The following is a 56,130-nucleotide window of genomic DNA, read 5'->3' as shown; positions in this document are numbered from 1 at the left end:
GATCAGGGTCTTGGTCTGGGCAAATGCGAAGGTCGGGCCGTTGGCCAAGCGTGCAGCCAGCTCAGTGACGTGAGTGTGCAATTGCTCATCGGCGCAGACTTCCCCCACCAATCCGGCAGCCAGCGCGCGGTCGGCACTCCACAGCTCGTCGAGGAACAACAGGCGCTTGGCCTGTTCGCTGCCGATCAGTCGTGGCAAGTGCCAGCTGGCGCCGGCGTCGGGGGAGTAAGCCATGCTGGTGTAGCCGGCCTTAAACCGTGCCGACTGCGCGGCGACCCGCAGGTCGCAACACAGGGCCAGGTCCATGCCGGCGCCGACGGCGGTGCCGTTGATGGCTGCGATGGTGGGTTTGTCGAGGGTGTGCAGACGGGTCATCAGGGCGTGGGCGGTTTCGGTCCAGCCGTAGCTTTCAAGGGCGCCACGGGCTTGGGCATCAGCCCATTCGGCTAGGTCGGCACCGGCGCAGAAGCTACGCCCGCTGCCGGTCAGCACTACTACGCGCACGGTAGGGTCGCTGTTGAAACCGTCGAGCAAAACATGCAGGTACTTGAGGGTCGGGATATCCAGGGCGTTGCGTTGGGCACCGCGATTGAGAGTGAGCCAGGCGACGCCTGCTTCGACCTGGATGAGCACTGACGAGTCGATAGTCATGGGTTCCTCGAATTATTTTAATTGGCTTGAGGGGTGCGACATGGGGCGATACTAAACGAGTGTTCAGCAAGGAGGCAATCGGCAAAATGCTCTGTTGTTGATTTTTTTTTGAGGAGGGTACCGGCCTGAACATTGCGTCCAGGCGGCGAAGAAGTTCTTAGGCTTTGAGTTGAAACCGCTGACGACCGCCAGCCTGCAGGCCGTCGACCCAGGCTTCGCAAATCTGGATGCCCTGCTCAGGGGTAAACGTGCCGGGATTGAGTCCCGACTCCAGCCACAATCCGTCGAGTAACGCGCTGAGGGCAATGGCTGCCAGGTCCGCATCGAAGCGCTCCCAGCCATGCTCTTGGGCCATGTCCGCCAAGGCCGAGCGCATGATGGTGCGGTACTCGCCGTAAGAATGTTCGTGGGCCAGATTGATGGCCGGTGCGGTCTTGACCGCCCCCCAGAACGCCAGCCAGGCATCCAGCAGTTGCGGGTCGAGCAATTGCGGGGAAAAGGAGCCGCGAAAAAACGCCGACAACCGTTCCCGCGGGCTGGGCGCTGCCTTGGCCATGGCATCGCGCAACAGGTTCATGACCTGGCCGGTGATGGAGCGATAGGCCTCGGCCACCAGTTCGTCCTTGCCAGAGTAGTGATGGCTGATCAGCCCTACCGATACCCCAGCCTCGGCGCTGATCTTGCGGATCGATGCGCCCTGGAAACCGTGGCGCTTGAGGCAGACCAGCGTCGCCTGGACCAGATTGGCCTTACGCAACTCCGGCTCCATACGAGAGAAACGGGATTCCTGGGTCATGTAGCGGTTCCCTTCGGTTAAATCAGTGGGTGGCACGTTCTGCGGCTGAACGACTGTACAGCAACCACCCACGGGGATTAAACCGCCTCAGGCACGCAAACCCGGCGATACCCGATCCAGCAGGCGCAATAACGCGGCCCAGGCCAATTGCATGGCATCCGGATCGCTCAGTTCACCCTCCTCCAACGGCCGACCTGGATCGTTAAACTGCCGTTCGGTGTACGCGCACACCTCGGCCGACGGCAACACCAGCTTGCCGCAGGCCTGGGCGGCGATTTGGATATCACAGGCCTTTTCCAGGTAATACATGCGCAGGAAGGCCTGGCTGACGGTTTCCCCCACCGTCAGCAAACCGTGGTTGCGCAGCATCAGCACCGGCTTGTCCCCCAGGTCGCGAACCAGCCGCTGCTGCTCATCGAGGTCCAGGGCCACGCCTTCGTAATCGTGGTAGGCGACCTTGCCGTAGAACTCCATGGAGATCTGGTTCACCGGCAGCAGTCCGCATTCCAGCGCTGCCACCGCACAACCGGCCCGCGTGTGGGTGTGTAACACGCATTGGGCGTCTTCGCGGGCGCCATGAATGGCGCTGTGGATCACGAAACCTGCCGGGTTGACGGCATACGGCGACGGCTCCACCGCCCGGCCATCCAGGTCGATTTTCACCAGACTAGACGCGGTGATCTCCTCGAACATCAGCCCGTAGGGATTGATCAGGAAGTGATGTTCGGGGCCGGGAATGCGCACTGAAATATGGGTAAAGATCAGGTCACTCATACGAAAATGGGCGATCAGCCGATAACAGGCGGCGAGTTCTTCGCGCAGGTGTTGTTCGGTCGGGTGGCAGGCACGGTTGGTCATTTTTGTTCTCCATGCGGGTGGGTAACGTGGCCGAAGCTAATCCAGCCACCAGTAAAAAAACAAGTTGATTTTTTACTGGCGCTCACCTCCTATAGAAAAATAACAATAACAGCGCCTGGAGTATCCGCACCATGTCGCCCCATGCTTTCCCCCTCCTGTTTGAACCCCTTGCACTTCGGGGTAGACGGCTTAAAAACCGCATCATGTCCAGCGGACATGACACCTCGATGCCCACCGATAATCGGGTTAACGAACAGTTGATCGCTTATCACCGGGCGCGGGCCGAGGGCGGTGTCGGGCTGATTGTGTTGCAGGTCGCAGGCGTGCATGACAGCGCCCGCTACACCGCTCATGTGCTGATGGCCACTGACGACAGCTGCATCGACGGTTACCGGCAATTGGCCGAGACCTGCCATGCCGAGGGTACTGTGGTGCTGTCGCAGATTTTCCATCCGGGTAGGGAAATCATGGAGTCGGCCGATGGGTTGCTGGCGGTGGCGTACTCGGCGTCAAGTGTGCCCAATGAACGCTTTCGAGTGATGCCCAGGGCCCTTGATCAACGGATGATTGACGACATTGTCGCCGGTTATGGCGCTGCGGCCAGACGCCTGCACCAGGCCGGAATCGACGGGGTCGAGGTGGTTGCCAGCCATGGTTATTTGCCGGCGCAATTTATCAACCCACGGGTCAACCGGCGCACCGATGACTACAATGGCGACCTCGACCAGCGCCTGCGTTTCTTGCGGGAAATCATCGCGGCTGTTCGCGCGGCGACTAACGAGCAGTTCATCATAGGCCTGCGTATTTCGGCCGACGAGCGTGACCCCGAAGGCCTGAGGGAAGACGAATCCCTGGCCGCCGTGCAGTTACTGCAATCACAGTTGGATTACGTACACATCGTCGCCGGCACCTCGGCCTCTCTCGGCGGTGCCATCCATATCGTACCGCCCATGGCGATTGCCGCGGCGTATCTGGCCAAGGAAGCGGCGACGTTCAAGGCCAGCCTGTCGATTCCGCTGTTTGTCACCGGGAGGATCAATCAGCCTCAGGAAGCCGAGCTGATATTGGCGCGGGGGCAAGCCGATGTGTGTGGCATGACTCGCGCATTGATCTGCGACCCGCAAATGCCCAACAAAACCGACGCGGGTCGTGTCGAGGATGTACGGGCCTGCATCGCCTGTAATCAGGCGTGTATCGGGCGTTTTCACAAGGGGTTGCCCATTTCCTGCATCCAGCATCCGGAGAGTGGGCGTGAATTGCAGTTTGGCCAGATTCGGGCGGCCACGGCGCGCAAGCGCATCCTCGTGGCCGGTGGCGGCCCGGCGGGGATGAAGGCGGCTGCGGTGGCGGCGCAGCGCGGTCATGAGGTCACGTTGTATGAAGCCAGTGGGCAACTGGGCGGGCAAGTACTGCTGGCGCAATTGCTGCCACGGCGCAGCGAGTTCGGCGGCGCCAGCACCAATCTTCAGCGGGAGATGGCATTGGCCGGGGTGCGCGTGGTGCGCAACACCCGGGTCGATCGGGCGTTGGTGGAGCGCGAGCAGCCAGACATGGTGATCATCGCCACCGGCGCCGAACCTTACTGGCCGGCCTTCGAACGCGGCGGTGAGTTGCAGGTGGTGGATGCCTGGCAAGTGTTGCGTGATGAAGTCCAGCTCGGTCGTTCGGTGGTGGTGGTCGACTGGCGTTGCGACTGGATCGGCCCTGGCATTGCCGAGCGCCTGGTGCGCGCCGGTCATCAGGTGCAACTGGCAGTCAACGGTACCCATTGCGGGGAAAACCTGCCGCTGTACGTGCGCGATCAGTTGGCCGGCGAGCTGCATCGGCTAGGCATCCCGATCATCCCCTACGCCCGTCTGTACGGCTGCGATGACACCACCGTGTACCTGCAACACACCGCCAGCGCCGAGCCGATGCTGCTGGAAAATATCGACTCGCTGGTGTTGTGCCAGGGGCATCAGCCAGTGGACACTCTTGGCGCACAATTGGAAGGCCTGGTGGACTTCAAGCGCATTGGCGACTGCCTGGCGCCGCGTACCGCCGAAGAGGCCATTTATGAAGGGTTGAAGGTGGCGTGGGAAATTTGAATGAGTAACGACGAACCTCAGCAACTGTTCCTGGGTACGCGTATCCGCGGACTGCGAAAGTCTCGCGGCCTGACCCTCACGGTATTGGCGCAGATGAGCAAACTGACCGCCGGCTACATCAGCCAACTGGAACGCAACCTCGCCTACCCCTCGATCCCGGCGCTGTTCAACATCGCCCGCAGCCTGGGGGTGACCATCCAGTGGTTCTTCGCCAGCGAAACCACCACAGCCCCGCAAGACCAGGGCTACGTGGTGCGTAAAGGCACGCGGCAGAGCATTTACTATGAAGACGGCATTGTTGACCAACTGCTGACGCCCCAGCCCAACCGCCAGTTGGAGATGCTGCACTCGCGCTTCCCGCCCGGTACCTACAGCCAGCAAAACTACAGCCATGAAGGTGAAGAGGCCGGTTACGTATTGAACGGGAGGTTTGAGTTGTGGATAGGCGAGCGCCATTTTCAGCTCGACGAGGGCGATAGTTTCAGCTTTCCAAGCAGCGAACCCCACCGCTACGGCAACCCTGGCAAGGTGGATGCGGTGGTGATCTGGGTGATCACACCACCGACGTTTTGAGCCGCATCTGCCTGGTACTGTCGTGCGTACTGACCACCTTTATCCTTTGCTTGCCCAAACAGGGCCGGCACTACGCCAACCCTCCTCCCTCACCCCGAAACGCGCTGGGACTCAGCCCCGTCCACCGTTTGAACGCTCGTCGAAAACTGCGTACGTCGCTGTAGCCCACCTCTTCGGTAATGCGCTCGATGGACAACCCCGGATTGCCCAGCAGGCCCATGGTGCGCGCGCGACGCACCTGCTCCAGCAACGTCTCAAAGGTCAGCCCGTGTTCGGTCAAGCGCCGACGCAGGGTACGGCCACTCATGTTCAAGTCACTGGCGACCTTTTCCAGCTGGCTGCCCTGCAGGTCACGAGAAATCGCCCGCTCCACCGCCTGGATCAAATCCATCTTTTGATGCAGCTGGGCGCTTTCCAACTCCAGCAACTCCAGGGCCTGACGTAACGCCAGGGCATGGTGATTGGGCAGGCGCACGTCCAGCCAATGGCTGGCCAGGACCATACGGTTGTGCAGACAACCAAAGCGTACATCCGCGCCAAACAGCCGCGGATACTCGGCGGCATACAGTGGCGCTGCGTGCATGAACTCCACCCGTAGTGGCATAAACTCAGCCCCCACCAGCGCCCTGCCATAGACCATGATGCTGGAGAAGAACTCTTCAGCGGCAAATACCTGTACCTCGGCGTAGGGCAACAGGCATTCAACGTCGACAAACACCTCATTCACTCCTTCATGGATGCGCGAGGTGGCGATGCCGCCGGAGGTGTGCTGGTGCCGCTCGCCGACGGCAAAGGCATCGCGCAGGGTCTTGCACAGGGAAATCACATGCCCCAGCAGGCCCAGGGTGCCCAACACATTCTGATTGCCGACACACAGCCCCAGGCCCTGATCCGGCAACACCTTCAACGCCCGCTGGATCATCGCCACCGCCTGGCGATAGGAAATGCGCTGGGCCGGGTCATCCAGGTCGCCCAGGGTAAAGCCCAGGCCACGGCACAGGTGCTCGGCACTGGCACCCTTTTGCGCGACGACTTGCCCCAGGGTTTGCAGGAGAAACGGCGAGACCAGGGCCAGTTCATAGTGCGGATCAACGGCTTTGCTTTGCATGAATCTTCGATTCCCGACTGAGTACTCGGTTCTTGTTTTAGAAACATCCTGACAATCATAGGCGCTTGCCAGGATCGCCGCACTCTGCATGAAAGCTGTCCGCCAAAGTCCCCCTATCTGGCCGCCAATACCCTGCCCCGCCGGGCGCCAAGGGCTTATTTCTATGGGCAAGGCCCATGAAGGTCTGCTCCCCCAACAATAATAACGAGCCCATACATGAACCCGACCTGTGCGCTTCACCCTCTGCACCTTGCCCTGATGGCACTTATCAGCCTGCCGGCCCTGGCCACGGAAGGCGGCGTGGACAACATCGGCACCGGCACCGATGGCTTTTACATCCTGCCGCTGGACGTCAACAACCTGCCAGACCACATGTTCGCCTTCAACCTCTACTACAACCACTACGAAGCCAAAAAACTCAATATCAGCTCCCTCGGCGGCAAGGTGCCTGACGTCAAGATCAAGTCCGACGCAATCATCCCGCGCCTGGACTACCTCAGCCCGCTGCGGGTATTCGGCGGCCGGCTCGGTGGCTACATCGCGCAGCCTTACCTAAAGCAACAAGTGGCGCTGTTCGGCATGTCCGACCAGCGCGAAAGCATGGGTGACACCACACTGGCGCCGATCATCCTGTGGGATATGGGCAAAAACCTGACCCTCGCCGCCGCTGTGGAGATCACCCTGCCCACTGGCGAATACGACGCCACGCGCCTGGCCAACACCAGCAACAACTTCTACACCTACAAACCGCTGTTTTCCGCGACCTGGCTGCCCAACGAGCGCACCGAACTGTCGATCAAGACCACCTATAGCTTCAACAAGGAAAACCACGACACCGATTACCGCTCGGGGCAGATTTTCCACTTTGATTATTCGGCCAGCTATAAAGTGACCGACAACCTGAGCCTGGGCATCAACGGCTACTACCTGAAGCAAACCACCGACGATAAGCAGTACGGGCGCACGGTGACCAATATCTTTGGCGAGGACGTCGATGACGGCGTGCGGGGCCAGGTGTTTGCCATTGGCCCGGCGGTGTATTTCACCTTTCTCAAGTACGCCAGTGCCGAGGTGCGCTGGGCCAAGGAGTTTGATGTGGAGAACCGGCCGGAAGGTGACATGTTGTGGGCCAAACTGACGATTCCATTTGCGCTTTGACTGGGTACGGTCAATGTGGGCTTGCCTGCAATGCAGGCAACTCGGTCTGTCAGTTACACCAAGGTGATGCCATCGCAGCAGTACGGTGATCCGATAAGCCAACCCCCGCCTTTGACCGAGTCGCTCAGGTGTAGACCGGCCAGCTTTCAACGATCTTCCCGCCCCTTACCGCCAGTAAATCGCCAAACTGCAGCAACACACACTCAGTCTGGGTCGGCCGCAGAAACACGTGGTCCTCCACCGCCAACCCCACCGCAGGCGAGCCGTTGACCATCTCCTGATTGGAGCTGCGGCCATACAGCTCGTTACTTTTCAGCCCCGAGGGAGACTCGAACTCGGCCATCCAGTTGCCGCCATAGATAAAGAACGTGCCGCGCTGGTTGCTGTCCCACCAGGAGAACAGCCTCGACTTGTCATCCAGCGCCGGGATGTTCACCGCACCGGTACTTTTCAGCACGGGCGTGGCGATGTAGGCCGCCGGGACGTGCTCGCTCAAGGACGGCAAGTCGTAATGAGTCGGCTTGAGCAACGCGGTGCCCACCGAGACTTCGCTGCTCAGGCGTTCCTGTTCGTGGATGCGATAACTCGGACTGCCGGCGGTATTGAGGGTCAGGCCGTCACGCCACAAGGGCGCAAAGTGCTGGCGGGTGTAGTCGACATAGCCGTTGTAACGCTGCATGACCTTGTCGAACAGCGCCTGGGGCGAGCCGAGAATCCCCGGCACGCCCATGCCGACAAACGGGTCGTAGCCCATGAAACCGGCAAACTCCAACTGCTGCGGATGGGCGCTGATCAGTCCCAACATCTGCCCCAGCACGGCATCATCACTGATCCCGCCACGATGCAGGCCAACATCCAGTTCGATATTGACCCGCAGCCTCGTACCCAATCCCTGGGCCAGCGCCAGGTATTGCTGCAACCGCTCAGGGGTGTCCAGCAACCACTGCAATTGCCGGGACGGCTCGAACGGGCCTTTGTGAGTTTGATAAAATAACTGCGCTGAGCGCACCGGCAACGGCTTGCCCATCAGGATATCGGCATCAGGAAATACCAGGGCATCGTGATTGAGAAACGGCTGATGAAACGACATCAACCGCTGGGTGCCGGCACGCTTGGCAATGTAGGCCAGCAAACCCGGCGACGGCAGAGATTTCTCCACCAGGCGCAAGTGTTTGCCACCCCGCTGAACCGACTGCATGACCACATCGATATTGTGATCCAGGCTGTCCAGGTCAATCAGCATCACCGGGCGCATCGGCCCATGGGCCTTGAGTTCCTGGTTCAGCGTGCGGAAATACTCGCTGTACGGGCCGCCGTGATCATTCGGGCGCAACAACGCTGCACCACCCACCAGCAAGGCGCCTGCGCCGACGCTACCGAGCATGAAGTTTCTACGGTTCATCAGGCCACTCCCAGAATAGATGACAGGTGCGCATTGAGGAATTTTCCGCCAGGGTCCAGTGCCTGTCGTACACGGGTGAACTCCTCCCAGCGTGGGTACAGCGCCTGCAGGTTGCGAGCGTTAAGGGTGTGCAACTTGCCCCAGTGAGGCCTGCCGGCGTACTTCCAGAAGATCGGCTCCACCGCCGCGAAAAAGTTGTGATGGTCCATGGTGTAGTGCTGGTGCACGGAGATCGAACAACTGTCGCGCCCTTCAAACATGCTCAAGGGAATATCGTCGGCCTTGACGTAGCGGTACTCGATGGGAAACCAGGTGCGCAGGTCCTTGTCGCTGATCAGTTTGAGGATTTCCCGCAGGCAGGCAGGGCCTTGCTCGGCGGGAACCGAATATTCCATCTCGTTGAAACGCACATTGCGCACGTTGGCATAGACCTCATACGACTCGGCCACCCGGTCCTGGAAACTGGCGAAATAGCGCAGGCTGTTGAGCAGGGTGCGCCGGGCGCCGGGGAAATCGCTGCCGTATTTGTCGAGCTTTTCGATGATTGACACAAACGCGTTGCCGCCCTCCTCGGCCGGATCGATCGGCGGGGTTTCGGGGTCGGTGGTTTCGTTGAGGGCGATGGATAAGGCGTAATCGGAGTGGGTCACCACCAGCATTTCCCAGTGCTGGTTTTCCCGGGTGTTTTTCTCCACATCCTCCAGCAGATCGCAGGTTTTGGCGATCCATTGCCGCTCTCGCAGACGATACGGTGCGCGGTTTTTCAGGCGCACTTTGGTTGCCACGCCGAGGGCGCCGAGGGACACCCTGGCGGCATTGAACACCTCGGTATGTCGATTGGCATCACAGTCCAGTACCTCGCCTTGGGCGGTCACCAGTTGCAGGCCGGTGATATGGCCGCTATAGGAGGTAAAACCGATGCCTGTGCCGTGGGTCGAGGTGGCGATGGCGCCAGCCAGCGTCTGGTAGTCGATATCCGCCATGTTCGGCAAGGCCTGGCCGATTTCTTTCAACGCCGGGCCCATGCGCGACATCGGCGTGCCGGCGCCGAAGATGGCTTGCAGGCTGCCGGCATCGTGATCAAGTAAACCGTTGAAAAAGCTCAGGGACAGCAGCGTGCCGTCGGTGGGCACCAGGGCGCTGAACGAGTGGCCCGAGCCCACTGGCCGCACCTTGCCCGGCGCCTGGCGAATCACCTGCACCAACTCGTCCAGGTCCTTGGGCGCCAGGCGCGCCAGCGGCAGGCAACTTTGCGCGCCAGACCAGTTACGCCAGGGAATCAGCCGCGGTGCACGGGCCAGTTGCGCGAGCGCCGGGTTGCTGCTCAACGCCATGAAAGCGCCCGTCAGGGCCGCGCGCTGCAACAATTGACGCCGTGATAGGTCCATCACCATGCCGCTTACCTCGTTGTTGTTATTGTTGTTGCCCGGACATGAAACTGATCAGCGCCAGGAACTGCCCCTCGGAACACTGCATGCACAGGCCCATGGGCGGCATACCGTTGTAGCCGTTGATCGTGTGGCCCAGCAGCGTGTCGGCCCCCTGGGCGATGCGCGGGCGCCAGGCAAGGTCGTCGCCGGTCAGCGGTGCGCCGGATGCCGGATTGGCGTGGCACAGCTTGCAACTGGTGTCGTAGACCTGGGCCAGGGCTGACTCGGTCGGCATGGCACTGGCTGCCGTGGCGCGTTCAGGAGGATGTTTCGATTCGTCGCCGCAGGCCGTCAGCAGGCCGATAAAGGCCAGCAGCAGACTGATACGACAGGGGTTTATTACCCGCATAACCGCCCTCTCTCTTATGGTGTGGAAAGTCAGATCCACACTAAGGCAGGGGCAGCACCGCGTTGAGGGTATTGGGGGACATAAAGGGGGACTTCAGCGGCCAGGCTTGAGCGGGTGACAAGCAGCTCAAGTTGCCGTCAGCAACCGCGTAAGGGCTGTGCGAAGTTGCGGGTGTTCGGGCAAGCGAATGCCGAAGCTGTCCTGCAGCAGCGCCAGCAGTTCGTCCGCGTCCTGGATCGAGCGTTTTTCGCTGTCGCGGTCCAGGTAATGAATCGCGTAGTTGCCATTGTTCAACGTACGGCGCAGACCCGGAGCGATCAGCGCCACTTTCAACTGGCCTATAAACGGTGAGTCGGGGTGGGTGCAGACGTACCAGTTGCCGACCTCATAGTCGATGTGCGACTGCTGCTGCAGGTCGAATACATAGAGCCCGCGCCACTCCCCGGCGACCTGGGCCCACAGGGTATAGCTGTCCTGTTCCAAGGTCAGGCGGTAGGGTTCATGTGCAGTGGCCTGGGGCGCTTCGCTGTCCAATTGCAACGGGCTGGTCGGCACCATGCCACCAAAACCGACATCACTGATATAACGCACACCGTCCACAGTAACCAGGCTCAGGCGGTGAGTCCGGGCGGTGAGCGCATCGGGTGGGCCACCTATCACCACCCTCCCGGTAATGCCACGGGCGTCAAACCCCAGCTCTTGCAACAACGCCAGAAACATTTGGTTCAGTTCGTAGCAATAGCCACCGCGCCCATCCAACAGGACTTTCTGCTCGACGCGGGCTAAATCAATGGGCACTGGCACACGCAACAGGGTCGACAGGGTTTCAAAGGCGAAGGTGCTGACATGGCGCAACTGCAACTGCGCCAGGGTTTGCAGGGTCGGTGCCGGCGGCGTGTCATAACCCAGGCGTTGCAGGTACAGACGACTGTGAGTCAGGCGAGGCGAATCCAGGGACATGGCGCAATCCTTGAGCGCGAGGCGAAGGCATCACTAATACCCTGAACCGGGTCGCTTGCCAATTGTGATCGGTATCAACACCCGCTAGGTAAAGCCCCGCTCTGTGGCGGGGCCGTGTTCAGGTTTTCAGATCGCCAAGAGGGTCGTAGCCCGGCGTCTTGGCGGGCTTTTCTTTTTCGTCCAACGGCGCAATCGCGGGGCCCACCGGGTCAACCTGAGGGTCGGCCAGATCCGGCGAGTCGGGGTCAAAACCCAACTCGTCAGCGCCGCTGGAATGTTCCGATGAGTGCGGGCCATCGGGGGTTTTCGAATTACTGGTCATAGTCACCTCCTCCACGCGCCGGGTTACAGCGGGCGCGCCTTGTCATGCAGATTATCCAGGTCCTCGTCGACCCGCTCCTCATCCTTCTCACGCCTGGCCGGGTCATTGGGCCGGTAGGCGTCGTTATCACGTTCCACTTCTCCAGGAAGAATCGGCTCGTCGGGATTTTGCGTACCGGGCTGCTGCTGATACCGGGTCATGGTCCACCTCGCTTGAAGTCCGTTGCACACAGACTTTAGAGAAACCGCTGCACGCCATCGTTCAACCTGATTTCCCTCCTGCCCGTTGAAGCGTGAGAAGATGCCGCGCTGTGGCATACCCCTACTTCCCTTATGGAGACTGCACCCCGGATGTTTGAGATCAAACCCTGCGTTCCACAAACCTATCGCCAGCAGACCCGCCGCAGCACGCTAATCGTCGCCGTGATATTCGTCTTCCTGGCGATGCTGCTGTCGACCCTGGCCGTGATGCTGTTTGGCGAACCCGGTGGCGACAACTTTCGCTTCAATGTCGGCGGGGTCGTGGCCGGGGTGTTGCTGACAGTGGCGCTGGTGCGCGGCCCGTTCTGGTCACACGCCTGGCTGGCACCGGCACTCTATGGCTGGCAGCTCAAGCGCAGCCTGATGCGCGTGACCAACGTCATGCACAAGGTCACCGAACAGGTGCAGGCCAATGATCCGGAGGCGATCAAGCTACTGCGCTTCTACCATTTGGGGCTGACGCAGATGCATGCACTGGACGCCAACTCCAGCGCCCAGGCGCAGTTGGTGGGGGAAATGGACGCGCACAAGGCGAAGATGCAGGCGCTGGGGATCGAGACTGAGCAAACACGCCTGGACCCGACGTGGCTGGCAGCGGTAAAAAACGCTTGAGGTTTGCATTCAGACCGTCAGATTTGAACCAGCCTGTGAGCGCCAGCAGAACACCGCACTGACGGCAATCGCAGCGCCCGCCACGCCAAACACCCAGGGCGCCGATGCCACCGGCAACAGAAAACCCGCCAGCAACGGCCCAAGGCCGGCACCGATGTCGCGCCACACCGCGTTGGACGCCAGGGCTGAAACCCGCAGGGCGCCGGGATTGCGTTCCGCCACCAGGGTCGTCACCAAAGGTAATTGCAGGGCCCGCAGCACCAGCACCGCAGCAGCGCCAACAATCACCCAATAGCTGCCAAAAGCCCACAGGGCCAGGGCACTGAGGAAGGAAAACAGCAGCAACATCGCCGTGGCACCAAAGCGCTGTCCCGCGCGACCGCCCAAGGGGCTCAGGAGCATTTCCGAAACATACCGCAGCGCCATCAACGCGCCGGCAATCAACACCGCATCACCGCCGAGGATTTTTTGCGCCTGCACCGATAGGCCGAAAATAAACAGCCCGTCCAGCGCCACGCCTTCGATAAACGACCACACCGCCACGCTGTCCGGCAACCGGAAACGGCGGCCTGGGGTACCGTGCAAATCATGGCCGGCAGTCGGTAGGCCACGAGCAAGCCACAAGCCAATCAAGCAACACACCGCCAGAATCAGAAAAATCGGACGTGGCCCCGCCCATAACGTCAGCAGGCCGCCAAGCGGCAAGGCCAGCATCGGGCCAAGAGCAATAAACGCTCGGGAACGCCCGGCGCGGCGCGATGCTCCAGAGGGCTCAGAAGTCGCCAGCACTTGGGTCGACAGGTTCAACGCGGCAAAACACAGGCCCCATATCAGCCGCAGCCCCAGCAACGCGGCAAAACCACTCAAGAATGAATTGCCCAGGGCGCAGACGGCGGCTGCGCCGGCAGCGAGCATGCAGGTCAGGCGATCGCCCCGCAGGGCATAGAAGTTGAGCACATACCGATAGCCGAAAATCCGCACCAGCCGGTTGGCCGCCAGCAGCACCCCGGCCTGGGCCAGGGTAATGCCGAACGCCTGGGACTCCATGGGCAGCAAGAGATAGAGCAATACGTCACTGGGCAGGCACAAACTCAAGGTCAGCGCGGCACGGCGGGAGGTGGAGTCAGCGTTACGTTGGGTCAGGCTGGGCATAAAGCTGAAACATTCAGAATTATTTAGATGGCCACGTTAGCGTTCTTCCACGGTGCCTTACAAGGGCCAATACCGGGTTAAGCGGGACCAAACTGCAACAGGCGCAAACCACTGGCGACTCAGCCCACCGAGGCCAAGGCGTCATCAAAAAGCCGGTAGCCACCTGCAACAAAAACGGCAAGGACACGAACGCCAGGCCTTGCCGTAGTTGTCGAGCCCCAGCGAGGCTACGTCAGCCACACCGCCGCCCTCGGATCAGCCCCCAGCACCCAGTCGCCCCCAACGCAGCCTCGCTAAAGCTTGACCGTGCACAGAGCCTCTACGGGAATACTGCGCGCAGGTCCAAATGCCCATCCTTGAGCGGCGGGCACCAGTAGTAACCGCCGGTCAACGGCTTGCTGATGCGGTACAAGCCATCGACGATGCCGTCTTCCAGGCCGCTCATGCGGCGTAACTGTGCTTCAAAGGCATCGAAGGAATGACCGAATGCCAAAAACATCAAGCCGGCCTGGCCGTTCTCTGCCCAAGGCATGGAGCGGCGCACCACAAAGGCTTCAGGGGTAAAGCTTTCCTGCGCGGTGCGTTTGACATGGGCAGTCTCGGGCGCGTCTTCCAACTCTTCGTTGTCGCCATGGCGCCGGCCGATGATGTGATCGCGCTCCTGGGCCGGCAACGCGGCGAAGCCATCCAGGTCGTGCTGCCATTGCTGAATCGCAGCAAAGCTACCGCCGCCATTGGCCACAGCCGCTTCGACGGCGGCGTCATCATGGGGGTTTTCGGTGCCGTCTTCGTAATCGGTCAGGTCAAAACCAGTCTTGTAGCGAAAGCCTTCAGTCATCTGCACCAGGCGAAACGCCGGCGCCAGGGCTTTTTCAAAGGCTCGGCTGCGCATCAGCAATTCGCCGCGATCAACGCCATGCAGCCAGCACCATAGGGCCTGTTGGGTCGACGGGTTTTCAGCGCCTGGGCCGCTGACATGAGGGAACGCTCGTAGCCCTTCAACCTGGGCACCGAGGGCTTTTACCAGCGGCTCACCGAAACCCATCACTACCGTCGCGTCAGCCAATTGCACCAGCGCATCGAGCGCAGCGGGCACGGCGTCAATGGACTCCACGGCAAAAAACAGATGGCGTGCCTGCAAAGGCACCGGTGCGGCAAGAATGCCCGGCTGGTAGTGACTCATGTGAACTCCTTCAAGAAAGCCGCGCAGTTTACCCCTCGCGGCGCAACTATGCGCAGGACAAAACCTCAAAACCTTGCAACTCGGCCCTTTGATGGGTGAATCTCTAACCACGCTGTGCAACCACTCCTGGGGTAGCGATATGTCCACCGATAACCTGCTCGCCAATCTGTTTCCCGCCGCCGCCGACATTCCCGAGCAATTCCGTCTCGCGGCACCCATTGAACAGCGTGATTATCTGGTGGACGGCCAGTTGCGGGTATGGGACGGCCCCCTGGCCCAGGTGCGCAGCCCGGTGCAGTTGCATGGACCCGATGGCGACACGCCGGTGATCATCGGCAGCACCCCGCTACTGGACGCCGAAACGGCGCTGACCGCACTCGACGCCGCCGTGCGCGCCTATGATCGCGGCCAGGGCAGTTGGCCGACCATGCGCGTGGTGGAACGCATCCAGCACGTCGAAGCCTTTTTACGCCGTATGCGTGAACAGCGCGATGCGGTGGTGAAATTACTGATGTGGGAAATCGGCAAAAACCTCAAGGACTCGCAGAAAGAGTTCGACCGCACCTGCGACTACATCACCGACACTATCAACGCCCTCAAGGAACTCGATCGCCGCTCCAGCCGCTTCGAGCTGGAGCAGGACACCCTAGGGCAGATTCGCCGGGTGCCTATGGGCGTGGCGCTGTGCATGGGGCCTTACAACTACCCGTTGAACGAAACATTCACCACGCTGATCCCGGCGCTGATCATGGGCAACACCGTGGTGTTCAAGCCGGCCAAGCTCGGCGTGCTACTGATCCGTCCGTTGCTGGAGGCGTTTCGCGACAGCTTCCCGGCCGGGGTGATCAACGTGATCTACGGCAGCGGCCGGGAAACCGTCAGCGCGTTGATGGCCAGCGGCAAGATCGACATCTTCGCCTTTATCGGCACCAACAAGGCCGCCAGCGACTTGAAGAAGCTGCACCCGCGCCCTCACCGCCTGCGCGCGGCGCTGGGCCTGGATGCGAAGAATCCCGGCATCGTCTTGCCCCAGGTCGACCTGGATAACGCCGTTAGCGAAGCGCTTACCGGCTCGCTGTCCTTCAACGGCCAGCGCTGCACGGCACTGAAAATCCTCTTTGTGCATGAGGACGTGGTTGAGAGTTTTATCGCGAAATTCAATCAGAAGCTACTGAGCCTCAAGCCCGGTATGCCCTGGGAAGACGGCGTGTCGCTGACCCCGTTGCCAGAGCCGGGCAAGGTCGACTACCTGCATGCGCTGGTAGCCGATGCCCAGGCCAAAGGCGCCCGTGTGGTCAATGCCAATGGTGGCGCCAGTCGCGGTTCATTTTTCTACCCGGCGGTGCTGTACCCGGTGAACACCGCGATGCGTATCTACCACGAAGAACAGTTCGGCCCGGTGGTGCCCATCGTGCCCTACCGTGATCTGGATACGGTGATCGACTACGTCCTGGAATCGGACTTCGGCCAGCAACTGAGTATCTTCGGCACCGACCCGACTGAGGTGGGCCGACTGGTGGACACCTTCGCCAACCAGGTGGGCCGGATCAATATCAACGCCCAGTGCCAACGCGGGCCGGACACCTTCCCGTTCAACGGCCGCAAGAACTCAGCCGAAGGCACGCTATCGGTGCATGATGCGTTGCGGGTGTTTTCGATCCGTACCTTGGTTGCGACCAAGTTCCAGGACAGCAACAAGGAATTGGTCAGCGACATCCTGCATAATCGCGCGTCGAGCTTTTTGACTACTGATTATATTTTCTGAAACCACACCACTATTGTAGGAGCGAGCTTGCTCGCGAAGGACTCAAGCACATCGCGCGTATCCAGACAACACGCGTTATCGTTGAAGATCCTCGCGAGCAAGCTTGCTCCTACAGTGATTTCGAGACGCCCACAAAACCGATGAAGCTCTTTTCCTCCGTCCGTCTACCCAACTTCGTCCGCCGCCTGCTGCGTCCCCTGCTGGACCCCTACCGCCGCTACCGCCACGCCAGGCTGATCCATTCGGTACGGGTGTCACTGGGGCTTTTGGCTTCGATCCTGTTAACCACCGGCCTCAACCTGCCCCATGGCGAATGGGCCTCGGTGACCATGCTGGTGGTAATCGGCGGCTTGCAGCACCACGGCAACATCGGCAAGAAAGCCGTCGAGCGAGCCTATGGCACGCTGATCGGCGCCACCGTCGGTTTGTTGCTGGTAGCGCAACAGGCGTATCTGGGCCAGCCGCTGCTGACCTATCTGCTGATGTCAGTGGTCTGCGGTTTCTTCTCTTATCACGCCATCGGCAAGGGCGGCTACACCGCTCTGCTGTCCGGGATCACCGTGTTCATCGTCGCCGGCCATGGTGATAATCCGCTGGCCGATGGACTGTGGCGCACGGTCGACATTCTGATCGGCATCTCCCTGGCCCTGGCGTTTTCCTTCGCCCTGCCGCTGTATGCCGTGTATTCGTGGCGCTATAACCTGGCCAGTGCCTTGCGCGATTGCGCAGCGATCTACAGCCGGATCATCAGCGGCCAGTCGGTTACTGACGATGATCATCTCAAGCTGCTTAACCGCTTGAATGCGGCGATGGTGAAACTGCGCTCGCTGATGCCGTCGGTGTCCAAGGAAGTGCGGATCTCCATGACGAAGCTGGATGCTATTCAACGCCATCTACGGATGTGCATCAGCACCCTGGAGATCCTCGGCAACACCCGGCCGGACCCTCGGGATGAGCAGGCCACGGCCCGGATGCAAATAGCCCTCAAGGCTGAGCATCGGCAGATTCGGGTGCAATTGATCGGCATGGCGCGGGCCTTGCAATCGGGGGCGACGGAGCGGTTGGAGCGGGCCAGTTCGGTTCCCGATCCCGACACAGCATTGGAGACACCCATCCACAGTGCGCTGGATGGGTATCGGCTATTGACGGTGCAGTTGGCGGCGAATGTGGATGGGATGCGGGGGCTATTGGTGAAGAGTTCGAGGCAGTGGAGGATTTGAGGGTATAGGCGCTGTAAAAAAACGGGACAGCCTACGATTAAATAGGGTGTCCCGTGAATGGCCTGCAAAGGCTGTTATCTGAGCCCTACCCCCAGGAGTCGGTTACCCACCCACTGTTTGAAGGTCCCTTCTGCCCCCGTATTGATGTTCCGCCCGTACCAGTAATCGAAAAACAGAAAATTATGGGACCACGTGCTGGACCAATAAAGCCCATTGCCCATTGGCCAACTATTGCCATAAGCGGCGCTTATCTCACGCAGTTCATTAAGAGAGGCCAGGCGCACGCCTTGACTTCTGGCCCTGTTGTCGATGTCGGTCTTGGTGCCCCCTCCCAAGCCATAACACAGCACGACGCCGCCGACATAAACGACATAGCTCCTCGTTTGCGCCGGCACAGAAGAGTCACGCACGGTAATCGTCGCCGATCCGTTGCCTCTTACAGTGACATACCCCGTGGAGTCCACGACTGCCACGCCGGTGTTGTTCGAGGAGTAGGTGTAACCCAGAGTGCCACCCGATGCTGTATGTCGAATCGAGTTGCCGGAGTTAAACGCCGGCAAGCTAGCCTGGTTTCCCGGTATCAGATAAGTACGCCCATTGAGGGACACCGCATTCGAGTTAAAGACCAAGGGGCTGGTGAGCCGCACGGTGTAGACCGTACTGGGGAAAATGATCGCACGGGACTCGTCCTCACTCCCGTCATATGTCACTTTCAGCGAGACGGTGACGCTACCATTGTTAGGCACACCCAATAACCAGGAGCGAAGCAAGGGGATGTTCGCCAAACCGTTGGCTTGCTGAATGGCAGTTATAGGGTGCCCTTCCAGCAAAACCTGGGTCACAAGACCTGGGCTGGTCACTCTGAGCCAAACACGTTGCCCTGTTACGCTCAAGCGCCACTTTTGCGCGGAAACAATGGCATCTGCGGTCAGGGCAGGCGGGTTGAGCGAACCACCATTAGGCGTGTTATTGATCAGCGCCATGGACAAGCTGCCTGACGCGATGGTACCCACGATGACCGTCTGCTCTTCGGAAAACGCAGTTCCGCCTCTGCCCAACTCCACCGTGTACTGCAGGCGGATAGTGCTATTTACGCTGGTGCCAAGAATGACATTACCGATATTAAAGGTCACCGTACCCCCATCAAGCCCGTCCTGGGTGCTGATGACAGGCATGGAGCCGTCGACATAGATCCAGTGCAAGGTTATTCTGTCGGTTCCTCCCGCGTTCATGTTCGGGTAACTCACCAGAACCTGGCATTTGTTCTCGACCACAAGCGGGTTAATCGACACCTGCGGCCCGGTGGCAGGCGTGGAGTCCTTGATTTGAGGATGCGGGTAGGTGTTTTTCTCCATTTGAATCATGTGATGCCGAACGTCAAACAACACCGCATTATTGAGGTCGCCGCTGTGGTCGAATGTGACCCAGAAACTGATGGTCAATTCAGACCACTCCTCCAGGTTGCGCAACGCCAGCACCGGAGTCTCGCTGGTGATACCGTTGCTCACCTCGCTATCGTCAACGTCGCGGCCCCGATACACGTAGTTGTCGTATGCAAGCCCGGTGTTGCGAGTACCTTGATAACGCAACCACATGCGCTGGCCCAGGTGCGCGTACATCCAGGCCGGCACGCGAGTTTCGTCGAAGTCTTCGAGCAATGGAATTTCCAGCACCGCGTTGTCGCCGATACTGTCGATCAATGGGCCAGGAAGGTTGTGCAATGTCAGCAAGCGTAGGGTCAGCACGGGCGACGGGGTCGGATAACCGTTGCGGATCACCTGAAAGGAAACATGGATATCACGGCCATCGGGGTGGATGTTAAAGCCAATTGCCTCGGTCGGGATCGTGAAGTCGATATGGCCGCCGACCTGGTTCTCCTTGACCTCATAATGGGTGCCTATACCAGGAAGTCCTTTCCAGCAAACCTGGACTTTATCGCCAGCCTTGATGTGTTCGTACTTGATCCGCACCGTCGCACCGCCCGGCCAAGTGAGCGCGGGGTCAAGCTCATCAGGTTCGGTGGTGGCTTGCAGTACCTCAGGCAAAAACAGCTCGCCCAATGCGGTCCCGACGGTCACACGCAGCTCATCGGAGTATTGAGTAACTCCGAAGCGATCAATCAGGTAACTGACCGTGAGCGTGCCGTCCAGGTTGTCAAGAAACAGTTGCCTCGGGATATCCAAAACCAGCGGATTGTGGTTCAGGTACAAGGTGTATTCAAACTGCTGCTCACCACTAAGCGAGCCTGTGTATTTGACGATGACCAGATCACCCATTTTGAAATCCGTACGCAACTCAAGGGTGCCCACACTGCCAATGGTAGCGGGATCAACATTGCCGTTAATCGCATCAAGGATAATCGGCGCCGGCAAGTCCCGAGGTGGACGGCCGATTTGCACCCACAATCGTTCTGACTCTCGTGCACCGATGGCACCCGTGACGACATAATGCACATTGGTGTCACGCAAGCCCTCGAAACGCATGTAATCGGCATTCGGAAAATCTCGGGTTCGTATATGTATCCCTGCGAGCCGCGAAGACGAAACCCGCTCTATGGAATTGTCCTGGCGATACCCCTGGATGGTGACCTCCAGGTTATCGCCAGGACTGCCTGGCGGCTGGTAATCAGGCATCTGCGCAGTAATGCGCACAAGGTCCGGCTCAATGAATGGACCATGGGCCTCTCTGACCGAGGGCCGAGGCAATGCATAACGAATACCGGCGATCGTAATCGTGGTATTCCTTGAGGGCAGGTCATCCTCGCCGACCCTTTGCCGAACATAAGAGACCGTCATGGTGCTCTGAATGAGGGACCTGACCAGCTCGTTCCTGATCGGGAATTCGTAATACTGAGGAATTCTATCGACCCGCTGCAACATGGATTCACTGACGAACGCTCCATCAACGGTCGTGCCGTGCACCGTGAGCAAAATGAAGTCCCCCACCCTGAAGTGAGGACTGTTGCGCGCAACATTCACCTCGGCATGCGCAGGCTCTCTGCCAAGTGCATCGGCGTCCAGTACCATTGTGTCCTCGTCAGCCTCGACGACATACGGCTCTTCAAGCAGCTCCAGATCCAGGTCCACTTCTACAGGTACTGGCTTGCACCAGGGCTGCAGTTCACCCGAGCGATTACGCACCTCGTCATACAGGTAGAACTGCACGACAAAATGGCCGCTGCCCGCCAGTGCGATAAAATCGGGATCAATCACGAACTCCAGGTCCAGGTCCACCTGGTCGGGGGTAATCGGCGGGACGTCATAACGATGTTCTCCCCAATAGAACATCACCAGGTCGTTAACTCGCATGTTCTCCCATTTCTTGATCGTTGCCTTGACACCCCTTGCAGCGACGACAGCGTCAATGAAGGTATCCGATAGAGTCAAAACCAGTTTGGAGTGCCAATTTTCATGGGGCCGGTCGTCAGCACCGCCTGGCCGCGTATCCTTGATAAACACGACTTGAAGTGGCGAAGTGCTGAGTTGAGTGCTGCCGACCCTTTCAACCTCACCGTATACATCCGGTATAAAGCCCAACGGCACCGTGGTTCGAGGGATATTCAAGAAAAATCGCTGGTTGGCAACGTCTCCAGGCTTCACCGTATCCTCGGCCATGACAATGCCGTTCATCCGTATCCGATACGTGTCCCCAACATTGATACTTTCCCAACGCTCTAAGACGTAATCCAGCCCTTCTTCGAGATGGCGAATGCCCACGCCGTATGCCGCGCCATCTACAGGTGTGACCTGTTGGGGCGATGTGTAGGGGGAGTCCAAATCTTCAATCATGCTAAAGCCTGCACGAGTATCCGATTTCTTCACCGTGGCAGGTTTCTTTGTTATGGGAGTCGGTCTTAGAGCGGCGGGCTTTATCGGCATGATTGCTCTCCAAATTAAACAGCGTGTAGACAGAACACGCGCCAAGAGAAATCAAACACCCGCCCCATGGGCACGTCTACCTGTCAGAATTGACAGTCGCGACGAATGGTAGACCACGATGACGTATCCAGAGAAAGTTACTTTCAACATAAACGCCACACACTCACGCTTTCTCTTACATAGTTTTCACGCTTTATTCACATCCACGGCCGTAGTGTGAAGCCTCATCCGTTACAAATGCTTCACATCAAGCCCGCCGCCCCAGCGGGCTTTTTTTTGCCTGGGTTTTACTTGGATAGAGTGGGGAGTGGTAGCGGGGGTTGATGAAGTGCACGACTGGCTACCGCTTGGCCGGCTCCGGGCGGAGCCGGCGGGCCATCAGCGAGCGGCTTTGCTGGCGTTGGGAGCCGCCCCCTGCTCGCGGATCGCCCGCTGGGTATCAAGCACCCGCGCCAAGGCCATTTCGGCCTCGGGGCTTTGCTGCGGCACGCGAATGGCCGCCGAGACCAGAGTGATCAGCTTGGCCATGACTTCAGCATCGGTGGCCGGACGGCCCAGGCTCATGGAGTTCATCAGCAAGCGCAGTTCGGTCCCGGCCATCACCCCGGAGATCGCCTTGAGGGCAAATTGCAGGCGCACCCCCAATTCGTTACGCGGCAGGTCCGGCAGTGCCAGGGCGAATGCTTCAAAGAAGCGCTGGAACACCGGCTGATAGTGCACCTTGAGGTACTCCTGGATAAACGGCGAAGTGTCGCTGTAGACCCGGCCCAGGAAACGAATAAAGGAGCGCCCTTCACCGCTGGCCGGATCGCTGCGCTCCAGGCCCATGGCCGGGGCGAACAGCACGCCGAGCAGGGTGTCGCAATCGAGCGGGCCATCAGATTCGGCCTCGCATTTGTCGAGCAATTGCAAACGTTGTTCGTTGAGCGGTTCCAGGCGCTGCATCAGCAGCGTCTTCATAAGGGAGTCTTTGTCCCCGAAGTGGTAATTCACCGCAGCGAGATTGACTTGCGCCTTCTCGGTAATCTGCCGCAACAAAACGGCGTCATAGCCGTATTTGATGAAAAGAGCCTCTGTCGCATCCAGCAATCGAGTCTTGGTAACGTTTGGAGCGCTGGGTTTCTTCGCGACCATAGGGGTTCCACATGGAAAGGGATGTTTTAAAAAAAATTGGATTTTTTATACCGGGGCCGCTGTTGAAAGCAAGTAGTGACACTGCACCATATTACCCAAAGGCCCTATCAGCCACCTTCTTGGGGGTGATCCGAGGTGTTTCACAACACCCTGCGGCGCCTCATTGTCCCATTTTCGACAGGTGAAACCGCTCTATCTCTCTGGCTGGCGAAGCGAGTAGATCAAGGTTACTATTCAAACAATATTTTAAAAACAAGAAATAAAACCAGTCCGTGACGCATGCCAGGCAGCGCCTGAACTTGTTACAACAATTTTCGGGAGCGTAGGAGGAGCGTCGAGACTGCAGGCGTAGTCATGATGACAGAGGCCCCCACGCTCCCAGGCTTCATTTCCCTGCAAGGCATCGGCAAAAGCTACCAGTTGGCCGGGCAACACCTGTCCATCCTCAATGATGTCTGCCTGTCTATCGCCAGCGGCGACAGCTGCGGCATCCTCGGCGCTTCCGGTTCCGGCAAAAGCACCCAGCTCAATATCCTCGGCCTGCTGGATCTGCCCGACTGCGGTCAATACCGCTTTGCCGGCCACAATATTTTCAGCGCCAACCCCGACCAATTGGCGGCGATCCGTAATCAGCAGATCGGCTTCGGCTTCCAGAGTTTCAACCTGCTACCGCGCCTCAGTGCCCTCGACAACGTCGCCCTGCCCCTGAGCTACCGCGGCGTGTCATGCCACGAATCGGTCGAACAAGCCCTGCGCATGCTCGACCAGGTAGGCCTGGCCGAGCGCGCCCACCACCGACCTGCCGACTTGTCCGGCGGCCAGCGCCAGCGGGTAGCGATTGAGCGTTAGTAGGGAAGCCGTCAGTGATCCTCGCTGACGAACCCACCGGTAACCTCGACAGCCACACTGCTCAGCAGATCATGGACCTGCTGTTGGCCCTCAACCGCGAACAACAGGTGACGCTGATCATCGTCACCCACGACCCACACATCGCCGAACGCCTGAATCGCAAGATCCTGGTGCGCAACGGCGTGGTGCAAGAGGCCGGACGTCTATGAGCCTGCGGGTCGAACAGAGCCTGAGCCAATTGCTGCACGAGGCGCTCGTCAGCCTGCGAACCCTGGGCAAGCGCTCGATCCTGGCCCTGTTGGGCATCGTCATCGGCAGCTCCTCCGTGGTGGCGCTGATCAATATCGGCCACAACGCAGCCGAAGATGCCGCGATGATTTTCAAGGACATGGGCACCGATACCCTGGTGGCGCAATTTCCCCCCAAAGGCAGCAGCAGCGTTTCGATGCCCCCCAGCCTGGACCTGGAAGCGGTGCGCAAGGCCGTGCCGGAAATCGCCCATATCGGCGCAATTTCGTCGTTCAGCGGGCCTGTCGTCTTCCAGGGTCGCACCGCCAACGCCGGCCTGATCGGCAGCACCCCGGACCTCAAGGACGCCATGCGCCTGTCGCTGCGTGAGGGGCGCTTCCTGTCCAAGTTTGACGCTGGCGAAACCTACGCCGTGATCGGCGACCAGACCGCTCAGGCATTGAGTGTTCCCGGCGACCCACTGCAACTGGGCGACCATGAGCGAATCAATGACTACCTGTTCCTGATCGTCGGCATTCTTCACAACCAGCCCCGGTCGATGCTGATTCCAGTGCAGGCCAACGAATCGCTGTTCATTCCCGCCCAGGGCATGCGCCGCATCTATTCCGCGCCCCAGGTCAGCAACGTGGTTATCCGCGCCACGCCGGGGCAGGACATGGAACGCATCGCCGCAAACGCCGCAGCAGCCCTGAGAACCCAGCTCACCGACCACGATGTCGACATTCAGGTGCCCCAGCAAATTATCGACGGCATGACCCGGCAAAGTCGCACCTTCGCCTATTTATTGCTGGCCTTGGGCGCTATCTCCCTGGTAGGAGGCGGTGTCGGGGTGATGAACGTAATGCTGATGAACGTTTCCGAGCGCCGTCGCGAAATCGGCATTCGTATGGCCCTGGGCGCCCGCCAGCGCGACATCCGTAACCTGTTCCTGCTGGAAGCGGTGACCCTCACCGCCGTCGGTGCCCTGTGCGGGGCAGTAGTGGGCATGACCGCTGCCTATCTCTACGCCTGGCTATCGGGTTGGCAGTTTTCCCTGGCCGTCGCCGCCTTGCCACTGGGCGTGGGTATCACCTTGCTGGTGGGGTTGTTTTTCGGTATTTACCCGGCGGTCTCGGCGTCACGGTTGCAGCCCGTAGAGGCCTTGCGCGATGAATAAACGGCTGCTGCTGATGATCGCCCTGGTCAGCCTGCCCAGCTTTGCGGCCGACGTGGTGATCCGCTCTTCGGCCCCAACCACTACCCGCAGCGCCTACGATCGCAGCGTGTCCCTCAATGCGCAGATCACAACCCTGACGCTGGGGACGCGGTGTATCTGGGCTTGCGCAACAACCCCGGTATTCGAAGCGCCTACCTGCAACGAGTGGCGCAAAAATTCGACCTGCGGGTAGCCGAAGACACCTTCAACCCCAAGCTGATGCTTAACAGTTATTACCGCAGCGCCCAAGGTTCCGATGACCGCGCCCGCAACGCCAACCTGGCACCCGCCGCCACCCTGCTCGGTGAGTACGGAACGCGGCGGAGCATGGCCTGGACCTGGCAATTATCCAGCCACTGATGCGCGGTGCCGGCTGGGACGCCACCACTGCTCCGCTGCGCCTGTCACGTCTGTCGGAGCAGGCCAACCGCTTGAACCTCAAGGCCAACGTCGCGCAAACCATTAGCCAGATCATCGCTACCTACCGGGAGCTGTTGCGCGCCCAGGAACAACTGAGCATCACCCAGGAGGCGCTGAAGCGCTCCAACACGTTGCTGGACGTGAACAAGGCGCTGATCAATGCCGGGCGCATGGCCGAGTTCGAAATCGTCCAGACCGAAGCAGACATCGCCACCCAGCAACTGGGCGTGGAAGAAGCCCAGAACCAACTGGGCATGAGCCGTCTGGCACTGCTGCGTCTGTTGGCCCTGGACCTGTCGACACCCATCCCGCCACCGAAGCCCTGGAGGCCTCGCGCATGGACATCGACAAACACCAGGCCTTCAACTTGGCGCAGAACCAGCAGCCGGAATACCTCGCCACCTTGCTCGGCAGCCAGCAGGCCGACCTCAACCTGGTAATGGCCAAGGATTCCGGGCGCTGGCAGGTCGACTTGGTGGCCGGGGCCAATCAGCTGCGCGACGCGTCCAATAACGACTTCGGCAACACCAATAATCGACATTGGGACAGCTATACCGCAATCCAGGTGCAGATTCCCATCGGCGATATCAGCACCCGCCAGGCCGAAGTCCGCGCGCGGATTGAACGGGACAAACTCAGCACCGGACGCTCCACCAACTTCCAGGTGCTGAGTTTCGAAGCCGACCTGCGCAACGCCGAAAACTCGCGGCTCAACGCACTGATTGCCTATTTAAATGCCCAGACCCAGCTCGAGCTGACCCTGGGCATGACACTGGAAAGTTGGGAAATCGCCCTCAATGACTACTAATAAAAAACGCCTGCTGGGCGCCGCGATGATTGTGCTGTTGGTGGGCGCCGGGATAACCGTCATCAGCTATCGAAGCCCCGCCGCTGATCAAACCGGCAGGGCTGAGCAGTGGCTGGTGGTAAAGACCGATCCACTGGTGCACCAGATCGGCCTGGTGGGCAAGATCGAGCCCGACACCACCCTCACCCTCACTGCGCCGTTCGATGGCAACGTGCAAGCTAATCTGGTGGAACAGGGCCAACGTGTGGACGCCGGCCAGATGCTGCTGCGCATGGACCCGGCGACCCTCGAAATACAACTACGCGAAGCCCTCTCCGCCCAGCTCAAAGCCCGGCGAACGGTGTAGGAAATGCAGGACTGGGACAGCGGCCAGCAAGTCAGCCGTAGCCTGCGTACTGCCGAGATGTCTACCGGCAATACCCAGCGCAAACTCACCGAAAGCGAAAACCTGTTCAAGCGCGGCATCATCGCGCGCAACGAACTGGACGACCTCAAGCAGCAGGCCCAGCAGCAACAGCTGGACATGGTAGCGGCACGCGGCGAACTGCAACAGGCCATCGATCAGGGCAAGGGCGAATACCGGCAGATTGCCGATATGGAGCTGACCAACGCCACAGTGAAATACGACGCCTTGCGTATCCCGCTTGATGGCAAGGAGGTCAAAGCACCGCTCTCCGGCATCGCCGTACCGGCGCTGGGGAGCAATAGCCCACAAGGCGGGGGCAACAGCAGCGCACCGGTGCAGGTCGGCAGCAAGGTCGGCCAGGGCCAGGTGCTGTTCGGGCTGGCAAATATCGAACGGCTGAAGATCGTCGCCAAGGTTTCAGAGCTGGACATCAACCAATTGCACCAGGGCCAGGCGGTAGAAGTGATGGGCGATGGTTTCGACGGCGAGCGCCTGAGCGCAACCGTCAGCGTGGTCAGCGGCCTGGCCATCGCCAGTGACAGCCAGGGCAGCGCGCAGTTTGCGGTAACGCTGTCGATCCCCAAACTGACTGCGCAGCAATTGCAGCGGGTGCGCCTGGGCATGAGCGCGCGACGGACCATTGTCACCTACAGCAATGACCAAGCGATCATCGTCCCGGTCCAGGCGATCAACCGCGACGCTACTGGGGTGTCAGTGGAGTATCGGGCGGCAATGGATAAGCCGGTGGAGCGGGTGACGGTGACCACAGGGCAATCCACTTCCGAGGGAGTTGAAGTGTTTGGGCTCAAGCCGGGGTTTGTAAAGGTGGGCGCCCCCATCCCCGCCGCCCCTACGCGAGATTAGCCGGAGCGCCTTGAGCCAGCCGGGTCGCCAACGCCTTGGCCTGGCTCGCTACATCGGTCACTGCCGTGCTCTCCCACCACATGCCCCTAAGCGGCGGCCCCATGGCAAACAGGCGCTGGCTAACCTGACCGTGGGCATCGAGCACGGCGCCTGACGTATCCGCCGTAATCCCCAGCGCCAATGGCCCCGGTTGAATCAACCCACGCGCCAGCAGTTGCCGAGGCAACGGCCGAGCCACCCGGCGCCAGTCGTATTCGATACCGCTGGAGTTGATCAGCGCAGCACCGCTGACCTGCATCGTTTCCTGCTCACCGCGACGGCGCAGGCGGATGGTCACTTCACCCGCCTGGGACGGTTCCAACCCCTTGAACGAGGCAGCCTGGATGCGCAACCGCCCTTCCCCGTGCAGGCGCGCCACCAGTTCGGCGCTCAAGGGTGGCGAGCGGTGGTGATGGCTTTCCCACCAGGGCCGTACATGACGCACGAACTGGCGCTTCTGGCGCTCGCTGGCCTGGCTCCACAGGCGGCCGATATGGGAGCGCACGGTATCCAGCGGCGCTTGCCAATCGATGCCTTGCTCCAGCGCCTCCTGGCACTGGCGGCGCACTTCACGCAGGAGTTGCCGAGGGCTGCGAAGGCGATGGTCTTCGCCAAGGAAGTCCACCCAGCTCGGCGGTTGCCGGCGCACATGGGGCAGCAAACCATGGCGAGAAAACACCTCGATCGGCCCTCGATGCCCGGACTGTTCCAAAGACACCACGGCGTCGACCATCGTCAGGCCGGAGCCGATAATCAGCACCGTCGATGGTGGGTCCAGTTGGGTCATGGCCTGCACGTCCCACGGGTCGACGGCTGCCGCATTCAAGCCGCAGGAGGAGGTCTGCGGCGTACGGGCAGCAGGGAACATGCCGGTGGCCAAAACAGCAAAGGCGCCGCGCAGTTGCTGGCCATCGCTCAAGGTCAGCAGCGCCGAATCTTCATCCACCTGAAGATCAATCACCTCGGCGCGAATATGTTCCACGGTTGATTGCGAAAGCGCCTGGGCTTCAGCCAATCGTTGCTGAGCATACAACCCAAAAATCCCCCGGGGCGGGAACAGCTCGCTGACGGGCACATGTTGCTGGTCCGACTCCGGCCAACCGCCCGCCGCGATGTGTTCGGTCAGCCATTGGGTCAAATCATCGGCGTTGTCCGGATCGACGCTCATGCGCGCCGCGTTGCCGTTCAAGGTGTGCCCCAGCTCCACGGCGCTGTAGGCCTCGCCGCGCCCCAGTTCACTGCGCGGCTCGATGATCAGGATCTGCCGTTTGCCCGGCAGGCGCAGCAGTTGCGCGGCCAGCAAGGTGCCGCTCAGGCCACCGCCAATCACCAGCACATCGGCGTTGCGGATGGCGCTCGTCGCCTGTCCGCGTTCAGTTTCAGTCATCAAATGCGCCCTTACTGTCTGCCCAGGTAGATGTCATGCAAATCGCCCCGCGCCAGCAGCTCACTGGCGCTGCCGCTGAGAACCACCCGCCCGGTATCGAGCACGTAGCCTTGAGAGGCATAGTTCAGCGCGACGTTGATATTCTGCTCGGCGATCAAAAAACTCATCTGCTGATCCCGATTGAGTTGCCCGATGATTTCGAAGATTTCCTGGACGATCATAGGCGCCAAACCCATCGACGGCTCGTCCAGTAGTACCAAAGTAGGACGGGTCATCAACGCCCGGCCGATGGCGACCATTTGTTGCTCGCCGCCGGAGGTCAATCCGGCGCGGGTATGGCGCTTGGTCTTGAGCCGAGGGAACCAAGCGTAGATGCGTTCCAGGTCCTGTTCCATATCCTTGCGGCTCAAGCGCCGCACGAAGCCGCCGCTGCGCAGGTTATCCTCCACCGTCAACTGGCCGAACACGTGGCGGCCTTCCAGTACATGGACCATGCCCTGGCGCACCCGCTGGCTGGGATCGACCCCGGCCAGATTGCGCCCCTGATACTCGATCACGCCCCGGCTGACCTCCGCCCGCTCGGCTCTCACCAACCCGGAGATGGCCTTGAGGGTGGTGCTTTTACCGGCACCATTAGCGCCGAGCAAGGCGACAATAGCGCCTTTGGGCACACTCAAGGACACCCCGGCCACGGCGAGGATCGCGCCGTCGTAGATCACTTCGATGTCCTTGACCCCGAGCAGGGTCTGGCTCACAGGTTCAGCGGCGGGCTGGCTCATGGCTTATTGGCCCCCGGTGCAGGTGCGCGGCGTCAGGCCTTTTTCCTTGGCGAAGGCGGCAGATTTTTCGTCGATCAGCGGGCGCAACAGCGCACGATCGGCGGCGATCCAGTCGCTGACCAGGGTCCAGTTGGCGCCGTCCCATTGCTGCACCCGCGCCGAACCGCCGCCTTCATGGTCACTGCAGGACAGCTTGAGATTTTGCATCAGGCCCAGGTAGCCCATGTCCTTGAGGCGCGCGTCGTCGATGTTCAAGTGCTCCAGCCCCCAGCGGCCTTCTTCACCGTTGAGCGGGCGCTTGCCAAACTTGGCCTGGCCGGTGCGAATCGCTTCCACGGCCACCGCGGCGTTCACCAGGCCTGAGTTGTAGTAGACGCTGCCGAAGTTTTTCAGGTCCTTGAGATCGCTGTGGCCCTTGTCGAGAACGTATTGTTTGAGGCGCTTGTGGATCTCAAAATCCGCGCCCGCCGGATAAGGCGTCAACGCCAGGTAGCCCTTGGCGGAAGCGCCTGCAGGCAATACGTCCTCACTGGAGCTGGCCCAGATATCGCCGATGATATGGTCCACCGGGAAGCCAAAACGCGCGGCGGTCTTCACCGCTACCGGCGTCGACACGCCCCAGGTACGCAGGAACACCCAGTCCGGGCTGGCCTGGCGGACCTGGCGCCACTGCGCCGACTGCTCGTTGCCGGGATCGGCCACCGGGATCTGGATATTCTCGAAGCCGTACTTCTCAGCCAATAACTTCAACGGCCCAAGGGTTTCCCGACCGTAAGCCGAATCGTGATAAACCGTGGCGATTTTTTTGCCCTTGAGCTTGTCGAAACCACCTTCACGCTGGGCGATGTAGTTCACCAGGGTCGAGGCCTCGCTGTAGAAGGTCAGCATCACCGGGAAGTTATAGGGGAACACGGTGCCGTCGGTGGCTTCGGTGCGCCCGTAACCGAGGGTGATCAGCGGGATCTTGTCCACTTCCGCCCGTTCGCTCAGGGCGTAGGCCGCCGGTGCGCCGTTAGGCTGGTAAACCGCAACCGGCGCGCCGTCCAGGCCATTCTTGAAGCGCTCGTAGCACTCGATGCCCTTCTCTGCTGTCCATTCGGTCTCGCATTCCTGCCACACCAACTTGACGCCGTTGATGCCGCCTTCGACCTCGTTGATATAGCGCAGGTAATCGATCATCCCGGCCCACACCTGCACGCCGCTGGAGGCATAGGCGCCGACGCGATAGGTGGCCAGGGGAATGAATTGCTGGTCGGGCGAGGCCACGGCCTGTGGCACCGCGCCAGCCAATGCCGCCAGCGCAAAGGCTGCGCTGGCCAGGGAACGTTTCAAGGATGCACGCATGGAAATTCTCTTATAAGGACGGATTCAGAAACGCAGCGGCCACTGACGCAGCCGTTCGCGAAGGTTGTGCAACAGGCGAATCAAGCCCTCGGGTTCCTTGATCAGGAACACGATGATCAACGCGCCAAAGATGATTTTCTGCAGGTTCTGCAACTGCCCGGCATCCACCGAACCACCGAACAGCGCCTGCCCGGCATGGCTGAGAAAGATCGGCAGCAAACTGATGAATGCCGCACCGACAAAGTTGCCGGCAATGCTGCCCATGCCACCGATAATGATGATGAACAGGATCTGGAACGAGCGATTGATATCGAAGCTGCTGGCGCTGGCCGTGCCCAGATAGGCGAACGCCCATAGCGCGCCGGCGATGCCGAGGTAGAAGGAGCTGACGGCAAACGCCAGGCGCTTGTAGCGCACCACCGGAATGCCGACCACGGCGGCGGCGGTATCCATGTCACGGATCGCCATCCAGTTGCGGCCCACCTGACTGCGTACCAGGTTGACGGCGGTCCAGGTCAGCAGCAACACCGTCACCAGCGTCAGCAGATAGCGGCCCAGCGGCGTGTTGAGGTCGTATCCAAACAGCGCCAGCTTCGGCGCAGAAATGGTCCCGGACGAACCGTAGTTGTAGAACCACGAAAATTTGACGAACAACCATTCCAGGAAAAACTGCGCCGCCAGGGTGGTGACCATCAGGTAGAAACCCTCGATCCGCGAACTAGGCAGGCCAAATAACAGCCCCACCAAGGCGCTGATAACGCCACCGCCCAGCAGCGCTACCGGCAGGCCCAGTTCGGGCAGGCGCAGCAGAAAACCGTAGGTGGCGAACGCGCCCACAGCCATGAAGCCAGCCGCGCCAACGGAGGTCTGTCCGGTGTAGCCGGTCAACAGGTTCAGGCCCAACCCGGCCAAAGACAGCACCAAAAACGGGATAAGGATCGCATTGAGCCAATAGTCATTGCCCCACAGCGGCACGACGACAAAGGCCAGCGCCAACAGGCCAATCAGGCCCCAGGGCAAGCGACGCTGAATCAGTTGCAGCGGCGCGGTTTGATGGGCAACAGGAATCGACATGGCTTCAGACTCGCTCGATGGCGCGCTCGCCAAACAGGCCGGCGGGACGGATATACAGGAAGGCCAGGGCCAGGACATAAGCGAACCACGGCGTGATGCCGCCGCCGATCAGCGGGCCGATATACACCTCGGCCAAATTCTCCGCAGCACCGACAATCAGCCCGCCGACAATCGCCCCGCCAATCGAGGTAAAGCCGCCGATAATCAACACCGGCAAAGCCTTGAGCACCACCAGCGACAGGGAAAACTGCACTCCCTGACGCGCGCCCCAGAGCAAGCCGGCCACCAGCCCAACGATCCCGGCCACCGCCCAGACGATCTGCCAGATGCGGTTGAGGTTGATGCCAATGGACAGCGCCGCAGTGGTGTCATCGGCCACCGCCCGCAGGGACACGCCGATGCGGGTCTTGTTGAACAGCTGCGCCAGTACCGTCACCAGCACCACGGCAGCGGCGGCGGCGATCAGATCGAACTGGCTGAGCATCAGGGGCCCGAGAAACAGCGGCACGTCGTCGATGCCCAGGTCCAGTGCGCGCACTTGCGAGCCCATCAGACCCTGGGCCAGGCCCTCGATGATGAACGACAGGCCGAGGGTCGCCATAAATAGCGTGATCTGCGAACGGTTCACCAATGGCCGCAGCACCAGACGCTCAATCAGCAAGGCGCCGACGATCATCACCATCACCGTCAGCAACAACGCCAAGGCAAACGGCACACCCTGATCGTTCAGGCTGACGAAGGTCAGGGCCGCGAACAGCAGCATCGAACCCTGGGCAAAGTTGAACACGCCGCTGGCCTTGTAGATCAGCACAAAGCCGATGGCGACCAACGAATACATGGTGCCGGCGAGCAAGCCACCCAGCAGGGTTTCGAAAAAGAAGGTCATGGCGTGGCCACTCCCAGGTAAGCGGCGATCACGTCGGGGTTGGCCTGGACTTGCGCCGGGGTACCGTCACCGACCTTGCGCCCGTAATCGAGCACTACCACATGGTCGGACAGGCCCATGACCACGCCCATGTCGTGCTCGATCAACACCACGGTGGTGCCAAGGTCGCGGTTCACGTCGGCGACAAAACAGGCCATTTCCTGTTTCTCCTCGGCGTTCATGCCGGCCATGGGTTCATCCAGCAATAACAGGCTCGGCCCGGCAATCAGCGCGCGGCCCAGTTCCACGCGCTTTTGCAGGCCGTAGGACAGGTTGCCCACCAGCACATCGCGATGGGCTTGCAGTTCAAGAAACTCGAGGATTCCCTGGGCGCGCTGGCGGAAGGCTTCAGCTTCGCGGCGCGCCCGAGGCAAGCTGAGGGCCTGTTCGATAAAGCTTGTGCGCATATGGCGGGACAGGCCGGTGAGGATGTTGTCGAGCACGCTCATCTTCCTGAACAGCGCGTTGTTCTGGAAGGTGCGGCCAATACCTCGGCGTGCTGCGCCCAGCGGGTCGATGCGGTGAAAGTGTTGCTGCTCAAAAACGATCTCCCCAGCGTCAAAGCGATAGACACCGTTGAGCACGTTGAGCAACGAGCTTTTGCCGGCGCCATTGGGGCCGATCAGTGCGCAGATCTCGCCACGCTGTACGTCAAAGGACAAGCCGTTGATGGCCTTGACCCCTTTAAACGCCAGGGAGATGTCGCGTACCTGGAGAATGGTTTCGCTCATGCAATTTCTCGTTTGAATTCGGCCAGCCACTCGGGCGTCGCCGTACTGTGCCGGTTGCTCGGGGCCTGCCAGATGGACTGCAAGCGCTGGAACCCCAGGAGCCGGCGCACGCGGCTCTTGATCAACCGGCGCAGGCCGCTTTGTGGGTGGGCGATGGCCCAGTCACACAGACGTCGGCGCCAGGTGCCCTGGGGGGCTAGTCGGCTTTCGATTTCATCGGCCAGTTGCTGCAAACGCGCCGGGGATAACAGCAAGCCGGTGGGTGCCACTTCGCTGCGATCGCGCCGAGCCGAAGCGCGGCTCTCCGGGAAGGCCAGGTTCTGGCCACTGCCGAGCCATTGCTCCAGCACCACCGCCAGGCCGCCTTGCCAGTGGGTGCCCTCCTCGCTCCACAGCGCGGTCTCGGCGCTGGATTGCCACCAGCGATTGAGGCGTTGCGCGGGGTCTACAGGGCCGAGCAATTGAGCGAACGCCAACACATCGTTCCTCGGCGCTGCTTGCTCACTGATCAACAACTGCGGTGCCGCGCTGCTGCCGGCCACCGCCAGCCAGTGCTGCAATTGCTGGCGGCCCTGGACATAGGCGTGAGTTGGGCGAATACGCCACAACTGTTTATGCAGGGCACCGGGCTCCAGGTCATCGGCCAGGGTCAACGTCTGCCCGCCGATAGACTGGGCGGCCAGGGCCAGCAGCAATAGGTTGGGCTCGAAGGCACCGCTCAGGGCCAGCCGCGAATGTTCGGTAAAGCCCTGCTGGCGCAAACCATCGGCCAAGCGCTCGACATCCCGCAGGGCATCGATCCAGCGCCAGGCATACCACTGGCCATGGCGCTTGTGGCGCAAGGCGCTGTGCAGCGGGGTGACCTGGGCCCAGTGGTGCAACTGCTCCAGGGACTTGGGCAAGACGGTGACCCATTCGGCGGGCCATTCCACATCCAGCACACGTTTGAGTTCGTGCACGCTCATAGGGGTAATGCTCCTATTGGTGGTTAAGCGTGCGGTGGTCCGCTGGCCGGAATTTGATGATCGTTCCCACACGGAGCGGGGGAACGATAATGCAGTTAGATAGCGGTGGCTTTGAGGTCTCGGTAGCCGGCGCCTGGATGGTTCTGCGGCAACCGTGCCCCTTCCCCAAACAACTTCTCGCGAAGCGTGCCTTGGGCATATTCCGTCTTGTACACCCCGCGTTTCTGCAGCTCCGGCACCAATAGTTCCACGGCGTCGATAAAGGTCTCGTGGGTCAACGCGTACGCCAGGTTGAAGCCGTCAACGTCGGTCTCCTCAACCCATTCCTGCAACAGATCGGCAACAGTCTCGGGACCGCCGACAAACAGTGGGCCAAAACCGCCAATCCCCACCCAATCTGCCAACTCATTAGGCGTCCAGACCTTGTTCGGGTCTGCCGTGGAGAACGCTTCCACCGCCGATTGAATGGCGTTGGTGTGCACATGTTTGAGCGGTTCATCGGGTTTGAACTGGCTGAAGTCAATACCGGTCCAACCGGAGATCAGCGCCATCGCCCCTTCGTAGCTGACATAGGATTTGTAATCGTCGAACTTGGCCTTGGCCTTGGCGTCGGTTTCGCCAACGATCACCGTCTGCAAATTGAAGATCAGGATTTTCTTCGGATCGCGCCCTGCTTCGGCGGCCCGGCGGCGGATGTCGGCGACGGTCTTTTTCAGCAGGACTTTCGACGGTGCGGCGACGAACACACATTCGGCCTGTTCGGCGGCAAACTGCTTGCCACGGCTGGAAGCGCCAGCCTGGTACAACACCGGCGTGCGTTGTGGCGACGGTTCACACAGGTGAATCCCCGGCACCTGGAAGTGTTTACCGACGTGCCGGATCTCATGGATCTTGCTCGGGTCACTGAAGATCCGCCGCTCGCGATCCCGCAGCACCGCGCCGTCTTCCCAACTGCCTTCCCAGAGTTTGTAGCAAACCTCAAGGTATTCCTCGGCGTAGTCGTAGCGGGCGTCGTGTTCGGTCTGGGCTTTCTGGCCAAGGTTCTTGGCGCCGCTTTCCAGGTAAGAGGTGACGATGTTCCAGCCGACGCGGCCCTTGGTCAGGTGGTCGAGGGTGGAGAGGCGCCGGGCGAAGGGATAGGGATGTTCAAAGGACAGTGATGCCGTGAGGCCAAAACCCAGGTGTTCGGTAACCAGGGCCATCGGCGCGATCAAGGACAAGGGATCATTGACCGGCACTTGGGTGGCCTGGCGAATCGCCGCGTCACCGTTGCCGTTGTAGACGTCATAGATGCCCAGCACGTCGGCGATAAACAGCCCGTCGAACTTGCCGCGTTCGAGAATTTTCGCCAGGTCGGTCCAGTACTCCAGGTCCTTGTACTGCCACGAGCGGTCTCGCGGGTGGGCCCACAGGCCCGGTGACTGGTGGCCGACACAGTTCATGTCGAAGGCATTCAAGCGAATTTCACGGGACATCAAACAGCACTCCTGACGCGGGGTGGCACCACGTTATTGAGGCGGTAGTTGCCGACAATCTGGTATTTCCAGCGCAATGGGTCATCAAGGGACGGCGGTAACGCAGTGCGCTGGCCGGTCAGTTCAAATTCGGCATTGCTGGCGGCGAGCAAGGCCTCGCTGCTGGCGATCTGGGCTTCGGTGAAGGCCACATCGATTTCTGCAGTGCTCTGGCCCTGGGCCTGGATGAGTTCGGCGCGCTCCAGCAAGGCGGCGGCGACATCGATGCGAATCAGCAGGTCGCCAAAACGGCTGATCACATAGGGATCGTCGCTTTTTCGAACAAAGCGCAGGGTGCTCTCCAGCAGTTGGCGGGCCTGGTCCAAAGGGGTGGGCTGCGTCAGTGCATTCATTGAATAGGTTCCTCAGTTCCAGGCATGGCGCGCAGGCTTGACGCCGTTGAGCAGGAAATTGCCGATCAGGTGGTATTTCCAGCGCACCGGGTCATGCAGCGTGTGGGTGCGGGCGTTACGCCAAAAGCGGTCGAGGTTGTGTTTACCCGATACCGAACGAGTGCCGGCCAGCTCGAACAGCTTGCTGCTGGCGAGCAAGGCCGTTTGCGCCGACAGCACTTTGGCCTGGGCGACGATCAACGAGGCGTTGGCCACGGTGTCTTCATTGGGTTCGGCCAGGGCGAGGTCTACCGCCTTACCGGCTTTGGCGAGGATGGCTTCGGTGCCATGGACCCGCCATTCCAGGTCGCCGATGGCAGCGATCGTAAACGGGTCTTGCCAGCCGTGTTCCTGCTGGCTGTCGATCCACGGTCGGGCCTGGCGGGCGTAATGCTTGGCTTGCTCTAGCGCGCCGACTGCGATGCCAGTGTCCACGGCGGCCTGGATGATTTGCGAGATCGGGCCGTTGGCGGTGGGTTGGTCGAAGGCCAGGTGAGCGGGAATTACCGCGCTCAGCGGCACCGTCACGCCGTCGAGGGTTACGCCGCCGCTGGCGGTGGTGCGCTGGCCGAAGCCGTCCCAACTGTCGACCACTGTCAGGCCTGGGGCGTCCCGTTCGATAAAGGCGATAAAGGCGTGGCCCTGCTCGTTGACGCCAACGGTCGGCACGATGTGGGCGAACAGGGCGCCGGTGCAGTAGAACTTCTCGCCGTCGATCTGCGCGCTGTCGCCGTCAAAGCGGATTTGCGTGTCGAAGGTCCCGGCGTTCTTGCTCTTGGCTTCAGAGAAGGCATTGCCGAAGCGATAGCCCTGCAACACCTTGGCGAAGTAATGCTGCTTCTGCGCCTCGCTGGCGGTTTGCAGAAGAATATCGACGACGCCCAGGTGGTTCTGCGGGATTTGCCCCAGGGAGGGATCGGCAACGGAGATCAACTTGATCACCTCGGCCACCGTTACATAGGACACCTCGGCGCCGCCGTAGGCTCTGGGAATGGTGATGCCCCACAGGCCGCTGGCGGAGAATTCGTCCAGCTCCGCGACGGGCAGGCGCCGCTCGCGGTCGCGCACGCTGGCGTCAACAGCGAAGCGCTCGGCCAATGCCGTGGCGACAGCGATAGCCTCGGCGTCCGTGCGAATGATATGAGCAGGGTGTAGAGGTTGGGCTGACATGGGCCGACTCCAGGCTCCAGAGAGATACCGGAGCAATTGCAGGAGTCGTGCCTGAATTTAACTATCAATAAAATCAGTATGCTACATAACAAAAATAGAAATTGACGTAGCCTCAAACCAGCAAAGTGTCCAACCACTGTTGCCTCGTGAACAGTTAGATCACCACATTGCGCACAAACCGCGCCGCCACTTCACCGTCATTGCGATAGCTATGGGGCTGGTGGCTGGCGAACATGTAGAACTCTCCGGCGCTGATCTGATGCGCTTCCTCACCCAACATCAGGGTCAGACACCCCTCGAAGACAAACAGCTGCTCGCTCCAGCCTTCCAGGTCGGGATCGGGGCAATAGCGATCACCGGGTTCCAGGCGCCACTCCCACAGTTCGACTTCACGCCGGGCGGTGGCCTTGGCCAGCAACACGGCTTTGCTGCCGTCGATGTCCCCCGCCCACGCCAGTTCATTGATGCGGCTATGATCACGGGCGTCTGGGGCCTGGATCAGGTCGCTGAAGGCCACGTCCAAGGCTTCGGCGACGCGGTCCAGAGTAGACAGGCTGACGTTCTTTTCGCCGGCCTCAATGGCCACCAGCATCCGGCGACTGACGCCGGACTTTTCGGACAAAGCCGTCTGACTCAACTCGGCGGCGTGGCGCAGGCGACGAACGTTCTGGCTGACGTGCTGCAGGACCGAGGCTCGTTGCGGATTTTCTTTGTGCACTATATTGCTCACTCGGTTGAATTGCGCAGTATACTGCCCAGCTGCGGCGCATTGTGCGTTCCGCGCCCTTCCTGTGCAAGACCAGAGCCGCCATGACCTCCTCTACCTCCTCCCTGCGCGTTTCCCGTTTCAGCAAAGCCGAATGCGTGCTGGTGCTGATCACCATGTTTTGGGGCGGCACCTTTATCCTAGTGCAACATGCCATGACGGTGAGCGGCCCGATGTTTTTTGTCGGCCTGCGCTTTGCGGCGGCTACTGTGGCGGTGGGCCTGTTCTCGCTGCGCAGCCTGCGGGGCTTGACCCTGTTTGAACTGAAGGCCGGGGCCTTTATCGGTGTGGCGATCATGTTTGGCTATGGTTTGCAGACCATTGGCCTGCAGACGATTCTGAGCAGTCAGTCGGCGTTTATCACCGCGCTGTATGTGCCTTTCGTGCCACTGTTGCAATGGCTGGTATTGGGTCGCCGTCCGGGGTTGATGCCGAGTATTGGCATTATGCTGGCGTTCGCCGGGCTGATGCTGTTGACCGGCCCTGCGGGCGCGTCGCTGAATTTCAGCCCTGGTGAAATTGCCACTTTGATCGGGGCCATTGCGATTGCTGCCGAGATCATCCTGATCAGCGCCTATGCAGGCCAGGTGGATGTGCGCCGGGTCACGGTGGTGCAACTGGCCACCGCGTCGGTGTTGTCGTTCCTGATGGTGGTGCCCATGGGCGAAGCGCTGCCGGGGTTTTCCTGGTTGCTGCTGTTCAGCGCCGTGGGCCTGGGGCTGACCAGCGCAGTGATTCAGTTGGCAATGAACTGGGCACAAAAAAGCGTTTCGCCGACCCGGGCGACCTTGATTTATGCCGGTGAGCCGGTGTGGGCCGGCGTGGTGGGGCGGATTGCCGGCGAGCGGTTCCCTCCAATTGCCATGCTGGGGGCGGTGTTGATTGTGGCGGCAGTGATTGTCAGTGAAATGAAGAGGGGCAGCCAGAGGAGCGCCGATTCGGAAAAAGAGTTAGAGCAGGAAAACCAGGGTTGATGTCTTGAGCTGCAAGCTGCAAGCTCCAAGAAGTACGCGTACCGCTCTTATCATGCGCTTTGAGGCTTGCAGCTTGTAGCTGCCTTCTGCCCCTCTTGTAGGATTCTGCCACAGGTTGCCATTTGGTGATCCAGAATCCGGCACGTATGATGCATCCCAAACTCCCGCAGATTAGAAGCCTATGTCCCTGATAGTTCTACTGCTTCTGCCTTTTATCGGCAGCTGTCTAGCGGCCTTGCTGCCGCACAACGCACGTAACACTGAATCCCTGCTGGCCGGCCTTGTTGCCCTGGCCGCAACCGTACAAGTCGCCCTGCTCTACCCCCAGATCGCCGACGGAGGCGTGATTCGCGAAGAGTTCTTCTGGCTGCCCAGCCTGGGACTGAACTTCGTACTGCGCATGGACGGCTTTGCCTGGCTATTCTCGATGCTGGTGCTGGGCATCGGCGCCCTGGTTTCGCTGTACGCCCGCTATTACATGTCGCCGGACGACCCGGTGCCGCGTTTCTTCGCCTTCTTCCTGGCGTTTATGGGCGCCATGTTGGGCCTGGTGATTTCGGGCAACCTGATTCAGATCGTGTTTTTCTGGGAACTGACCGGCCTGTTCTCGTTCCTGTTGATCGGCTATTGGCATCACCGCTCCGATGCGCGCCGCGGTGCCTATATGGCGCTGATGGTGACCGGTGCGGGTGGTTTGTGCCTGCTGGCGGGGGTAATGCTGCTCGGCCATGTCGTCGGCAGCTACGACCTGGACCTGGTGCTGGCTGCCGGCGACCAGATTCGAGCCCATGCCCTGTACCCAACCCTGCTGGCGCTGATCCTGATCGGCGCCCTGAGTAAAAGCGCCCAATTCCCCTTCCACTTCTGGCTGCCCCACGCCATGGCGGCGCCCACACCGGTCTCGGCCTACCTGCACTCAGCAACGATGGTGAAGGCCGGCGTGTTCCTGTTGGCCCGACTGTGGCCGTCGCTGTCTGGCAGCGAAGAATGGTTCTGGATCGTCGGCGGCGCTGGCGCCATTACCCTCTTGCTCGGCGCCTATTGCGCGATGTTCCAGAACGACCTCAAAGGCCTGCTGGCCTACTCCACCATCAGCCACCTTGGCCTGATCACGCTCTTGCTGGGTCTCAACAGCCCGCTGGCAGCTGTCGCAGCGGTATTCCACATCCTCAACCACGCCACCTTCAAGGCGTCGCTGTTCATGGCTGCGGGCATCATTGACCACGAAAGCGGCACCCGTGATATCCGCAAACTCAGCGGCCTGATCCGCCTGATCCCGTTTACTGCCACGCTGGCCATGGTCGCCAGCGCCTCCATGGCCGGCGTGCCGCTGCTCAATGGTTTCCTGTCCAAGGAAATGTTCTTCGCCGAAACCGTATTTATCTCGTCGACCGCCTGGGTAGAGATCGCCCTGCCGGTGATCGCCACCATCGCCGGCACCTTCAGCGTTGCCTATGCCCTGCGTTTCACGGTGGATGTGTTCTTCGGACCAACCGCCACCAACTTGCCCCACACCCCGCACGAACCGCCTCGCTGGATGCGCGCGCCTGTGGAACTGCTGGTGTTCACCTGCCTGCTGGTAGGGATTTTCCCGGCCCAGGTGGTCGGTTCGATCCTCGCGGCGGCCGCACTTCCCGTGGTCGGCGGCGTGCTGCCTGAATACAGCCTGGCCGTCTGGCACGGCTGGAACGCGCCAATGATCATGAGCCTGGTGGCCATGTCCGGCGGCATCGTGCTCTACCTGCTGCTGCGTAAACAGCTCAAGCAAGGGCGCTTCAAGTACCCGCCGATCATCAGCTACTTCAACGGCAAGCGCATGTTCGAGCGCAGCCTGGTGGTGATGATGCGCGGCGTGCGCAAGATCGAAAAACGCATCAGCACCAAGCGCTTGCAGCCCCAATTGTTCCTGCTGGTGCTGGCCGCGGTGATCGCCGGATTGATCCCGATGCTCAACAGCGGCATCAGTTGGGGCGACCGTCCGAAGATCCCTGGTTCCATCGTCTTCGTCACCCTGTGGTTGCTGGCGATCGCCTGCGCCCTGGGCGCCGCCTGGCAAGCCAAGTACCACCGGCTGGCGGCCCTGACCATGGTCAGCGTCTGCGGCCTGATGACCTGCGTCACCTTCGTCTGGTTCTCGGCGCCAGACCTGGCCCTGACCCAACTGGTGGTGGAAGTAGTGACCACCGTGCTGATTTTGCTGGGCCTGCGCTGGCTGCCCCGACGGATCGAAGAGGTCTCGCCGCTACCCGGCTCCTTGCGCAAGGCGCGCATCCGCCGCCTGCGGGACTTGCTGCTGTCCACCGTGGTCGGCGGCGGCATGGCGCTGTTGTCCTACGCGATGCTGACGCGCCAGACCCCCAACGATATTTCCTCGTTCTACCTCAGTCGCGCCCTGCCAGAAGGCGGCGGCACCAATGTGGTGAATGTGATGCTGGTGGACTTCCGAGGCTTCGACACCCTAGGGGAAATCACTGTGCTGGCGGCCGTGGCGCTGACGGTATACGCCCTGCTGCGCCGCTTCCGCCCCCCCAAAGAAAGCGTGCAATTGCCCGCGCAACAGCGCCAGTTGGCTCCGGACGTGGCGACCGATCTGGTCAACCCGCGCCAGGCCAGCGACACCGCCCTGGGCTTTATGATGGTGCCCGCGGTGCTAGTGCGCCTGCTGCTGCCGATTGCGGTGGTGGTGTCGTTCTACCTGTTCATGCGCGGCCACAACCAGCCGGGCGGCGGCTTTGTCGCCGGTCTGGTGATGTCGGTGGCATTTATCCTGCAATACATGGTGGCCGGTACCCAGTGGGTCGAGGCGCAGATGAGCCTGCGGCCGTTGCGCTGGATGGGCGTTGGCCTGTTATCGGCGACCTTGACCGGGCTTGGCGCGCTGGCGTTCGGTTATCCGTTCCTGACCACCCACACCCTGCACTTGAGCCTGCCGGTGCTGGGCGATATCCATATCGCCAGCGCGCTGTTCTTCGACGTTGGCGTGTACGCGGTAGTGGTCGGCTCGACGCTGTTGATGCTCACCGCCCTGGGTCACCAATCGGTACGTGCCCATAAACCCAGCAGCCAGGCGAAAGCCACTGCGACGCCAGGAGGAGCCGCCTGATGGAAGAAGTCATCGCAATTGCCATTGGGGTCCTGGCGGCCTCAGGCGTCTGGCTGATCCTGCGGCCACGGACCTTCCAGGTAGTAATGGGCCTGTGCCTGTTGTCCTACGGGGTCAACCTGTTCATTTTCAGCATGGGCAGCCTGTTTATCGGCAAGGAGCCGATCATCAAGAACGGCGTACCCCAAGACCTGCTCAACTACACCGACCCCCTGCCCCAGGCACTGGTGCTGACGGCGATTGTGATCAGCTTCGCCATGACCGCGCTGTTCCTGGTGGTCTTGCTGGCATCCAGGGGCCTGACCGGTACTGACCATGTGGACGGTCGGGAGCCTAAGGAATGAGCTGGATGAACCAATTGATCATCGCGCCGATCCTGCTGCCGTTGCTGACGGCAGCGCTGATGCTGATGCTCGGCGAGAAACACCGCCCCCTCAAGGCACGAATCAATCTGTTCTCCAGCATGATCGGCCTCGGCGTCTCGGTGCTTTTGCTGTACTGGACCCAGCAGGACGGCACCAGTTCTATCGGTGTGTACCTGCCGGCCAACTGGCAGGTGCCGTTCGGCATCGCGCTGGTGGTGGATCGGCTGTCAGCGCTGATGCTGGTGCTCACCGGGATCATCGGCGTTAGCGCCCTGCTGTTCGCCATGGCCCGCTGGGACCGCGCAGGCGCCAGCTTTCACGCGTTGTTCCAGATCCAGTTGATGGGCTTGTACGGTGCGTTTCTCACCGCCGACCTGTTCAACCTGTTCGTGTTCTTCGAGGTACTGCTGGCAGCGTCCTACGGCCTGATGCTCCATGGCTCCGGTCGGGCGCGGGTGTCGTCGGGGCTGCATTACATCGCGATCAACCTGTTGGCGTCGTCGCTGTTCCTCATCGGCGCGGCAATGATCTATGGTGTCACCGGCACCCTGAACATGGCTGACCTGGCGCTGAAAATCCCCCTGGTGCCCGAAACCGATCGCGGCCTGCTGCATGCCGGCGCAGCGATCCTGGCCACGGCGTTCCTGGCCAAGGCCGGAATGTGGCCGCTGAACTTCTGGCTGGCACCGGCCTACTCCGCGGCCAGCGCGCCGGTGGCCGCAATGTTTGCAATCATGACCAAGGTCGGCGTGTACACCGTGCTGCGCCTGTGGACCCTGCTGTTCTCTGGCCAGGCCGGCGCTTCGGCGTACTTTGGCGGCGACTGGCTGATCTACGGCGGCATGGCAACCATCATCTGCGCCGCCCTGGCAATGATCGCCGCGCAACGCCTGGAACGCATGGCCAGCCTGAGCATCCTGGTCTCGGCGGGCATCCTGTTGTCGGCGATAGGTTTTGCACAACCGGCGCTGACCGCGGGCGCACTGTTCTATCTGGTCAGCTCGACGCTGGCATTGAGCGCGCTATTTCTGCTGGCAGAGCTGATCGAACGTTCTCGCTCCGCCAACGAACTGCCCCTGGACGATGAGATCGAAGCGTTGCCTCGGACAGTCGAGTCCCTGCATCCGCCACGAGGCACCAACCTGGACGATGAACAGAAAGCCGTGGTCGGCCAGATGATCCCCTGGACTGTGGCTTTCCTCGGCCTGAGCTTTATTGCCTGCGCCCTGCTGATCATCGGCATGCCGCCGCTGTCGGGGTTCATCGGTAAACTCAGCCTGCTTAGCGCACTGATAAACCCACTGGGCCTGGGCAATGCCCCGGAAGAGCCGATCCGCCCGGCCGCCTGGGGCTTGGTCGCGCTGTTGATCTTCTCGGGGCTGGCCTCGCTGATAGCCTTCGCCCGGCTCGGCATCCAGCGCTTCTGGACCCCGGAAGAACGACCGTCACCGCTGCTGCGGCGCTTCGAGTGCGTGCCAATCTTCGTCCTGCTGGCCCTGTGCATCGGGCTGACCTTCAAGGCCGAAACGCTGATGCGTTATACCCAGGACACCGCCGCCAGCCTGAACAACCCCGAGCAGTACGTCATGGCCGTCATGGCCACCCGTCCGGTTCCGAGCCCAGAGGCCCGTGCCGCCGCGCTGGAGGTGCAGCAATGAAGCGTCTGTTTCCTGCCCCATGGCTGTCCTTGGCGCTGTGGTTATTGTGGTTAGTACTGAACCTGTCCATCAGCCCCGGCAACCTTCTGCTGGGGGCGATCCTGGGCTTTTGCGCACCGCTGATGATGGCGCCGTTGCGGCCGCTGCCGATCCGCATTCGCCGCCCTGGGGTGATCATCCGCTTGTTCTTCCTGGTGGGTCGCGATGTCGTGGTGTCCAACCTGCTGGTAGCCTGGGGCGTATTGACCTGCGGTTCGCGCCCTCCCCGGTCGCGCTTCATCAAAATCCCCCTCGACCTGCGGGACGCCAACGGCCTGGCGGCGCTGTCGATGATCACCACGGTGGTCCCCGGCACCATCTGGTCGGAACTGGCCCTGGACCGCAGCATTCTGCTGCTGCACGTGTTTGATCTGGATGACGAAGCGCAGTTTATCGAGCACTTCAAGCACGCCTACGAGCGGCCCTTGATGGAGATCTTCGAATGAGTGCCCTGCTCTCCAATGCGATCCTGCTCAGCCTGTTCCTGTTTTCCCTGGCGATGGTCCTGACCCTGGTACGCCTGTTCAAGGGCCCTTCGGCCCAGGACCGAGTGTTGGCGCTGGATTATCTGTACATCCTGGCGATGCTGATGATGCTGGTGCTGGGCATTCGCTATGCCAGTGACACTTACTTCGAGGCGGCGCTGCTGATTGCACTGTTTGGCTTTGTGGGTTCGTTTGCCCTGGCGAAATTCCTGCTGCGTGGCGAGGTGATTGAATGATCAATGTGGACGCGCTGCCGCTGTGGGTCGAGATCCTGGTGGCGATCTTATTGGTACTCAGTAGTCTGTTTGCGCTAATTGGTGCGATTGGGCTGGTGCGGATGAAAGATTTTTTCCAGCGCATGCACCCGCCGGCGCTGGCTTCAACGCTGGGGGCCTGGTGTGTGGCGCTGGCCTCGATCATTTACTTTTCGGCGCTCAAGTCCGGGCCGGTGCTTCATGGCTGGTTGATTCCGATTTTACTATCGATCACGGTGCCGGTGACGACGCTGTTGCTGGCGCGTACAGCGTTGTTTCGCAAGCGGATGGCGGGGGATGATGTGCCGGCCGAGGTGAGTAGTCGCAGTTCTGAGAATGGGGGGTGATGGGCGGTTTTTTTGGTTTTACTGGGTATATATCCGTTATTTTAGTCAGGGCGGATTAGGGTTACGCCCTTACGGCGTGTCACTTTGCAAAAGCGGCAAAGTAACCAAAGCGCTCTTGCCCCACCACTTGGTGCCTCGCTTAGGCTCGGCATGCCCTCTCTCCGGCATCGTGGTTAACGGGGCGCCTTAGATCAAGATCAAGATCAAAAGCAAAAGCACGGCGGCCTGGTAGCCGACCTGAGTGGTGAGAAGCAAGAGCGGATCTACTGCCACCTGGAGCGAGCTTGCTCGCGATGGTCGTTAACTATAACGCGGGCTTCCTGGCTGTCAGCCCCCTAATTCCAAGCTACAACCAACAGCCCCACCCCCAACACCAAACACAGCGGCGAATAAAAAAACGTATCCAGGCGAGCAAACCGCGACCCACCTACCGTTTTGAAAAAACCTACTAACTCCGAATCGCCAATCGCCCGGGCAAACATGATCACGGCAACGCCACTGATCCCCCATTGCAAGGCCTTATGGCTGATCGGATCAAAATACAGCCCCGCCCGCAAACACACCAACACCGCAATCAACACCAGCCCGGCGGCCACCAACAACGCCCCCAGTGCAGTGAGTTTGAAGGCCGGACGCGGTCCCCTGGAGAACTCTGCGGGCAGCTGCGGTATAGCTGCCGCACTCCCCAGCTTGCCACCGGCCGCCCAGTACACATGCACCATACTGATAAAGGTAAAAATCCCGACAACCCACCGCGCAACGAAAAAGCTCATGGCTGGATATCCCCTAAAAAGTTCGAAATAGGATAGTCCTCCTGAGATTTTTTGTGGGTATTTCGTCGACAGCTGGTGATAAAGTGCCGCCCCATGAAACTCGCCCGTACCGACCGTTCACTCATTGCCTGGATGCTCTATTGCTGCGTCCTGTTCAATGTGTTCGCCTGCAGCATCGGCCATGGGCAAATGGTCGGCATGCAGCTAAATGGTATTGGCGGCCAGTTCTGTACGGTCGACCCGCGCACCCAGTCGCCCGCGCCTGCAAGCTCCACCGATGAATCCCTGCCAACCCTGTCCAAGGCTTTTGGCTGCCCGCTGTGCTCCAGCGGCGGCATGGGCCCGGCGCTCAACTCCAGCCTCAATGTCGCAGTCATGCCGCAGCCTCAGGCCCCGCCGGCCGGGGTTGTTGCCAGCGCCGACAGCCCTTCCCGCTTTACCTGGCCTGCGGCTAATCCGCGCGCCCCGCCCGCCTTCGTCTGATTCTTCGCTTTTTGATCTGCACAGAACATGACCTCCCACCGGAGAGCGTGTCCTTGTGCGTTGCTTTCAAGCCAAGCTTTTCAGGATTTACCGATGAAACATTTACCTCTGTTGGCGAGCCTGTTCGGCTGCCTGCCTGTCAGCGCCTGGGCCATTGAACTGGCGTCCACCACCATTGATGGCGAACAAGCCGCCGAGCCGGGCCTGGCCCTGGATCAATCCAGCGGCATGGCTTCGCGCCTGGGATTGAGCGTGCGGGAAACCCCGGCCTCCATCAGCATTGCCAACCGCAACGATATCGAGCGCCGAGGCGCCAAGACCTTCCAGGACGCCGCCAATTCCCTGCCAGGCGTCAATGCCAGCGCACCGCCGGGGTTTGGCGGGTTTATCTCCTATCGGGGCTTCACCAGCAGCCAGATCACCCAGATGTTCAATGGCATCAACGTCGCCAGCGGCCTGGCGCGGCCGGTGGACGTGTGGATTTACGACCGGGTGGAACTGGTGGGGGGCCCCTCCTCGCTGATCAACGGTGCCGGCTCCGTGGGCGGTTCGCTGAACTACGTGACCAAACTGGCCACCCGCGAAGAACAGGTCGTCGAAGGCCGGATCAGCTATGGCAGCTATGACACCACTGGCCTGGCCCTGGGCCTCAATCACGCCCTCACCGAACCCGGCGCCGAGGTGCAGCACTACGCGCGCCTGGATGTAAGTCGCAACACCAACCACACCTACATCGACCGCCAGCAGCGCGACGCCTGGAGCGTGGCGTTTTCCCTGCTCAGCGACCTGACGCCCAACCTGTCCCACACCCTGGCCCTGGAATACCAGGACGAACACGAAGACAGCCCCTACTGGGGCACGCCGGTACTCAATCCCAAGGCCGGCGAGTTGAAGATCGACAAACACAACCGCTTCAACAACTACAACGTGGCGGACGGTCGCTACGAGCAACGGACAATCTGGGCGCGGTCGATCATCGACTACCGGATCAACGACAGCACCAGCCTGCGTAACACCCTTTATCACCTGGAAAGCCAGCGCGACTACCGCAACCTGGAGACGTACCAGTACAACGCCGATAACAGCGCGGTAAACCGCTCCACGGCGTATCAGGTGCGCCATCAGGGCGAACAGGACGGCAACCAGTTCGAGCTGCGCCATGAAGATACGTTCTTCGGCCTGGCGACCACCTGGTCCGGAGGTTTCGAGTACAAGGTCAACAGCACCACCAACAACCCGCTGAACGTGTCGGGCAAGAGCAGCGTGGACCCGAACAACTACGATCCAGGGCACTTCTACGACATTCCCGGCACCCGGCCCGGTTTTATCAAGGACAAGACCACCGAAGTGACCACCAAGGCGCTGTTCGTGGAAAACCGCCTGGGGCTGACCGACAAGTTGTCACTGCTGACTGGCCTGCGCTACGACGCCATTGACCTGGATGTCACCAATCATCGGGTGGCGACGACGACCAGCCCGCGGCACTTCAAGCGCCGCTGGGAACCCGTGACCGGCCGCATCGGCCTGACCTACCAGTTCATTCCATCGGCCAATGTCTACGTGCAATACAGCACCGCCGCCGAACAGCCGTCGACCACCACCCAGGTGTTCGACGTGTCTACCGGCAAGCAATGGGAAGTGGGCAGCAAGTTTGACTACCTCGACGGCCGGGGCTCCGCCACTGTTGCCGCCTACAAGATCGAGCGCAAGGACTTCGCCGTGACTGATCCGCAGGACTCGACCAACAGCATTGCGGTGGGCGCGCAGTCGTCCAAGGGTATCGAATTGGCCAGTTCCTTGCGGATTACTCCCAAGCTGTTGGCCGAGGGCAACTTCGCCTGGGTTGATGCCAAGTACGACGATTTCAATGAAAAAATCGCCAGCGGCGCAGTAGTGTCGCGCAAGGGCAATACGCCAACCAACGTGCCGAAGCGGGTGGGCAATGTGTGGCTGACCTATGACTTTGCACCGGATTGGCAAGGGGGGTGGATGCGCGGTATGTGGCGTCGGTGTATGCCGACAATGCCAATACGATGACGATGCCGGCGTATACCTTGTTCGGGTCGTTTTTGACTTACAAAGTGGACCGGCACACCTCCGTGACTGGCCGGGTACGTAACCTGACCAATGAGGTGTATGCCCAGTTTGCTCATGTGTCGCCGGCGTATTACTTGGGGTCACCGAGGACATTTGAGGTAGCGGTGCAAACGCGATTCTAAAAAAAATAGAGATCGTTCCCACGCTGTGGGGACGATCTCTAGATGTCATTTCAGACTGGCCTCGACCTTCTGCGCCACATCCTCGGTCAACCAGGCTTTCCAGACCTCTGGGTGCGACTTGAGGAACGCCTGCGCCACTTCACGGGGCGGCGTGTGCCTCTCGCTCATCTCGGCCAGCGCCTTGTTCAGTGGTTCAATCGGAAAGTCGACCTTGGCGAAAAACTCGCAGATCTGCGGGTACTGCTGCTGGAACGGCGTCGACACACCAATGCTCAACTTGGATGCCAGAGAGCGAGTCGGTTTCGGATTGGGGTTATCGGCATCGGTCAGGGTCTTCCAGGCCTCGGCGTCAAACGGTGGCTCTTCCAGTTGGACCAGCTTGAAGCGCCCAATCAGCGGCGTGGGCGACCAGTAGTAAAACAGGATCGGCTTGCCGCGACGGATCGACGAGGCAATCTCGGCATCCAGCGCCGCGCCCGAACCACTGCGAAAGTTCACATAACTATCGTCCAGCCCATAGGCCTTGAGTTTCTGTTTGTTGACCACTTCCGAGGTCCAGCCGATGGGGCTATTGAGGAAACGGCCCTTGGTCGGTGCTTCCGGGTCCTTGAACACGTCCTTGTAGCGCGCCAGGTCCGTTACGCTGCGCAACTGCGGCGCCAGGGGTTTGATGCCCTTGGCCGGGTCACCCTTGACCACGTACTCCGGCACCCACCAGCCTTCGGTGGCACCTTTGACGGTGTCGCCCAGGCCGGCCACTTTGCCTTCAGCCTCGGCCTTGACCCACACCGGGCTACGTCCTGCCCATTCTTCACCGATCACCTGGATATCGTTTTTCGCCAGGGCGGTTTCCAGGGTAATAGTGGTGCCGGGCAAAGTATCGGTGGGCAAGTCATAGCCCTTTTCGACGATAAATCGCAGCACCTCAGTGATCAAGCTGCCACTTTCCCAGTTCAGGTCAGCAAAATGGATCGGCGCCTGGGAGGCCGACACCGGCAGCGACGCCACCGACAGGCTCAGAGTCGTCAGGGAAGCCGCCAACAGCGCTCGAATTGCTTTCATGCCTTTGCACCTCGTGTTTTACACAGCGATAGCGGATGGCTTTGCTGTAACACCGCGAAGCCTCTGAATACTTAAGTCAACTCAACTGTAGTAGAGGTTTCGATGAACAAGGCAGGTCGCTTGCCTTTACGGCAGATTATGCAAATGCTGCAACTCTCGGCGCACCATGCTGGCGTACTCGGCGGGACGTAGTTCGTACAACTGGCTGGCCACCCAGTTCAACCAGGCACCCTGCAAATCACCCTTGCGGGCAAACAACTCGGCCGCCTTCGCCTGGGAGTCCGACAAGTGCTGCTGGTGAAATTGCGCCCGGTCCAGGCTCATTACTCGCTGGCCTTGAAGGTCACGAGTTCACCCTTGCGCCACTTGGCAGCCTTGCCGGTCACGGCTTTCAGGGTTTTGGTCAAACCTTCCTGCAGCTGTTCGTTGGCAGCGAAGACCAGCATCACGTTGTGACCTTCCTTGAACACAATGCCCTGGCCTTCAGCCGAGGAAACAAACGCATAGTCGCCCAGCCCATACACAGTCAACTTGATATCGCGGAACTTGAGTTCGAACTTGCCACCTTCACGGCTCGGCAATACAGCTGCACGAAAATGATCACCCACCTTGAGTTCTAGTCGCTGTTTGTCGTCTACCACCATCGCTGCCTCTGTATCGACTTCGGCGATGTAAATGCCTTCAGGCGTTTGTTCAGTGATGTAGACAAAACGGGATTGAAACTGTTTGACCAACTTTGCGCGCAAATCACCCAACACGAACAATGCGTGCATATCCAGATTACTGACTGCCAAGGAAACGCCCCCACATCAAAAAAGGTGCTACCTGCCCAAGCGGGCAGCACGAAAAAGCGGCCAATACGGCACGGTCATGAAATATGTAACACAGAAAAAGCTGAAAAAAACTCCCACCACGGCGCCGCAAGACCCGTGCAGACGTGCCCGACGGACCTTAAGCGAAGGTCGTCAGGCGTTGCAGGAAATCATAAGTTCAACCTCCAGAGAATACTGGACGATCAACTTCAGAGAATAACCCATTTGAAAATGTAGTTTTCCGACAGCCAAAACGAAAGAAAATACCTTGGTCTGGAACCAGGCGTCGGATGCTGACGGCAATACTAAAACAGCAACACGGGTCAAAACCACCCGAAAGAACTGCAAGCGGGTCAACAGCACCGATCGACAGGAGCTGACCATGCAACTACTTCAACACCGCTCTGCCCTTTCACACGCGGGCTCAGCATTTATCGATGACGGTGTATTCTACAGCCTGGACGCCGATGGCGGGTGCCTGCATTCAGCCATGTATCGGGTAGTGCCCGCAGGAAGAAACTTTTTCCACATCCTGGAAGTGTCCAGCGGTCGAATCAAAGGCTTTCGCCCTGGCCAAAAAACTCGAAGCCCTCATGTACGCACCGACGGTGCTGAGTGCCCAGGGTTGTCGTTTCGTCACATCAACCACTTTACTGCGCCACCAGCCAACAACAACTGCCATACTGGCCCGTCCAATGAAGTTTGCCCCATGCGGCATGGGTTCATCAGCGCAATTACCTCCAAGGGAAGGCTATACGTGACGGAATTTGATATAGGCGAATTTTTCATCCATGGCGAAGCCAGGGAAGTAGACGGCGAATTTCAAGCCGTGATTGTCATGCGGGCAAAGGCACCTCTGACCACGATCACTGCTCACCAGGTGGAAAAGGATCGTTGGTTCAAAACCGTAGACGCTGCCGCAGCGGCCGCCAAGGATGCCGCCCAGGCACTTAAAAACGCCGTCGACTCAGGGGCGCTGACCTCGTAACTGGCCGGACGCAATAATCAGATCGAACTCTCCAGCGCGCAAAACCTCCCATGCATACCGATGACTTCGCCCATGGAGAACGATATGGAAGCGCCAACACATACCCTTGAAAACCTGTTTGAACAGTTGGGGCTGGATGCTTCCCCGAAGATGATCGACAGCTTTATCGGCCAGCATCACTTGCCTGAAGACGTGAAGTTGATCGACGCACCGTTCTGGTCACCACAGCAGGCTCAATTTTTAAAAGAAGAACTGCGTGAAGATGCCGACTGGGCTATCGCCGTGGATGAACTGAACCAGCGCCTCCATCAGTCGTAGTAGGCTGGATTCAATGCAGGCGGTCTGATTGTTCCGCCCTCAGCAGCGCCTGCCAGGCAGCACGGCATTCTTCGGCTTCATCGCGACTGGCGAAGGCCGTGCCGCGCTGTTCACCGTTGAGCAACACCACCCAACAGGCCTTGCGTCCCAGCGCGCGCAGCGTTGGCGGCACACCACTGCCGATCATCACGGCGACATCGACTTTGCTTTGCATTAAGGTTCTCCGCACAGTTAGTTAGCAAGCTAACAATACTGCTCATGCTACGGTTTTCCTCCCGCTGGAAAAAGCTATCTGCGGAATAGCTTCATTACATGGCCGGTAACAATCACCTTCAGTTAACGTCCTTCAGGCTTGTACCCCAATCGTAAACCACCCCAATGCCGGCCCTTGACCATGATCGGCACCGAGAGGTCGTGCATCAACTCGCCGGTATCGCGCGTGTAGGTCTGCAACAACACTGCCTGCTGATGACTGCCACAGCGAATCCCGGTGCGGTCTTCGAACTTGCGCTTGGTGCGGTTGTGCACCGCGTCTACCTGGGCATCACCCGTCAACGCCTGTGAAAAAGCCTTGTTGTGGGTCGGCACATAGCCTTGGGGCGTGCAAGCGATGGCAAATACCAGGCCTTCATGACGGGGTAGCAACGCTTCCTGGATGCTCGGCAAAACCTGGTCGGTATAGCCGTCGAAACGGCTGTGATACTTGCTGGGGCTGGTCTTGGGGATCAGCGTATAGCTGCGGTTGAACAGGTCATCGAGGCTGACGCGATTTTGCAGGACATCGGCCTCAAACTGCGCGGCGATCTGGCTGGCGCCCTCCCGGGCCAGGTCGTAGATGCGCTGGTGATAGTCGTCGAGGCCGACTTCAGCCAGACGTTCGCTGATGGTTTCGGCCTGCCCTTCCATTTGCACAGCGGCCTGCGCCAGTTGTCGGGTTTGCTGGTCGCTGACGGTCAAATCGCTGCGCATCTGTTCCACCGCATGGAACAAACTGTCGAGTTGCTCGCGGTTGGTGTCAGTGCCCTGGGCGATCTCGCCGACCTGGCCTTCCACATCCGCTGCCAGGGTGGCAATACTCTCCAGTTGCTGGCCAGCCTGTTCCACCTGCTCTACGCCGGACTGCAAATCCGCCGACAGCTGGCGGATCTGCTCCACCACCTGGCCGGTGCGTTGCTGAATATCGGCGACCATCACCCCGACTTCATCGGTAGCGGTGGCCGTTCGACCGGCCAGCCCGCGCACCTCATCGGCCACCACCGCAAAACCGCGACCGTGCTCACCAGCCCGGGCCGCTTCAATGGCGGCATTCAAGGCCAACAGATTGGTTTGGCTGGCGATGGACTGGATCACCAGCGTGACCCGCTGGATTTCTTCACTGCGCAGGCTCAACGCCTCGATCAACTGGCGGCTGTCATTGGCGCGCTGGCTGAGCTGATGCATGCGGGTGATGGACTCGGCCAGCACCATGCGGCCTTCGGTGCTGCGCTGGTGAGCCTGGCTGGCGGCGCCCAGGGCCTGGCGGCTGAGTTGGGAAGTGACCTGCTCGGTGCCGATCATGACTTCGGCGCTGCTGACAATCTGCTGGGCGGCGCTCAATTGCGACTGCAGCCTAGCGGCCAGTTGCTTGACCGAATAGGCCACGCCAGCGGCCGACAGAGCGTTGTGGCTGGTGGTGTAGGACAGATCGCGAGTCAATTCACCCATGGCGTCGTGGGCCACCGCTGGCGCGGCGCTGGGTGTTCGGGTTTTCAGGCGGGGCAGCCAGATCAGCAGCAGGGCCACCGGCAGGCAGAGGTAAATCGACAGGTTCGCGAATGCCAGGCCAAGCAGCAACAGCACCAGGGCGACGCTTTGCAGCAGTGGTGTCACCCAACCGGGCAGATGGCGAGCCACCGTTTGCGGCGGCACCGCTGCGCCTGTCAGAGATCCGTCCCCAGCCATGTTGTCACCCCACTGCTTGTCGTTATTGTGTCTGCATTAAACGCCACTATCCGGCCATTATCCATGGGCCTTTGGTGTTAGGGAGCGCAGCAGATCAATAGACGGGAGAGGGGCAGGGTCTATAGGCCGAACGGTTCTGTAATGAGCGGGCAAGCCCGCTCGCCACGCGCATCAAGCTTGACGCTGATGCTTGTCGATTTGCTCGTGGCGCTCTTGCGCTTCGATGCAGTACTTGGTGGTCGGGCTGATCAGCAGGCGCTTAAGGCCAATAGCCTCGCCGCTGTCGTCACACCAGCCAAAGGAGTCATCATTGATGCGACCCAGGGCCTGTTCCAGTTGCGGCAGCAGGCGCTGGTCGCGATCGATGGCGTTGACCAGCCAGGTGCGCTCTTCTTCCACAGAAGCAGCGTCAGCCGGATCAGCCGGGGTGTCCAGGCTTTCAATGGCGATGCGGTTCTGCTCAATGCGCTCGTGGTGCTCGACTTTCATGGCTTGCAGCAACTTTTCAAAGAAAGCGTGCTGTTCGGCATTCATGTAGTCATCCGCCGGCATGGCCAGCAACTTTTCCTTTGTCATTGATTTCTCTATAAAAAATACGTGCATCAAGGCGAATAAGGGAGCGTTCCGGTCGACCTTTGCAGGTCTCGGAAAGGCGCCGTCCATTTCAAGCGCCTCCCGGCACTCAATTTACGAGGGGCGGCAGTCTAAGGCCGACTTGAGGGCTCAGCAACTGAAATGACAGGCAATTTGTCCGACACTTCCCCAAAAGGCACCAGGACGGGCTCGGCAGGCAGTTATCGGAGTGCGTTTATAGCAAGAAATTCAATCGGGCAGCTATAAGCATTAAGCTGCAAGCGACAAGCTGCAAGCTTCACATGGCTTGCAGCTTATAACTTGCAGCGTGTCGCAGCTCTTCAGCGCTTTAGTTTGCGCTTGTTGCGATACTGGTCGATCACTACCGCCACCACGATGATCAGGCCCTTGATGATGTCCTGGATATAGGCATCCACCCCGACAAAGGTGAACCCGCTGGCCATCACCCCGAGGATCAGCGCGCCGATCACGGTGCCGGTGATGCGCCCTACCCCGCCCGCCAGGCTGGTGCCGCCGATCACCGCAGCGGCAATCGCGTCCAGCTCATAAGACATGCCCATCCCGGCCTGCCCGGTGGCCGCCCGGGCCGATGCCACCACGCCCGCCAACCCGGCGAGCAAGCCGGCGATGCTGTAGACGATGATCAGGTGACGCTTGACGTTGATGCCCGACGTACGCGCCGCCTGCATGTTGCCGCCGATGGCGTAGGTGTATTTGCCGTACTTGGTGTAGCGCAGGGCAATGTGAAAAATCACCGCCACCACCAGAAAGATGATCACCGGCATCGCGCCATGGCCGATGGCGGTGTAGGAATCCGAGAGCATGCTCACCGGCTGGCCTTCGGTGTAATAACGAGCCAGGCCACGGGCCGAGACCATCATGCCCAGCGTCGCAATAAACGGCGGAATGCCGGTGATGGCAATGATGCTGCCGTTGATCG

Annotated in this window: 50 protein-coding genes and 4 pseudogenes (2 of these 54 only partly in view); 21 read left to right on the top strand and 33 right to left on the bottom strand. The window is 60.3% G+C overall.

The annotated features are described in order from the left end of the window. The 3 genes from FQ182_RS08695 to FQ182_RS08685 form a co-directional block, all read right to left on the bottom strand. Nucleotides 1-651, bottom strand: the 5' portion of a protein-coding gene (locus tag FQ182_RS08695; protein WP_149412656.1) for an enoyl-CoA hydratase/isomerase family protein. The gene continues 141 nt to the left of window position 1, outside the view; 651 of the gene's 792 nt are visible here — the first part of the coding sequence; its start codon is at nucleotides 649-651; its stop codon lies beyond the left edge, outside the window. Between the two features lie 157 nt (nucleotides 652-808). Next, on the bottom strand, nucleotides 809-1,447 hold the full coding sequence (locus FQ182_RS08690; RefSeq protein ID WP_149412657.1) for a TetR family transcriptional regulator C-terminal domain-containing protein: 639 nt from the start codon (nucleotides 1,445-1,447) through the stop codon (nucleotides 809-811). A gap of 87 nt (nucleotides 1,448-1,534) precedes the next feature. After that, the gene (locus FQ182_RS08685) at nucleotides 1,535-2,305 is read right to left on the bottom strand and encodes a class II aldolase/adducin family protein (RefSeq protein WP_149412658.1); all 771 of its coding nucleotides are present in this window, start codon (nucleotides 2,303-2,305) and stop codon (nucleotides 1,535-1,537) included. A 131-nt stretch (nucleotides 2,306-2,436) separates the two neighbouring features. On the opposite strand from FQ182_RS08685, the gene FQ182_RS08680 reads away from it, so the two are divergent. Both FQ182_RS08680 and FQ182_RS08675 read left to right on the top strand, forming a co-directional pair. Next, nucleotides 2,437-4,392 carry an FAD-dependent oxidoreductase gene (locus tag FQ182_RS08680; protein WP_149412659.1) on the top strand — a complete coding sequence of 652 codons (1,956 nt, stop codon included), beginning with the start codon at nucleotides 2,437-2,439 and terminating at the stop codon, nucleotides 4,390-4,392. After that, on the top strand, nucleotides 4,393-4,965 hold the full coding sequence (locus tag FQ182_RS08675) for a cupin domain-containing protein (RefSeq protein WP_149412660.1): 573 nt from the start codon (nucleotides 4,393-4,395) through the stop codon (nucleotides 4,963-4,965). 70 nt (nucleotides 4,966-5,035) lie between these two features. Here the strand turns inward: FQ182_RS08675 and FQ182_RS08670 are convergent, their stop codons facing one another. Further along, nucleotides 5,036-6,073 (bottom strand): AraC family transcriptional regulator, encoded by a 1,038-nt coding sequence (locus FQ182_RS08670; protein WP_149412661.1) that lies wholly within the window; start codon nucleotides 6,071-6,073, stop codon nucleotides 5,036-5,038. A 258-nt stretch (nucleotides 6,074-6,331) separates the two neighbouring features. Between FQ182_RS08670 and FQ182_RS08665 the strand changes: the two genes are divergently transcribed. Continuing rightward, nucleotides 6,332-7,231 carry a transporter gene (locus FQ182_RS08665; RefSeq protein WP_256666177.1) on the top strand — a complete coding sequence of 300 codons (900 nt, stop codon included), beginning with the start codon at nucleotides 6,332-6,334 and terminating at the stop codon, nucleotides 7,229-7,231. Nucleotides 7,232-7,355: 124 nt separating this feature from the next. On the opposite strand, the gene FQ182_RS08660 is transcribed toward FQ182_RS08665, so the two are convergent. From FQ182_RS08660 to FQ182_RS29715, 6 genes are all read right to left on the bottom strand, one after another. Then, nucleotides 7,356-8,564, bottom strand: coding sequence for a DSD1 family PLP-dependent enzyme (locus FQ182_RS08660; RefSeq protein ID WP_178114419.1), 1,209 nt, complete (start codon nucleotides 8,562-8,564; stop codon nucleotides 7,356-7,358). A gap of 68 nt (nucleotides 8,565-8,632) precedes the next feature. Next, entirely contained in the window at nucleotides 8,633-9,961 is a 1,329-nt protein-coding gene (locus FQ182_RS08655; RefSeq protein WP_178114418.1) for a D-arabinono-1,4-lactone oxidase, read from the bottom strand. 85 nt (nucleotides 9,962-10,046) lie between these two features. After that, nucleotides 10,047-10,412 (bottom strand): cytochrome c5 family protein, encoded by a 366-nt coding sequence (locus FQ182_RS08650; protein WP_149412665.1) that lies wholly within the window; start codon nucleotides 10,410-10,412, stop codon nucleotides 10,047-10,049. 126 nt (nucleotides 10,413-10,538) lie between these two features. Next, nucleotides 10,539-11,372, bottom strand: a complete 834-nt coding sequence (locus FQ182_RS08645; protein ID WP_149412666.1) for an arylamine N-acetyltransferase — start codon at nucleotides 11,370-11,372, stop codon at nucleotides 10,539-10,541. A gap of 118 nt (nucleotides 11,373-11,490) precedes the next feature. Then, nucleotides 11,491-11,694 (bottom strand): DUF6021 family protein, encoded by a 204-nt coding sequence (locus FQ182_RS08640; protein ID WP_149412667.1) that lies wholly within the window; start codon nucleotides 11,692-11,694, stop codon nucleotides 11,491-11,493. Between the two features lie 23 nt (nucleotides 11,695-11,717). Next, complete coding sequence (locus FQ182_RS29715) at nucleotides 11,718-11,894, bottom strand: hypothetical protein (protein WP_178114413.1); 177 nt, start codon at nucleotides 11,892-11,894, stop codon at nucleotides 11,718-11,720. 150 nt (nucleotides 11,895-12,044) lie between these two features. Here FQ182_RS29715 and FQ182_RS08635 point away from each other — a divergent pair, with 150 nt between their 5' ends. Continuing rightward, nucleotides 12,045-12,566, top strand: a complete 522-nt coding sequence (locus tag FQ182_RS08635; RefSeq protein WP_149412668.1) for a DUF3087 family protein — start codon at nucleotides 12,045-12,047, stop codon at nucleotides 12,564-12,566. A gap of 9 nt (nucleotides 12,567-12,575) precedes the next feature. Here the strand turns inward: FQ182_RS08635 and FQ182_RS08630 are convergent, their stop codons facing one another. Next, on the bottom strand, nucleotides 12,576-13,718 hold the full coding sequence (locus FQ182_RS08630; protein ID WP_149412669.1) for an MFS transporter: 1,143 nt from the start codon (nucleotides 13,716-13,718) through the stop codon (nucleotides 12,576-12,578). A 319-nt stretch (nucleotides 13,719-14,037) separates the two neighbouring features. Then, complete coding sequence (locus FQ182_RS08625; protein ID WP_149412670.1) at nucleotides 14,038-14,901, bottom strand: Dyp-type peroxidase; 864 nt, start codon at nucleotides 14,899-14,901, stop codon at nucleotides 14,038-14,040. Between the two features lie 139 nt (nucleotides 14,902-15,040). Here FQ182_RS08625 and FQ182_RS08620 point away from each other — a divergent pair, with 139 nt between their 5' ends. After that, nucleotides 15,041-16,666 (top strand): NADP-dependent glyceraldehyde-3-phosphate dehydrogenase, encoded by a 1,626-nt coding sequence (locus tag FQ182_RS08620; RefSeq protein WP_149412671.1) that lies wholly within the window; start codon nucleotides 15,041-15,043, stop codon nucleotides 16,664-16,666. A 140-nt stretch (nucleotides 16,667-16,806) separates the two neighbouring features. Beyond that, nucleotides 16,807-17,886 carry an FUSC family protein gene (locus FQ182_RS08615; RefSeq protein ID WP_149412672.1) on the top strand — a complete coding sequence of 360 codons (1,080 nt, stop codon included), beginning with the start codon at nucleotides 16,807-16,809 and terminating at the stop codon, nucleotides 17,884-17,886. A 74-nt stretch (nucleotides 17,887-17,960) separates the two neighbouring features. Here the strand turns inward: FQ182_RS08615 and FQ182_RS08610 are convergent, their stop codons facing one another. Both FQ182_RS08610 and FQ182_RS08605 read right to left on the bottom strand, forming a co-directional pair. After that, a complete protein-coding gene (locus FQ182_RS08610) occupies nucleotides 17,961-21,674 on the bottom strand; it encodes a hypothetical protein (protein WP_149412673.1) in 3,714 nt (1,237 codons plus the stop codon). Between the two features lie 468 nt (nucleotides 21,675-22,142). Continuing rightward, on the bottom strand, nucleotides 22,143-22,898 hold the full coding sequence (locus FQ182_RS08605) for a TetR/AcrR family transcriptional regulator (RefSeq protein ID WP_149412674.1): 756 nt from the start codon (nucleotides 22,896-22,898) through the stop codon (nucleotides 22,143-22,145). 357 nt (nucleotides 22,899-23,255) lie between these two features. On the opposite strand from FQ182_RS08605, the pseudogene FQ182_RS08600 reads away from it, so the two are divergent. The 4 genes and pseudogenes from FQ182_RS08600 to FQ182_RS08585 all read left to right on the top strand — a co-directional run bounded on the left by FQ182_RS08600 (nucleotide 23,256) and on the right by FQ182_RS08585 (nucleotide 27,689). Then, a pseudogene (locus FQ182_RS08600) lies at nucleotides 23,256-23,956 on the top strand (ABC transporter ATP-binding protein). Further along, nucleotides 23,953-25,152 (top strand): ABC transporter permease, encoded by a 1,200-nt coding sequence (locus tag FQ182_RS08595; protein WP_149412675.1) that lies wholly within the window; start codon nucleotides 23,953-23,955, stop codon nucleotides 25,150-25,152. Before FQ182_RS08600 ends, FQ182_RS08595 begins: the two are co-directional and overlap by 4 nt. After that, nucleotides 25,145-26,419: pseudogene (locus FQ182_RS08590) on the top strand (TolC family protein). Before FQ182_RS08595 ends, FQ182_RS08590 begins: the two are co-directional and overlap by 8 nt. Beyond that, nucleotides 26,409-27,689: pseudogene (locus FQ182_RS08585) on the top strand (efflux RND transporter periplasmic adaptor subunit). The pseudogenes FQ182_RS08590 and FQ182_RS08585 overlap by 11 nt, the downstream one beginning before the upstream one ends. Here FQ182_RS08585 and FQ182_RS08580 read toward each other — a convergent pair. The 11 genes from FQ182_RS08580 to FQ182_RS08530 all read right to left on the bottom strand — a co-directional run bounded on the left by FQ182_RS08580 (nucleotide 27,676) and on the right by FQ182_RS08530 (nucleotide 38,727). Beyond that, nucleotides 27,676-29,115, bottom strand: coding sequence for an FAD/NAD(P)-binding protein (locus tag FQ182_RS08580; protein ID WP_149412676.1), 1,440 nt, complete (start codon nucleotides 29,113-29,115; stop codon nucleotides 27,676-27,678). The pseudogene FQ182_RS08585 and the gene FQ182_RS08580 sit on opposite strands and share 14 nt — an antisense overlap. A gap of 11 nt (nucleotides 29,116-29,126) precedes the next feature. Further along, nucleotides 29,127-29,894 (bottom strand): ABC transporter ATP-binding protein, encoded by a 768-nt coding sequence (locus FQ182_RS08575; RefSeq protein WP_149412677.1) that lies wholly within the window; start codon nucleotides 29,892-29,894, stop codon nucleotides 29,127-29,129. 3 nt (nucleotides 29,895-29,897) lie between these two features. After that, complete coding sequence (locus tag FQ182_RS08570) at nucleotides 29,898-31,238, bottom strand: ABC transporter substrate-binding protein (RefSeq protein ID WP_149412678.1); 1,341 nt, start codon at nucleotides 31,236-31,238, stop codon at nucleotides 29,898-29,900. A gap of 24 nt (nucleotides 31,239-31,262) precedes the next feature. Further along, the gene (locus tag FQ182_RS08565; protein WP_149412679.1) at nucleotides 31,263-32,312 is read right to left on the bottom strand and encodes a branched-chain amino acid ABC transporter permease; all 1,050 of its coding nucleotides are present in this window, start codon (nucleotides 32,310-32,312) and stop codon (nucleotides 31,263-31,265) included. Nucleotides 32,313-32,316: 4 nt separating this feature from the next. Then, nucleotides 32,317-33,198, bottom strand: coding sequence for a branched-chain amino acid ABC transporter permease (locus FQ182_RS08560; protein WP_149412680.1), 882 nt, complete (start codon nucleotides 33,196-33,198; stop codon nucleotides 32,317-32,319). Next, nucleotides 33,195-33,968 (bottom strand): ABC transporter ATP-binding protein, encoded by a 774-nt coding sequence (locus tag FQ182_RS08555; RefSeq protein WP_149412681.1) that lies wholly within the window; start codon nucleotides 33,966-33,968, stop codon nucleotides 33,195-33,197. Before FQ182_RS08555 ends, FQ182_RS08560 begins: the two co-directional genes overlap by 4 nt. Further along, complete coding sequence (locus tag FQ182_RS08550; protein ID WP_149412682.1) at nucleotides 33,965-34,933, bottom strand: AMP-binding protein; 969 nt, start codon at nucleotides 34,931-34,933, stop codon at nucleotides 33,965-33,967. Before FQ182_RS08550 ends, FQ182_RS08555 begins: the two co-directional genes overlap by 4 nt. Nucleotides 34,934-35,028: 95 nt before the next feature. Beyond that, a complete protein-coding gene (locus FQ182_RS08545; RefSeq protein WP_149412683.1) occupies nucleotides 35,029-36,408 on the bottom strand; it encodes an LLM class flavin-dependent oxidoreductase in 1,380 nt (459 codons plus the stop codon). After that, nucleotides 36,408-36,800 carry an acyl-CoA dehydrogenase gene (locus tag FQ182_RS08540; RefSeq protein WP_149412684.1) on the bottom strand — a complete coding sequence of 131 codons (393 nt, stop codon included), beginning with the start codon at nucleotides 36,798-36,800 and terminating at the stop codon, nucleotides 36,408-36,410. The genes FQ182_RS08545 and FQ182_RS08540 overlap by 1 nt, the downstream gene beginning before the upstream one ends. A gap of 12 nt (nucleotides 36,801-36,812) precedes the next feature. Then, on the bottom strand, nucleotides 36,813-38,009 hold the full coding sequence (locus FQ182_RS08535; RefSeq protein ID WP_149412685.1) for an SfnB family sulfur acquisition oxidoreductase: 1,197 nt from the start codon (nucleotides 38,007-38,009) through the stop codon (nucleotides 36,813-36,815). A gap of 154 nt (nucleotides 38,010-38,163) precedes the next feature. Further along, nucleotides 38,164-38,727 (bottom strand): helix-turn-helix domain-containing protein, encoded by a 564-nt coding sequence (locus FQ182_RS08530; RefSeq protein WP_149412686.1) that lies wholly within the window; start codon nucleotides 38,725-38,727, stop codon nucleotides 38,164-38,166. A 92-nt stretch (nucleotides 38,728-38,819) separates the two neighbouring features. Between FQ182_RS08530 and FQ182_RS08525 the strand changes: the two genes are divergently transcribed. The 7 genes from FQ182_RS08525 (at nucleotide 38,820) to FQ182_RS08495 (ending at nucleotide 46,000) form a co-directional block, all read left to right on the top strand. Then, nucleotides 38,820-39,749 (top strand): DMT family transporter, encoded by a 930-nt coding sequence (locus FQ182_RS08525; protein ID WP_149412687.1) that lies wholly within the window; start codon nucleotides 38,820-38,822, stop codon nucleotides 39,747-39,749. A gap of 181 nt (nucleotides 39,750-39,930) precedes the next feature. After that, on the top strand, nucleotides 39,931-42,852 hold the full coding sequence (locus FQ182_RS08520) for a monovalent cation/H+ antiporter subunit A (protein ID WP_149412688.1): 2,922 nt from the start codon (nucleotides 39,931-39,933) through the stop codon (nucleotides 42,850-42,852). Continuing rightward, nucleotides 42,852-43,196: a Na+/H+ antiporter subunit C gene (locus tag FQ182_RS08515; protein WP_149412689.1), complete on the top strand. Its 345-nt coding sequence runs from the start codon at nucleotides 42,852-42,854 to the stop codon at nucleotides 43,194-43,196. Before FQ182_RS08520 ends, FQ182_RS08515 begins: the two co-directional genes overlap by 1 nt. After that, nucleotides 43,193-44,875: a monovalent cation/H+ antiporter subunit D gene (locus FQ182_RS08510; protein WP_149412690.1), complete on the top strand. Its 1,683-nt coding sequence runs from the start codon at nucleotides 43,193-43,195 to the stop codon at nucleotides 44,873-44,875. Before FQ182_RS08515 ends, FQ182_RS08510 begins: the two co-directional genes overlap by 4 nt. Further along, nucleotides 44,872-45,360, top strand: a complete 489-nt coding sequence (locus FQ182_RS08505) for a Na+/H+ antiporter subunit E (RefSeq protein WP_149412691.1) — start codon at nucleotides 44,872-44,874, stop codon at nucleotides 45,358-45,360. Before FQ182_RS08510 ends, FQ182_RS08505 begins: the two co-directional genes overlap by 4 nt. Continuing rightward, nucleotides 45,357-45,635 (top strand): K+/H+ antiporter subunit F, encoded by a 279-nt coding sequence (locus tag FQ182_RS08500; RefSeq protein WP_038846025.1) that lies wholly within the window; start codon nucleotides 45,357-45,359, stop codon nucleotides 45,633-45,635. Before FQ182_RS08505 ends, FQ182_RS08500 begins: the two co-directional genes overlap by 4 nt. Then, complete coding sequence (locus tag FQ182_RS08495; protein WP_149412692.1) at nucleotides 45,632-46,000, top strand: Na+/H+ antiporter subunit G; 369 nt, start codon at nucleotides 45,632-45,634, stop codon at nucleotides 45,998-46,000. Before FQ182_RS08500 ends, FQ182_RS08495 begins: the two co-directional genes overlap by 4 nt. A gap of 335 nt (nucleotides 46,001-46,335) precedes the next feature. Here FQ182_RS08495 and FQ182_RS08485 read toward each other — a convergent pair whose 3' ends face one another. Continuing rightward, nucleotides 46,336-46,773, bottom strand: coding sequence for a DUF3995 domain-containing protein (locus FQ182_RS08485; RefSeq protein ID WP_149412694.1), 438 nt, complete (start codon nucleotides 46,771-46,773; stop codon nucleotides 46,336-46,338). A 93-nt stretch (nucleotides 46,774-46,866) separates the two neighbouring features. On the opposite strand from FQ182_RS08485, the gene FQ182_RS08480 reads away from it, so the two are divergent. Together FQ182_RS08480 and FQ182_RS08475 are read left to right on the top strand one after the other, a co-directional pair. After that, nucleotides 46,867-47,256 (top strand): DUF2946 domain-containing protein, encoded by a 390-nt coding sequence (locus tag FQ182_RS08480; protein ID WP_149412695.1) that lies wholly within the window; start codon nucleotides 46,867-46,869, stop codon nucleotides 47,254-47,256. Nucleotides 47,257-47,349: 93 nt separating this feature from the next. Next, nucleotides 47,350-49,475 (top strand): annotated as a pseudogene (locus tag FQ182_RS08475) (TonB-dependent receptor). A 45-nt stretch (nucleotides 49,476-49,520) separates the two neighbouring features. On the opposite strand, the gene FQ182_RS08470 reads toward FQ182_RS08475, so the two are convergent. From FQ182_RS08470 to FQ182_RS08460, 3 genes are all read right to left on the bottom strand, one after another. After that, nucleotides 49,521-50,537, bottom strand: coding sequence for an ABC transporter substrate-binding protein (locus FQ182_RS08470; RefSeq protein WP_149412696.1), 1,017 nt, complete (start codon nucleotides 50,535-50,537; stop codon nucleotides 49,521-49,523). Between the two features lie 126 nt (nucleotides 50,538-50,663). After that, nucleotides 50,664-50,861, bottom strand: coding sequence for a hypothetical protein (locus FQ182_RS08465; protein WP_149412697.1), 198 nt, complete (start codon nucleotides 50,859-50,861; stop codon nucleotides 50,664-50,666). After that, nucleotides 50,861-51,310 carry a hypothetical protein gene (locus tag FQ182_RS08460; RefSeq protein WP_178114417.1) on the bottom strand — a complete coding sequence of 150 codons (450 nt, stop codon included), beginning with the start codon at nucleotides 51,308-51,310 and terminating at the stop codon, nucleotides 50,861-50,863. Before FQ182_RS08460 ends, FQ182_RS08465 begins: the two co-directional genes overlap by 1 nt. Nucleotides 51,311-52,106: 796 nt before the next feature. Between FQ182_RS08460 and FQ182_RS08455 the strand changes: the two genes are divergently transcribed. Further along, nucleotides 52,107-52,337 (top strand): hypothetical protein, encoded by a 231-nt coding sequence (locus FQ182_RS08455; protein ID WP_149412699.1) that lies wholly within the window; start codon nucleotides 52,107-52,109, stop codon nucleotides 52,335-52,337. Between the two features lie 84 nt (nucleotides 52,338-52,421). Beyond that, on the top strand, nucleotides 52,422-52,655 hold the full coding sequence (locus tag FQ182_RS08450; RefSeq protein ID WP_149412700.1) for a DUF2789 domain-containing protein: 234 nt from the start codon (nucleotides 52,422-52,424) through the stop codon (nucleotides 52,653-52,655). A gap of 10 nt (nucleotides 52,656-52,665) precedes the next feature. Here the strand turns inward: FQ182_RS08450 and FQ182_RS08445 are convergent, their stop codons facing one another. The 4 genes from FQ182_RS08445 to FQ182_RS08430 form a co-directional block, all read right to left on the bottom strand. Continuing rightward, nucleotides 52,666-52,869 carry a hypothetical protein gene (locus FQ182_RS08445; protein ID WP_149412701.1) on the bottom strand — a complete coding sequence of 68 codons (204 nt, stop codon included), beginning with the start codon at nucleotides 52,867-52,869 and terminating at the stop codon, nucleotides 52,666-52,668. A gap of 122 nt (nucleotides 52,870-52,991) precedes the next feature. Continuing rightward, nucleotides 52,992-54,122 carry a methyl-accepting chemotaxis protein gene (locus FQ182_RS08440; RefSeq protein WP_371923863.1) on the bottom strand — a complete coding sequence of 377 codons (1,131 nt, stop codon included), beginning with the start codon at nucleotides 54,120-54,122 and terminating at the stop codon, nucleotides 52,992-52,994. A gap of 645 nt (nucleotides 54,123-54,767) precedes the next feature. Beyond that, a complete protein-coding gene (locus FQ182_RS08435) occupies nucleotides 54,768-55,172 on the bottom strand; it encodes a TraR/DksA C4-type zinc finger protein (RefSeq protein ID WP_149412703.1) in 405 nt (134 codons plus the stop codon). 338 nt (nucleotides 55,173-55,510) lie between these two features. Further along, nucleotides 55,511-56,130: the 3' portion of an ABC transporter permease gene (locus FQ182_RS08430; RefSeq protein WP_178114411.1), read on the bottom strand. 433 nt of this gene lie beyond the right edge of the window; only the last 620 of its 1,053 coding nucleotides appear in the window; the start codon falls outside the window, past its right edge; its stop codon occupies nucleotides 55,511-55,513.

It is taken from the genome of Pseudomonas sp. ANT_H4, from assembly GCF_008369295.1.
Taxonomy (GTDB): domain Bacteria; phylum Pseudomonadota; class Gammaproteobacteria; order Pseudomonadales; family Pseudomonadaceae; genus Aquipseudomonas.
Note: the sequence above shows the minus strand (reverse complement) of the source record. Positions and strands in the feature narration are given on the sequence as shown.

What these genes read in the sequence shown, in the direction of transcription:
- FQ182_RS08665 (WP_256666177.1), top strand. Translation starts at nt 6,332, where the DNA reads ATGGCACTTATCAGCCTGCCGGCCCTGGCCACGGAAGGCGGCGTGGAC.
- FQ182_RS08570 (WP_149412678.1), bottom strand. Translation starts at nt 31,238, where the DNA reads ATGCGTGCATCCTTGAAACGTTCCCTGGCCAGCGCAGCCTTTGCGCTG.
- FQ182_RS08650 (WP_149412665.1), bottom strand. Translation starts at nt 10,412, where the DNA reads ATGCGGGTAATAAACCCCTGTCGTATCAGTCTGCTGCTGGCCTTTATC.
- FQ182_RS08670 (WP_149412661.1), bottom strand. Translation starts at nt 6,073, where the DNA reads ATGCAAAGCAAAGCCGTTGATCCGCACTATGAACTGGCCCTGGTCTCG.
- FQ182_RS08520 (WP_149412688.1), top strand. Translation starts at nt 39,931, where the DNA reads ATGTCCCTGATAGTTCTACTGCTTCTGCCTTTTATCGGCAGCTGTCTA.
- FQ182_RS29715 (WP_178114413.1), bottom strand. Translation starts at nt 11,894, where the DNA reads ATGACCCGGTATCAGCAGCAGCCCGGTACGCAAAATCCCGACGAGCCG.
- FQ182_RS08645 (WP_149412666.1), bottom strand. Translation starts at nt 11,372, where the DNA reads ATGTCCCTGGATTCGCCTCGCCTGACTCACAGTCGTCTGTACCTGCAA.
- FQ182_RS08480 (WP_149412695.1), top strand. Translation starts at nt 46,867, where the DNA reads ATGAAACTCGCCCGTACCGACCGTTCACTCATTGCCTGGATGCTCTAT.
- FQ182_RS08495 (WP_149412692.1), top strand. Translation starts at nt 45,632, where the DNA reads ATGATCAATGTGGACGCGCTGCCGCTGTGGGTCGAGATCCTGGTGGCG.
- FQ182_RS08635 (WP_149412668.1), top strand. Translation starts at nt 12,045, where the DNA reads ATGTTTGAGATCAAACCCTGCGTTCCACAAACCTATCGCCAGCAGACC.
- FQ182_RS08675 (WP_149412660.1), top strand. Translation starts at nt 4,393, where the DNA reads ATGAGTAACGACGAACCTCAGCAACTGTTCCTGGGTACGCGTATCCGC.
- FQ182_RS08625 (WP_149412670.1), bottom strand. Translation starts at nt 14,901, where the DNA reads ATGAGTCACTACCAGCCGGGCATTCTTGCCGCACCGGTGCCTTTGCAG.
- FQ182_RS08470 (WP_149412696.1), bottom strand. Translation starts at nt 50,537, where the DNA reads ATGAAAGCAATTCGAGCGCTGTTGGCGGCTTCCCTGACGACTCTGAGC.
- FQ182_RS08595 (WP_149412675.1), top strand. Translation starts at nt 23,953, where the DNA reads ATGAGCCTGCGGGTCGAACAGAGCCTGAGCCAATTGCTGCACGAGGCG.
- FQ182_RS08515 (WP_149412689.1), top strand. Translation starts at nt 42,852, where the DNA reads ATGGAAGAAGTCATCGCAATTGCCATTGGGGTCCTGGCGGCCTCAGGC.
- FQ182_RS08505 (WP_149412691.1), top strand. Translation starts at nt 44,872, where the DNA reads ATGAAGCGTCTGTTTCCTGCCCCATGGCTGTCCTTGGCGCTGTGGTTA.
- FQ182_RS08690 (WP_149412657.1), bottom strand. Translation starts at nt 1,447, where the DNA reads ATGACCCAGGAATCCCGTTTCTCTCGTATGGAGCCGGAGTTGCGTAAG.
- FQ182_RS08580 (WP_149412676.1), bottom strand. Translation starts at nt 29,115, where the DNA reads ATGACTGAAACTGAACGCGGACAGGCGACGAGCGCCATCCGCAACGCC.
- FQ182_RS08640 (WP_149412667.1), bottom strand. Translation starts at nt 11,694, where the DNA reads ATGACCAGTAATTCGAAAACCCCCGATGGCCCGCACTCATCGGAACAT.
- FQ182_RS08535 (WP_149412685.1), bottom strand. Translation starts at nt 38,009, where the DNA reads ATGTCAGCCCAACCTCTACACCCTGCTCATATCATTCGCACGGACGCC.
- FQ182_RS08440 (WP_371923863.1), bottom strand. Translation starts at nt 54,122, where the DNA reads ATGGTGCTGGCCGAGTCCATCACCCGCATGCATCAGCTCAGCCAGCGC.
- FQ182_RS08465 (WP_149412697.1), bottom strand. Translation starts at nt 50,861, where the DNA reads ATGAGCCTGGACCGGGCGCAATTTCACCAGCAGCACTTGTCGGACTCC.
- FQ182_RS08445 (WP_149412701.1), bottom strand. Translation starts at nt 52,869, where the DNA reads ATGCAAAGCAAAGTCGATGTCGCCGTGATGATCGGCAGTGGTGTGCCG.
- FQ182_RS08605 (WP_149412674.1), bottom strand. Translation starts at nt 22,898, where the DNA reads ATGGTCGCGAAGAAACCCAGCGCTCCAAACGTTACCAAGACTCGATTG.
- FQ182_RS08540 (WP_149412684.1), bottom strand. Translation starts at nt 36,800, where the DNA reads ATGAATGCACTGACGCAGCCCACCCCTTTGGACCAGGCCCGCCAACTG.
- FQ182_RS08525 (WP_149412687.1), top strand. Translation starts at nt 38,820, where the DNA reads ATGACCTCCTCTACCTCCTCCCTGCGCGTTTCCCGTTTCAGCAAAGCC.
- FQ182_RS08565 (WP_149412679.1), bottom strand. Translation starts at nt 32,312, where the DNA reads ATGTCGATTCCTGTTGCCCATCAAACCGCGCCGCTGCAACTGATTCAG.
- FQ182_RS08545 (WP_149412683.1), bottom strand. Translation starts at nt 36,408, where the DNA reads ATGTCCCGTGAAATTCGCTTGAATGCCTTCGACATGAACTGTGTCGGC.
- FQ182_RS08450 (WP_149412700.1), top strand. Translation starts at nt 52,422, where the DNA reads ATGGAAGCGCCAACACATACCCTTGAAAACCTGTTTGAACAGTTGGGG.
- FQ182_RS08620 (WP_149412671.1), top strand. Translation starts at nt 15,041, where the DNA reads ATGTCCACCGATAACCTGCTCGCCAATCTGTTTCCCGCCGCCGCCGAC.
- FQ182_RS08550 (WP_149412682.1), bottom strand. Translation starts at nt 34,933, where the DNA reads ATGAGCGTGCACGAACTCAAACGTGTGCTGGATGTGGAATGGCCCGCC.
- FQ182_RS08575 (WP_149412677.1), bottom strand. Translation starts at nt 29,894, where the DNA reads ATGAGCCAGCCCGCCGCTGAACCTGTGAGCCAGACCCTGCTCGGGGTC.
- FQ182_RS08555 (WP_149412681.1), bottom strand. Translation starts at nt 33,968, where the DNA reads ATGAGCGAAACCATTCTCCAGGTACGCGACATCTCCCTGGCGTTTAAA.
- FQ182_RS08615 (WP_149412672.1), top strand. Translation starts at nt 16,807, where the DNA reads ATGAAGCTCTTTTCCTCCGTCCGTCTACCCAACTTCGTCCGCCGCCTG.
- FQ182_RS08560 (WP_149412680.1), bottom strand. Translation starts at nt 33,198, where the DNA reads ATGACCTTCTTTTTCGAAACCCTGCTGGGTGGCTTGCTCGCCGGCACC.
- FQ182_RS08610 (WP_149412673.1), bottom strand. Translation starts at nt 21,674, where the DNA reads ATGATTGAAGATTTGGACTCCCCCTACACATCGCCCCAACAGGTCACA.
- FQ182_RS08685 (WP_149412658.1), bottom strand. Translation starts at nt 2,305, where the DNA reads ATGACCAACCGTGCCTGCCACCCGACCGAACAACACCTGCGCGAAGAA.
- FQ182_RS08680 (WP_149412659.1), top strand. Translation starts at nt 2,437, where the DNA reads ATGTCGCCCCATGCTTTCCCCCTCCTGTTTGAACCCCTTGCACTTCGG.
- FQ182_RS08435 (WP_149412703.1), bottom strand. Translation starts at nt 55,172, where the DNA reads ATGACAAAGGAAAAGTTGCTGGCCATGCCGGCGGATGACTACATGAAT.
- FQ182_RS08510 (WP_149412690.1), top strand. Translation starts at nt 43,193, where the DNA reads ATGAGCTGGATGAACCAATTGATCATCGCGCCGATCCTGCTGCCGTTG.
- FQ182_RS08485 (WP_149412694.1), bottom strand. Translation starts at nt 46,773, where the DNA reads ATGAGCTTTTTCGTTGCGCGGTGGGTTGTCGGGATTTTTACCTTTATC.
- FQ182_RS08500 (WP_038846025.1), top strand. Translation starts at nt 45,357, where the DNA reads ATGAGTGCCCTGCTCTCCAATGCGATCCTGCTCAGCCTGTTCCTGTTT.
- FQ182_RS08630 (WP_149412669.1), bottom strand. Translation starts at nt 13,718, where the DNA reads ATGCCCAGCCTGACCCAACGTAACGCTGACTCCACCTCCCGCCGTGCC.
- FQ182_RS08460 (WP_178114417.1), bottom strand. Translation starts at nt 51,310, where the DNA reads ATGCACGCATTGTTCGTGTTGGGTGATTTGCGCGCAAAGTTGGTCAAA.